The following is a 57461-nucleotide window of genomic DNA, read 5'->3' as shown; positions in this document are numbered from 1 at the left end:
TCGGCGGGTTCTGAGGCTTGCCAGGAGCGGACGTCGTCTACGTAGCGGGAGCCTCGGCCGGTGAACTGGTTGAAGGTGTCGACGCCGTTGGCGGGGCAGGGCTTCATGTTGTCGAGGTTGTCGCCGAGGCCTTCCTCGAAGAGCTCGGCGGAGTTCGGGCCGTTGACGACTCCGCCGATCAGCGGGCGGTCGACGATGTTGGCGATCTGGTGGTGGGGGCAGCGTTCGGCGGGTTCGCCGATGCCGACCATGAAGGAGACGCCCCACGGGTTCGCGCCGAAGTTCCAGTTCAGCTGGCCGGCTCCGAAGGCGTCGTACCGACGGTCGCCGGTCGCCGTCCGGTAGAGGCGCGAGGTCGCCGCCAGGCCGAAGGCGTGCGGTACGGCGTCGAAGTTGTCGTACTGCGCGCCGGCGCCGAACGGGTCCTTGGCGGCCCGCTTCACCCCGATCTCCAACTGCGCCCGGAGGTCAGCCTTCAACGGGGCGACATCAACCGAGCGATCGAAGCGAGCCGCGCGGATCAGGTCCGCATGCGCGAGTGCGCTCACGTCGTACAGGTTGAGCGTGTCGCCACCGGCCTCGTGCTTCAGGTACTCCCCCGCCCAGTACTGCGAAGCCTTGAGCCAACCCTTGGCACGGGGATCACGAAGCTTCTGCGCAGCGAGAGCGAGCTCAGCAGCGCCGAGCTCGAGGTCGTCACGCCAGGCGCTCTCCGGGTAGAAGGCGAAGGGCAGCGAGGTGGTCAGCTGCTTGACGTCCGTCGTCTGCGCCATCGCATAGATCTGCGCCGCGGTCGCGAGGTGCCGGCGAGCGAGCGCGGGCGACGTACGGGCCTCGACCTGGGCGGCAAGAGCGAAGGCTGCCGCCGTCCGGCCGGCCAGGTTAGGGCTGATGGGCTTGCCGGGAGCGGCCGCGCGGAAGACCGGGCGGTTCTTGATGAACTGGTGTCCGGGCGCGTTGTCGTGGTCGTCCGCCTCGGGCAGCCGCCAGATGTCGTGGTCGCCGATGAACGTCTCCTCGACGTTCCCGGCGCCCGCGCCGACCTGGATGTAGAGCGTCTTCGTCCGCTCGTCCCACATCTTGTCCAGCCAGGCCAACCCGTGCCGGGCTTCCTTCAGTACGGTCGAATCCGGCCACCGGCTGTCCCGAGCCGATGCCCAGAGCAACGATTCCGAGTACGCCGCGATGTGGGTGAACTTGAGGTAGTCGCCGGCGTCGTACCAGCCGCCCTCGACGTCGACCGGACCACCGATCTTCCGCAGCTCCCCCACCGTCTGGTCGGTGTCGGGATCCACGAAGGTCGGCGTCTCATAGACCGACGCAGCCCGGTCGGTGAGGTGCGCCGGCTTGCGCCCGAGCGACCCGCTGACGACGTTCGCGCCGTCTCGCTGTTCGGTGAAGAACGTCACCGCCTTGTCCTTCGCGCCGCCGAGCAACCGAGTGTCCGACCCGACCTCGAAGGCCGGCGAAGTCGGCACACCGGCCACCTTCACCCGGTACGTCCCGGGCCGCCGCAACCCCGAAAGATCCAGCCGATAGACATGCTTGTACGTCGAGTTCCACGCGCCGGCGTCCTGCCCAGCCCGCCCGGTGAGCACCCGGCGACCCCGTCGATCGACCACCTCGAAGCGGGCTCCCGCAGCCACCTGACCCGTCATCAGGTACGCCGATTCGCCTGCCGCGCCGGTGTAGCCGAGCTGGTTCACCCGGATCAATCCGGAGTACTGCGGGGTGGCAAGGCCGGCCGCAGCCGTCACGGGAGTCACCGCCAATCCGGCGGCCAGGGTGATCGACATGACGCGGCGCAACGTCCCCATCGCGAGCTCCTTCGCAAACGACTCGCAACGACCTGTAGCGAGAACCGTTAGGAAACCTTCCTATTGGTTGCGCACACGCTAGCGCAGCCGAGCGACGACGGGAAGGCGATGGCGGAGGCGATGGCGGAGGCGATGGCGGAGGCGATGGCGGAGGCGATGACGAAGGCAGGCTGCAGCCGATCGCGCTACGGCCGCGCCGGCACGCCATGGGCGAAGACGAAAACCGTTTCGGCGTCTGCACCGGAGCTCGGCTCATCGGAGTACTCCTGGAGCAGTTCCTGTATCCGCCCGGACAGCTCGGCGAGCCGTTCGGGTGTCAATGTGACCCAACTCTCGGCCGAGAACGCGGCCCGCATCCAAGGCTCGTCGTACTGCTGCCGATCCTCGAACCAGCCACGCACTTTCGCCGCCTGGTGCGCCAGCCTCGCCTCCTCATCGCTGACCGCGATGAGCTCTGCAGCCGGGTCGTCGGCGCCGTCCGCGATGGACCACAGATGCGACGGATGGGCGCTCCGCCACCACCGCTCGCGCCGGTTCTTCGCCAGCTCGGGAGCCTCCTCGATCACCCCGGCGGCAGCCAGCACCTTGAGGTGATGACTGACATTCCCGACCAGTTCGCCGGTCGCCTCGGCCAGCCGGGAAGCGGTCGACGGACCCTCGACGCTGATCAGGTCGATCAGCCGGCGGCGCAGTGGATGATGGACGGCGGCGATCACGGAGGTATCGGCCGTCCGCCGGTTCGCAGGGCTCATGACGGTGAGACTATCTTTGACAAGATTTCTTGCACAAGAGTTCTTGCTGGTGACATTTCACGCCTGAAACAATCAGCAGCAGACTGGTGCAGATATCCACATCATGAGATCTCATCTCACGATGCAGGAATGGGAGTTGATTTAACGGCCGATCACGCTGAGCATTATCACCATGCTCGCTGCCCGCTCGACTCATCTCGTAGGTCGGATTCACGTCGACCTCGGTCGTATGCGCAGCGCCATCTGTCGTCCTTCGATGCTCTGACAGCCACCCCGCTCGAAACATCTGCTGGGTGCGCACCGCGCAGACCAGATCGAATCGACGACGCTTCGAGCTAGCCTCACGCGGACGCACCTGTCTCTAGGACAAGGACACCGTTCCGGATGACTGGCGTCTCCTCACCTCAGCAAGCCACACCGCCCAAGAAGGCTCCGCGCCCCCGCAAGGGGAAAGGCGAGGGTCAGTGGGCGCTGGGCTACCGCGAGCCCCTGAACAAGAACGAAGAGAACAAGAAGAACGACGACGGCCTGAACGTCCGGGCCCGGATCGAGAACGTCTATGCCCACCGCGGGTTCGACTCGATCGACCCGGCCGACCTGCGCGGCCGGTTCCGTTGGTGGGGTCTCTACACCCAGCGCAAGCCCGGTATCGACGGCGGCAAGACCGCGACGCTCGAGCCGGAGGAGCTGGACGACAAGTACTTCATGCTCCGGATCCGGATCGAGGGCGGCCAGCTCAGTACCGAGCAGCTGCGGGTGATCGCCGAGGTGTCCAGCACCTACGCCCGCGACACCGCCGACATCACCGACCGGCAGAACATCCAGCTGCACTGGATCCGGGTCGAGGACGTACCGGCCATCTGGCAGAAGCTCGAAGCCGTCGGGCTATACACCACCGAGGCGTGCGGCGACGTCCCGCGGGTCATCATCTCCAGCCCGGTCGCCGGGATCGCGGCGGACGAGATCATCGACCCGACCCCGGCCATCGACGACATCGTCGAGCGGTACATCGGTACCGCCGAGTTCTCCAACCTGCCACGCAAGTTCAAGACCGCGATGACCGGCCACCCGTCGCACGACGTGGTGCCGGAGGTCAACGACATCAGCTTCGTCGGCGTCGTCCACCCCGAACACGGGCCGGGCTTCGACCTCTGGGTCGGCGGCGGCCTGTCCACCAACCCGATGCTCGCTCAGCGCGTCGGGGCGTGGATCCCGCTGGACGAAGTCCACCTGGTCTGGAAGGGCGTCATCGGCATCTTCCGCGACTACGGCTATCGCCGGCTGCGGACGCGGGCGCGATTGAAGTACCTGGTGGCCGACTGGGGCATGGAGAAGTTCCGCGAGATCCTCGAGAGCGACAAGTATCTCGGCCGCAAACTCATCGACGGCCCCGCGCCCGCGATCCCCGCCGTCCAGGGTGATCACGTCGGCGTGCACCAGCAGAAGGACGGCCGGTACTACGTGGGCGTCGCGCCCATCGTCGGCCGGGTCTCGGGGAGCGCTCTCGCCAAGGTGGCCGATGTCGTCGCGGCGCACGGGTCGGACCGGATCCGTACCACCGCGCAGCAGAAGTTCATCGTGCTCGACGTGGAGGAGTCGCGGGTCGAGTCGCTCGTCACCGCGCTGGCCGACCTCGGTTTCCAGGCGCGGCCGTCGGCCTGGCGGCGGAACACGATGGCCTGCACCGGCATCGAGTTCTGCAAGCTGGCCATCGTTGAGACGAAGGCCCGGGCGGCGGAGCTGATCGACGAGCTCGAGGAGCGGATCCCCGATCTCGACGTACCGATCACCGTGAACGTGAACGGCTGCCCGAACTCCTGCGCCCGGATCCAGGTCGCCGACATCGGCCTCAAGGGCCAGCTGGTGCTGGATGCCGAGGGCAATCAGGTGTCGGGCTACCAGGTCCACCTCGGCGGCGGCCTCGGGCTGGACGCCGGCTTCGGCCGCAAGCTGCGCGGTCACAAGGTCACCTCGGCCGGTCTCACCGACTACGTCGAACGCATCACCCAGAACTACCTGAAAGAGCGGTCCGAGGGCGAACGCTTCGCCCAGTGGGTCGTCCGTGCCGAGGAAGGAGCACTTCAGTGAGCGAGCGCGCTGCACCGTTGTACTGCCCCTACTGCGGAGATGAGGACTTGCGTCCTTCTGAAGAGGGCCATGGCGCGTGGGAGTGCCGGCCTTGTGCACGGGTCTTTCAGCTGAAGATGATCGGACTGCGGGTGAGCGTCGAATGAATGCCTTGAAGGAACTCGCCGAGGAGGCGAACGAACGACTAGCCGACGCCTCGGCGCTGGAGGTGCTGGCATGGGCGCGGGAGACCTTCGGTGACGAGCTGGTCGTGACCGCGTCGATGGCAGACGGGGCACTCCCCCACCTGGCGGCCGAGGCGGCACCTGGTGTCGACGTTCTGTTCCTCGACACCGGCTACCACTTCGCCGAGACGATCGGCACCCGGGACGCGGTCGCCGCGACGCTCCCGATCAACCTCATCAACGCCCTCCCGAAGCAGACCGTTGCCGAGCAGGACGCGGAGTACGGGAAGGACCTGTTCGCTCGCGAGCCCGACAAGTGCTGCGCGATGCGCAAGGTCGAGCCGCTCAACCGGGTGCTCTCGGGCTACAAGGCCTGGGTCACCGGCGTACGGCGGGAAGAGGCGCCGACGCGGGCGAACACCCAGATCGTCGAGTACGACGAGAAGCGCGACATGGTGAAACTCAACCCGCTCGCGCCGTGGACCCAGGACGACCTGGACGGGTACATCAACGACAACGGCGTGCTCGTCAACCTGCTGCAGTACGACGGCTACCCGTCGATCGGCTGCCAGCCGTGCACCAAGCAGGTCGCACCGGGCGAGGATCCTCGCAGCGGCCGCTGGGCCGGCCAGGGCAAGACCGAATGCGGGCTGCACACATGACCGCCACTGTGTTTGATTCCTCGCCCACCCCACCGCCCCGGTCAGATGCTCCAGTAGCGACCGAGCTGGATGCACTCGAGAGCGAGTCGATCTTCATTTTCCGCGAGGTCGCGGCGGAGTTCGAGCGGCCGGTGATCCTGTTCTCCGGTGGCAAGGACTCGATCGTGATGCTGCACCTGGCGCGCAAGGCGTTCGCGCCGGCGCAGGTTCCGTTCACGTTGCTGCACGTCGATACCGGGCACAACTTCACCGAAGTACTGGACTACCGCGACGCGACCGTCGCGGGGCTCGGACTGCGGCTCGAGGTCGCGAAGGTCGAGGACTACCTGGCCGACGGGCGGCTCAGAGAGCGCTCGGACGGCACCCGCAACCAGCTGCAGACCATTCCGTTGCTCGATGCAATCAACGGGCACCGGTTCGACGCGGTCTTCGGCGGCGGCCGCCGGGACGAGGAACGCGCTCGCGCCAAGGAGCGGATCTACAGCCTCCGCGACGAGTTCGGCCAGTGGGACCCGCGCAACCAGCGGCCCGAGCTGTGGTCGCTGTACAACGGCAAGCACAAGCCGGGCGAGCACGTCCGGGTGTTCCCGCTGTCGAACTGGACCGAGCTCGACATCTGGAACTACATCGAGCGCGAAGAGATCGCTCTCCCGAGCATCTACTACGCGCACGAGCGGGACGTTTTCGAGCGCGACGGCATGTTGCTTGCCGTCGGCCCCTACTCGCAGCCGCGCTCCGGTGAGGGCGTCACCCGCCGGGTGGTCCGCTACCGGACCGTCGGCGACATGTCCTGCACCGGCGCGGTCGCCTCGACAGCGTCGTCGCCGGCCCAGGTCGTCATCGAGGTCGCCGCGAGCGAGATCACCGAGCGCGGCGCCACCCGCGCCGACGACCGGGCCAGCGAAGCCGCCATGGAAGACCGCAAACGAGAGGGGTACTTCTGATGAGCACCCCTCTCCAGCGGCAACTGCTCCGCCTCGCCACGGCAGGCTCGGTCGACGACGGCAAGTCCACCCTGGTCGGCAGGCTGCTGCACGACTGCAAGGCGATCCTCGCCGACCAGATCGCGCACGTTCAGCACGTCTCGTCCAGCCGCGGTACCGGTGACTTCGACTTCGCTCTGCTCACGGACGGCCTGCGCGCCGAACGCGAACAGGGCATCACGATCGACGTCGCCTACCGGTACTTCGCGACCGACAAGCGCTCATTCATCCTGGCCGACTGCCCGGGGCACGTGCAGTACACGCGCAACACGGTCACCGGCGCCTCCACGGCGGATGTCGTGATCATCCTGGTCGACGCGCGGCACGGAGTACTCGAGCAGACCCGCCGCCACCTCGCCGTGGCCGGCCTGCTCCGGGTGCCCCACGTCGTACTGGCGGTGAACAAGATCGACCTGGTTGGCTACGACGAGGCCGTGTTCAAGGGCATCGCCAAGGACGTCTCGCAACTGGCCGACCAGCTGAACATCAGCGACGTCCAGGCGATCCCGGTCTCCGCGCTCGTCGGCGACAACATCGTGGAGCGCTCTCAGGCCACCGCCTGGTACGACGGGCCGACGCTGCTGCAGTACCTGGAGGACGCGACCGGCCGTGACGACATCTCGGCCCGGCCACTGCGCTTCCCGGTCCAGTACGTGATCCGGCCGCAGACCGACGACCAGTACCGCGACTACCGCGGCTACACCGGAACAGTTGCCTCCGGCACCGTTTCCGTCGGCGACCAGGTGATAGTGCTGCCGGCCGGACGCCGTACCTCGGTGTCCGGGATCGACCGCGCGGTCATCAGCGCCACCGGTACCGCGGTCGCCGAGCGGCCGTCCGCGGTCGCCGGTGAAGCTGTCACCGTCCGGCTCGCCGACGACCTCGACGTCGCCCGCGGGTCGGTCATCGTTTCGGCCGATTCCTCTCCCGGCACCCGCCGGGAGTTGTCGGCCACCGTGTGCTGGCTGTCGGACCGCCCGCTGACCGTGGGCGCCCGGCTGCTGATCAAGCACACCACCACCACTGCCCAGGCGATCGTCACCAAAATCAACGGTGCGCTCGACCTGGACACGCTCGGAGTCATCGATGCCACCGGGCTCGAACTGAACGACATCGGCAAGGTGCAGCTCAAAATCGCCGCACCGCTGGCCGCTGATCCGTACTCCAGCAACAACATCACCGGATCCTTCCTGCTGATCGACGCCCACGACGGGTGGACGCTGGCGGCAGGCATGATCGACGACGAAGAAGGGGAACTGCTGTGACTGCACCTGCGCTCATAGTCCTCGCCCACGGCAGCCGCGATCCGCGTTCGGCCGCCACCGTCCACTCGCTGGTCAAGTGCCTGCGCGAGATGCGGGACGACCTGCGGATCGAAGCCTCCTTCCTCGACCACTGCCCGCCGACGCCGTACCAGGTGATGGGCAAACTCGCCGCTGAGGGCGTCGAGGAAGTGGTGATCCTGCCGCTGCTGCTGTCCAGCGCCTTCCACGCGCGGGTCGACATCCCGGCCGTCGTCGACGAGTCGCGCAGCCGGTTCCCGGATCTGCGGATCATCGCCTCCGACGTCCTCGGGTACGACGACACGCTGCTCGACGTGCTCGACCGCCGGATGCGCGCCGAACTCAAGGACGGCCGGGTGCGTGAACTCGACGCCCTCGTGCTCGCCTGCGCCGGATCGAGCGACGCCCAGGCCAACGCAGCCGTCACCCGGCTCGCCAGGCTCTGGGGCCAGCGTCACAAGCTCCCGGTGACCGCCGCGTTCACCACAGTCGCCACCCCGAGCCCGGCCGAAGCCGTCCTCCAGTGGCGCCTGGAAGGCCGTCGCCACGTAGCCGTCGGCTCGTTCTTCCTGGCCCCCGGCGTCCTACCGGACCGCGCCGAACAGATGTCCCGCAAGGCCGGCGCAGTCGCCGTCTCCCGCCCCCTCGGCGTAAGCGCCGAAGTAGCCCGCCTGGTCCTCCTCCGCTACGGCGTAGCGGGCCTGGACCTCCTAACCCTCGCCCCCTCCCCCCGCCCGGTCCTCCTCCGCCCGGAACTGGTCCGCACGGCCTGACAGTCACCCTGGAACCCCGCCGGAACGCACCACTCCCGGCGGGGTTCCGTCACAACCAGGTGCTCGATCCGCCACGCACACCCAAACTCCAGCGGCAACCGCTTCCCTCGGCGTGTCGCAGGCCCACCCGGGGGTTATGCGTGCGTGGCCATCCCCGCCTGCCTCGGTCGCCCACCCAGCGAACTGCGGGCCGGGCGGTGTCAGGCGGCGACGCGGAGAGCGGGCGGGTGGACCTGGGCGGCCAGGGCGGCGAGCGACGTACCGACCCAGTTCTCGTCGAGGATCACGTCCTCCCACGAGTAGCGCAGCAGTACCCAACCGCGGATCGCGAGCTCGACGTACCGTCGGCAGTCCCGGCGAAGGGTAGCCCGGGTGCCGTGATGGGCGAAGCTGTCCGCCTCCAGCACGATGCGCAGCAACGGATCCGCCAGATCGACGCGTGCGTAGAAGGACCGGTCCCTGATCTTGTACTGCGGCACGAAACCCGTGAAACCGGCCTCCATCACTCGCGCCCTGAGCATCGACTCGAGTGCCGACTCCGCTCGCCGGTCAGCCGACGCGGCAACTCGCTGGATGGCAGCCCGCCCGGTGCCCCGGCAGGCGTGTGCCGCTTCGGCCAAGGCGACCGGATCGACCTTCTTCAGGCGCAGCGCGGAGTCCGCGATCGTCAGCGCCTCTCCGAACGGCAGTTGCCGAGCGCAGTCGAGAACCGTCTGGAGAGGTGTTGTCACGCTGTCCGGCAGTGGACTGCTCGTGCGGTGCAACACACAACTCAACTCGGTCTCGCGTCGGCGCTGGGTCCGGCTGACCAGGACGTGCGGAAGCAGCGGCCGGGTCACCACCTCCAGCCCATGGTGCAGCGCTGCGCTCTGCCGTGACAGCACGCCCCCGTTGGCCAGAGCGACCGTGCGATCGGACGGTTTGATCGGCAGCGCGTAGACGCCCTTCGCCACCCGAGTGATCTCGCCGGCCTCGAGCGCCCTTCGGACCTGTCGCGCCGAGGTGAGCGCCGCGAGATCGGCGTACCGGACACTTCCGCCGGCCCGCTGCAGGATTCCCACCACCTCGCCCACCGGCTCAGTCTGCGCCACCAGGCCTTGCCCCTGCCTCAAGTTATCCACAGGAGCTGCACGCACGCACAACCCCCACGCTTCCCAGCCGCCTCCGCCCGCCCGCCGGGCCGAGCGCGGGGTTGTGCGTGCGTGGAGGTACCGGCGTACTCGCGGTCGCCGCGGGCGTGCTGGGGTGCGATGCGGCCCGGCGCGATCCGGCGTACCGACCGGCTCGAGCGGCGGGAACGTGGTGAGCGGCTCGTCTCCGGCGTCGTGTCCGACGAGCCGGCCGGCAGCATCGAGTGGGCGACCCAGTCCGGGCGCCGGCACCTCATCGCCGAGGTGTCCAGCCTGCTGGACGAGAACGAACGCCTGCGCGAAGAGGTTGCCCGGCTCCGCCGACAGCTCCGCGACCAGGGTCTCGAGCCTGAGGTCTGAGGTCACGAACGAGCCGAGAGGGCCTGGCCTCGAACGCGGAACGGGCTGTCAGGTGGCGGCTAGGCGGGCCTTCTCGACGTCTACGTCGAAGTCGGCCTTGGGCCATTCTGGATTGAGGTCCTTGAGCGTTTCGAGCAGCAGCGTGGTGACGGCCCAGTTGCGGTACCACTTGCGATCGCTGGGGATCACGTACCAGGGGGTCTCAGCGTTGTTGCACTGCTCGAGGGCTGCCTGGTACGCCTCGGCGTAGTCGGGCCAGAGTTCGCGCTCGTCGACGTCGCCGGGGTTGTACTTCCAGTGCTTCGTCGGGTTGTCGAGGCGCTCCTCGAGGCGGATCTTCTGCTCGTCCGGCGAGATGTGCAGGAAGCACTTGACCACCGTCACGCCGCTCGCGGCCAGCTCCGCCTCGAACTCGTTGATCTGCTCGTAGCGGCGGTTCCAGACCGGCGGGGCGACCAGGTTGCGGACCCGGGCGATCAGCACGTCCTCATAGTGCGAGCGGTCGAAGATGCCGACCATGCCCGGTCCGGGCAGCGCCTGGCGGATCCGCCACAGGAAGCCGCGCCGCTTCTCTGCCGCAGTCGGTGCCTTGAACGAGGTGATCCGCATCCCCTGCGGATCCATCAGCCCGGCGCCGTGCCGGATCACGCCGCCCTTGCCGGAGGTGTCCATCCCCTGCAGGACCAGCAACACCCTGCGCTCGCCGCCCTTGCGTCCCTCGGCGAACAGCCGTTCCTGCCACTCGGAGACCTCCGGGCCGATCGCGTCCAGCGCGAGCTTGCCCTCGTCCTTGCCGCCGGGGAACCCGGTCGTCGCCCGGGTGTCCCAGGCGCTCAGGTCGACGGGGCCTTGCGGCACCCGCAACTGGTCCAGCAGCCTGCCACCCGCGACGTCGTCCGGCTTCGGAGTCTTGTTCTTCGCCATCTGCCCATCCTGCCTCATCCGTCGCCCGGTTCGGCTCAGGCGGGCGTACCGACCTTGCGCTGCCGCTGCCGGCGGTTCTGCAGGACCAGCTCGAGGACGACGACGAGTACCAGGCTTACCCCCACCCCGATCAGGCTCCCGCTCACGCCCCAGACCAGACCGCCCAGGTCGTCGTCGGCGCAGGCGTCGACATAGCTGCAGCGCTTCATGTCGTACAGGCCCACGCCGTTGAAGAAGCCGACAATCACGGCGAGCGCGATGCCGGCCAGGTACAGCACTGTCCGGACCAGCCAGCGACCGGCACCGACCTTGCCTCCACCCTCGGCCCTGCCCCCGACTCCGTTCTGCTGCGCCGGCTGGAAAGCGGTGGCGAACAGCAGGAGGGCGAGCAGTCCGAGCCCGACCTCGAAGATGAGCATTTCGCCCTCGTCGCCGCCCCAGCCGAACCGGAAGTACACGTTGGTGATGCTCTGCCAGATCAGGACCGCGTCGAGCACGGCGAACGCACCACCGAGCCACAGCCGTGCCGTCCTGTCACGAACGGCCACCCCGATGGCAGCAATCGCCAGGACCACCGCAATGAACCCCAGCGGCAGGATCCGCGCGTCGCTCTCGTAGCCCACGGTTTTACCCAACCGCACGAATCGGCCGGTGCCGAGCACCGCGATACCGACGACTAGCAACCCGAGGGAGGCGGCCGCCGCGCCGGTGACTGGTCGTTGCTCTTGACTGGACATGACCTCAGAAGACCACGGCCGCGGGCTACCGGGCTTGAGTAAGACCACTCAACTCTGCGGGCCCATCCCGACGTGTGCGAGCGCGATCAGCCGGGAGAGCGCTCGCAGATACTTCTTCCGGTAGCCACCCTTCAGCATCTCGGGTGTGAACATCCGGTCGAGCGGCACTCCCCCGGCCAGCAACGGGATGTCACGGTCGTACATCCGGTCGGCCAGGACGACGAGGCGCAGTGCGACGTTCTCGTCGGTGAGCTCACGGATGTCGGTGATCCCGACCGTGGTGACCCCGTCGAGCAGCGCGCCGTACCGGCTCGGGTGCAGCTCGGCCAGTTGGCTGTAAAGGTCAACGAAGTGGTCACACGACGCACCGGGCAACTCGGCAGCGGTCTGCTCCACCCGAGCGTCCGGCCAGGGCTCGGGAGCGACTGGCAGCCCGCGATGGCGATAGTCCGGACCATCGATCCGCCGTACGTCGAAGTGCGCGGCGAGACCCTGGATCTCGCGGAGGAACTCGATCGCCTGGAACCGTCCTTCGCCGAGCTTGTCCGGCAACGTGTTCGACGTCGCCGCGAGCCCGACGCCGGCCGCGACCAACTGGCCGAGCAGCCGCGAGATCAGCACCGTGTCACCCGGATCGTCCAGCTCGAACTCGTCGATACAGATCAGCCGGTACTCCGACAGCGCCTCGATCGCCGGGCGCATGCCCAGGGCGCCGACCAGATTGGTCAGCTCGACGAAGGTGCAGTACATCTTCGGGCCGGTCGACTCGTGCCACAGCGACGCCAGCAGATGCGTCTTGCCAACGCCGAAGCCGCCGTCCAGGTAGATCCCGGGCTTGGCCTCGGACAGCGCTTTCGCCCGACGCAGCCGGGACCACAAAGAGCGCTCCCTGCGCGGTTCCGCCAACGCCAGCCCGCGCTCACGTAGTACGGCCAAGGCCTCTGACTGACTCGGCTCGCCCGGGTTGGGCCGGTAGCTGTCGAAGCGCACGTCCGCGAAGCGTGGTGGTGGCACGCACTCGGACAACAGCCGGTCGGGACTCACCTCCGGCCGGCGCTCGCTGAGTCGGATCGGCATGCCCTCACCCTACGAGGAACGCAGTCTGGTGGACGCAACAGCGCCCCGGGCCGCCTGGTGGACGGACCGGGGCGCTTGCCGCGTGGCTGCTTACCAGATCGTGTACGCGAAAGTGGTGCTGCCTGTTGCCCCACCACTGACGGTTCCAGTCACTGTCGCCGTGTAAGAGCCGCGTACCGTCGGCGTACCTGACACCACTCCGGCCGCGCTGATCGACAAGCCTGTTGGCAGGCCCGTCGCCCGGAAGGTGATCGGCAGGCCGGCGCTGGAGGTGCCCCGGATCTGCAGTGGGAAGGACGACCAGCCGACGAACCCGTTCTGGCTGCCCGGGTTCTGTAGCGTCACGGTGCCCGTCGACGAGCCCGTCACGGTCAGGCTGTAAGTCGCCTCGTGGCTGACCGCGCCGGTACCCTTCACGATCACCTGGTACGTACCGGCCGGCGTTGAGGCCGTTGTCGCCAGGGTGAGCGTGGAGGAGCTGCCCGACGTCACCGTCGACGGTGCGAAGGTCGCAGTCGTCCCAGCCGGCAGCCCGCTCGCCGACAGCTGGACCGACTGCGCGTCACCGCTGGTGGTCGTAGTACCGACCGTCGACTGCACCGAGCTGCCCGGGGCGACAGACCCCGAGGTGGGGCTCAGTGAGACCGAGAAGTCGCGGCCGGTCGGCGGGGCATCGCCGACCGCCAGCTTCCACAGCCCGTACGCCGCGGCGTCCGCGCTCCGGTCGAGCACCGTCGAGGAGATGTTCGACGGGTACTTGTCACAGGCGGAGTGATAGCAGGAGTCGTACGCCTGGTTCGCCGTACCTCCCCACTTCTGTGCCTGTGCGGTCGTCTTGCGAGCACTCGCACCGGCGGCGACGCCGCTGGTCGGGATGCCCGCGTCCTTGAAGGAGGCGTCGTCGGATCGGCCGACGCCTTCGGTGTTCTCCTCCGGCTGCAGGTTCAGGCCGTCGTAGAAGGCCTTCAGCACCTTGCCGGTGTCGGTGGTGATGTTGTTGACGAAGTACCCGGCGTTGGTCGAGGAGACCATGTCGAAGTTGAAGTACGCCTTGATCTTCGTCCTGTCGGCCGAGGACAGCTGGCCGACGTAGAACTCCGAGCCGTTCAGGCCCTGCTCCTCATCGGTCCACCAGCCGAACCGGACGTGCTTGGCCAGCGACGGCTTGTCCTGGGCGAGCCGTAGTGCGACCTCCAGGATGGCGGCCGAGCCAGAGCCGTTGTCGTTGCTGCCCGGACCCGCGCTGACGCTGTCGAGGTGCGCACCGAGCATGACGACCTCGTTGGCGTCACCGCCCGGGAAGTCCGCGATCAGGTTGTCCGACGGGTACTGGCAGTTCGTGCAGCGCTGCTTGGCGACCGTGTAGCCGGCGTCGCGCAGCTTCTGCTCGATGTAGCTGACCGACGCGGTGTGACCCGCGCTCCCTGCCCGGCGGTTGCCGCCGTTGTTGTCCGCCGCCTGCTGGAGCGCGGCCAGGTGCGCCTTGACCTTCTCGACGTCGATATCCGGTACGCCGGCGGGCGGGGTGGAACCGCCGACGGTGAGCCGGTACGTCGCGGTCTTGTCCACGTCCGTACCGTCACCGGTGATCGTCACGTCGTACGTGCCGTTGGCCGTGCTCGACGTGGTGGCGATCTTGAGCGTCGACGAGTTGCCCGACTGCACCGAGCTCGGGTCGAAGGTCGCGGTCGCGCCGCTCGGCAGCCCGGTCGCGGTGAACCGGACGGCCTGAGCCGAGCCGCTGCCGATCACGGTGTTCACCGTGGCGGTCGCGGACTCTCCCGGCTTGACCGAACCACTGGCCGGCGAGATCGACAAGCTGAAGTCGTTACCGGTCGGGGCACAGGTGGCCTCACCGGACTGGGCCGGGACCGACACCGCGGCCCAGGCAGCCTTCACCTTGGCGTGCAGGGCGCAGCTCGCATCCAGGTTCTTGGCGGAAGTGAGCGTCGTCGTACGCCACTTGGCGTAGGACATGTTGGAGGTCTTGCTCAGCATCGCGTTGTAGAACAGCTTGCCGGCTTCCTTGATCCCGATCCCTGTCAACGTGGTGTTGTTGCAGGTCGGGCTGGTCGGCTGCCCGTTGCCGGGGTTGGTGCCCTCGGCAAGCAGGTAGAACCAGTGGTTCATCGGACCGGCCGCGGCGTGCACCGAGGACGGCAGGCTGCTGGAGTTGCAGTCCGGGTGCCCGGAGACCTTCGACGGCTGGTACATGTACCGGATCGGGCCGGCGCCGGTCAGGTTGATCGTCTCGCCGACCTCGTAGTCCGGCTTGTCGTTCGGGTTGTTCAGGTAGGACTCGGTCAACGCCCCCCAGATGTCGGCGACCGCTTCCTGCGACGGGTGACCAGAGATGCCGCCCGGGGTGTTGGCGTCCAGTCCGTGGCCGTATTCATGGGCGACCACGTCAGTCGCGGTGATCCAGTTGCGCGCGTTGTTGTAACCGAAGACCACACCGTCGGGGTTGGACCCCGCACCCCAGTAGGCGTTGACCTCGCCGAGGCCGACGAGGGCGTCGGCCCACTTGCCCTGCCCGTCGAGCCCGTTGCGCCCGTACCAGTCCTTCAGCATGTCCCACTCACCGGCCGCGACGTACATGACGTCGGTGCAACCGGCTTCCTTGTCGGTCTTCGACGTGCTGCCCCACACGTCGTCGGAACCGGAGAAGGTCGAACCGCCCGAATGGTCGCCACAACGCAGGCTGGGGCGGGCCGGGTCGGTCATCGAGTACGTCGTACCCGACTTGGTGGTGCCGATGGTCAGGTTCGACCCGTTCCAGATACCGGTACCGGTACCGGACGCGGCCTGCTCGATCGAGTGCACGACCTTGCCGGTGCGCGCGTCGACGTACACCTTCTGCCGGCTCGCTTCACCGTCGTGGCGACCTTCCACGATCGCTTCCCAGGCGAGCACCGCCTTCTTCGCACCGGCGTACACGACCAGCGTGGGCTCGCCCGGAGCCGGCTTGCCCTGGTCAACGGACTTGAGCGCCGCCTTCTTGGCAGCGGCCTTGGACACGACCGGCGTCCGGTCGACGTCGATCACACTCTGCTGCGCCACGGTCAGGCCCTTGGCGTTGCCCTGGGCATCGGTCGTGACGACGAAGTCGCCACCGATCACGGCCAGGTCCTGGTACGTGCGCTGGTAGCTCACGTACTGCAGGCCCCACGGCGTGCTGATCTCCTGCTGGCGGATGAACTGGTCGTTCGGGCTCGCCTTGAGTTCGGCGACGCGACCTTGGACCAGCCGGTCGGCGGTCTTCACCGCCGCCGCCCGGGTGTTGACGGGCGGCTGGGTTTGCTGAGCGTCGGCGGCGGGCATCTTCATGGCGATCACCGCGGTACCGGCGACCGCCAGGCTCAGCACGCAACCGGCTGCGACAGTGCGCAGGGCTGTGCTCTTCACTGGACACTTCCTCACTGAGGGGGGCGGAAGCCCCCGCCACCGGCCGGGGGGCTGCAACCAGCCGGCGGATGGCGGGGGCGAGGATGCCTGGCGGCTGCCGCGCGCAGGGTTTGGCATACCGCCGAGTTCCGCTGGGCAGGTGGATGAACTCCCGGCGTCCTCTGTTGGAAGAGATTGGCACCTGCGAGTTATGGCTGTGATATCCCAGCAGGGCATAACCTCACCGCTATGGAGCTGGAATTACGCCATCTGCGGGTCGTCTGCCGCCTCGCCGACACGGGCAGCGTGTCCAAGGCCGCGGCCGCGCTGGGCGTCTCCCAGCCGTCTTTGACCGCCCAGCTGCACAGAATCGAGGACGCGATCGGCGGGGTTCTGTTCGAACGCGGCCCGTACGGCGTGGTTGCGACTCCACTCGGCAAGCACGTTCTCGGTCGCGCGCGGGCGATGCTCTCCGACATGGACGAGCTGGTCGGGAGCAGCCGGCGTTATACCTCCAGCTCCTCGGTACTGCGGCTCGGTGCCGTCCGGACGGTGATGTTCGGGGCGTGGTTGTCGCGGCTCGAACAGTTGTTGCCGGGTCGCCAGATCGCCGCGCAGGTGGATCCGTCGTGTGCGGCACTGACCGATCTGCTGGCTGCCGATGTGATCGACGTGGTGATGCTCGGCCGGTGCGATGACGCCTATGCGCCGCCGTGTCCGCCCGGGATCCGCGAGCAGACGATGGTGTGGCCGGAGCCCTTCGCAGTCGCGTTGCCCGCTGACCATCGGCTGGCGGGTAAAGATGCGGTGGCGCTGGAGGATCTCGCCGACGACATCTGGATCTGCCCGCCGGCGGGCAAGGAGGACGGCGATCTCGCCTATCTGCGCAGCATCTGCGAGTCGATCGGCTTCACCCCGGAGTTCCGTTACGCGAACCTCGACATCTCGGAGATCGAGCAGCTGATCGGCGCCGGCCGCGGCATCAGCCTGTGCGCGCCGACGGTCCGCGAGATCCCCAACACGATCGTCCTGCCGATCATCGGCCAGCCGCTGCTCTGGCGCCGGACTCTCCGCTGGCGCGCCGACAGCACGCCGCAGGAAGACATCGACCTCATCCACCAAGCCTTCACCGACGTGTACCAACACACCATCGCCACCCACGCCGCGGCCCGCCCCTGGTGGCCGGACAACCCCGGCGCCCACCCGACAGTCATCCTGCCCGCGACTTTGAGCACCGGGTAGCCGGCGAATCACCGATCGGACGACTGGTGGGTGCTCAAAGTCGGCGGTAGGGCTAGCTGGGATCCGTCCAGGTCAGGTGGTAGGTGACTGCGCCGAAGCGGATGTGGTCGCCGGGGCGGACCCGGACCGGGGTGGTGATGCGGAGGCCGTTGAGGTGGGTGCCGTTCATAGAACCCAGATCGCGGAGGAGCCAGCCCTCGTCGACGTGCCGCAGCTCGGCGTGGAAGCGCGAGACGGAGAGGTCTGCCATCCGCAAGGTGGCGCCAGGGCCGCGGCCGACCCGGACCGTGGGTGAGCCAGGCGGCGGCAGCGCGAGGCCCTGCGGGCGCACGTACGGCGTCGCTGCGCGAGGGGTCAGCGTCAGGCGCGGGATGCGGGCGAGCAGGCTGTTGAGGAGCTGGATGGCGCGCGGCTCGGTGCCAGGGAGGTCGTGGGTGGCGTTGGCGAGCTCGCGGCGGCTCTGAGCGCGCAGTACGAAGTTCATCCGGCGGATGAACGTGTCGTGCGAGAGGCGTCCCGACCCGGCACCGTCACGCAGGATCGCCAGCGCGCGGTCACGCTCGGCGTCCGAGGGACGCGCCAGCTCGATCCGTTCCGCCGTCATGCCTGGATTGTCCGTGGCGGCGGGTTCACCTGTCCAGCAGCCTCGGGTTACGGGCGGGCGGTCAGGACGTCGGCCAGGTCGAACTTGATCGGCTGTTCGAGCTGCTCGTAGGTGCACGACTCTGGCGTCCGGTCCTCGCGCCAGCGGACAAACTGGGCGGTGTGCCGAAAGCGGACGCCCTCCATGTGGTCGTACTTCACCTCGACCACCCGCTCGGGGCGCAGCGGCACGAAGCTCAGGTCCTTGCCGGCCTGCCACCGGCTGCCCTCGGCGTTGCGCGGCGTGCGGTTGCCCTCCTCCTGCTTCGCCCAGGCCCACGGGTGGTCGTCGAAGTCGGTGACGAGCTCCTGCATCTCCACGAACAGCTCCTCGCGGCGAGCCATCGGGAACGCACCGATCACCCCGACACTCGCGAGCACACCCTCGGAGTTGAAGAGCCCGAGCAGCAGCGACCCGATCCGGTTCTCGCCGCTCTTGTGCACCCGGTAGCCCGCGACGACGCAGTCCGCCGTCCGGACGTGCTTGATCTTGAACATGGTCCGCTTGTCCGGCTCGTACAGGCCGTCGAGCGGCTTCGCGATCACGCCGTCCAGCCCGGCCCCCTCGAACTGGTGGAACCAGTCCGTCGCGGTCGCCTTGTCGGTCGTCGTCCGGGTCAGGTGGATCGGCGCCGCGGCCTTGGCGAGCGCCTGCTCCAGCGCCTCACGACGCTCCGCGAACGGCCGGCCGGTGTAGTCGGTGTCGCCGAGCGCGAGCAGGTCGAACGCGACGAACCGGGCCGGGGTCGTCTCGGACAGCATCTTGACCCGGGAGGCGGCGGGGTGGATCCGCTGCTGCAGTACCTCGAAGTCCAGCCGGTCGCCGGACGCGCCGACCACGACGATCTCGCCGTCGATCACGCAGCGCTCGGGCAGGTTCGCCTTGATCGACTCGACCAGCTCCGGGAAGTACCGGGTCATCGGCTTCTCGTTGCGGCTGCCGATCTCCACCTCGTCGCCGTCGCGGAAGATGATCGAGCGGAATCCGTCCCACTTCGGCTCGAAGCTGACGTTCCCGTCGGGGATCTCCTTGATCGGCTTCGCCAGCATCGGCGGGACCGGTGGCATCACGGGTAGCTGCATTCCGCCATTCTGCCCCCATGAAGAGCGCACCGGGGGCATGATGGGGGCATACCGACTGGTACGAACCGGAGGTACTCAGATGTACGACGTCGTACTGCTCGTCGAGCAGGAGCTGACCGAACCTGATGCCCAGCGCGTGGTCGAGCTCCATCAGGACATGCCCGAGCCGGTGAAGTACCACGTGCTCGTGCCGTGTCACAACGCCGAGGCCGGAGTCGAGGCGTCGATCAGCGCGCTCGGCACGGCCGATCTCTACGGACCGGGGCTGGCCGACCAGCGCGACGGCCTCGCCGAGGCGCAGAAGGCGATCGACAGCGAGGCCACGGACTGCACCGGGCGAAGCATCCAGCGACTGCGCGACCTCGGGCAGCAGGCGGAGGGCGGTATCTCGCACGACCGCCCGATCGACGCGCTGACCGCGACGGTGGACAAGGTCGGTGGCCGGGAAGTCATCATCCTCACCCGCCCGCACATCGTCGCCGAGTTCTTCCACCTCGACTGGACCAACTCGGCCCGCCGGCACCTCGGCGTACCGGTCCTGCACCTGCTGGAACAGGACGAGAAGTAGCCACCCGTAACCCCTCGTCGTTTGAGAGGTGTGACGACCCTCTACCCAGCGGCCGAGGTCGCCGAGATGCTGCAGGTCTCGATCTACGCCGTCTACAAGCTCGTCGCGGCCGGCAAGGCGGCGCCGATGCGCACGACCGGCACGCCCGTCGCGGAGATGCGCTTCACCGCCGATGACGTCCTGCGACTGCTGCGGGCACTGAACCCGCCGCCCGCACCGGTTCCGTTGGCGCGTCAGCGGGGCGTGCGTCGCAATCTGGTGCTGGTCAGCGGATGAGGAGAGCGGCGTAGGCGCAGCCACCGGCCAGGGCGGCGAAGATCAGGGACAGGGTGGCTCGCAGGCCTTGCTCGCCGACCTTGCCGTAGTGGCGGCCGTCTTCTGAGTGGTAGGCAAGCTTGTAGGCGGCGTAACCGGCGCCCAGCACGAGCGCGAACCTGATCATGCGGCGGCCCTCCCTCACGTCAAGACAAACGCTACCTGCTCGGGGCACTAGACGCCTGCGGCTGAGCCTGACTCCGCGAACTGGGTGTGGTAGAGATCCGCGTACTCACCGTCGAGGGCGAGCAACTGCTCGTGCGTGCCGCGTTCGACGATGTTGCCGTGGTCAACCACCAGGATCTGGTCCGCGTTGCGCACCGTCGACAGCCGGTGAGCGATCACCAGCGAGGTCCGTCCTTCGAGCGCGGTGTCCAGCGCCAGCTGCACCGCCACCTCGGACTCCGAGTCCAGGTGGGCGGTCGCCTCGTCCAGTACGACGATGTGTGGTGCCTTCAGCAACAACCTGGCGATCGCCAGCCGCTGCCGCTCGCCACCGGACAACCGGTGCCCGCGGTCGCCCACCACCGTCTCCAGCCCGTCGGGCAAGGACGACACGAGCTGCCAGATCTGGGCCGAGCGCAGCGCGTCGACCATCTCCTCGTCGGTGGCGTCCGGCTTGGCATAGGTCAGGTTCGCGCGGATGGTGTCGTGGAACATGTGCGCGTCCTGCGTCACGTACCCGATCGTGTCGTGCAGCGACTCCAGCGTCACGTCGCGGACATCCTCACCACCGATCCGCACCGTGCCACCCGTCACGTCGTACAGCCGCGCGACCAGGTTGGTGATGGTCGTCTTGCCGGCGCCGGATGGTCCGACCAGCGCGACCATCTGCCCCGGCTCGACGGAGAAGCTGATGTCTTCGAGCACCTGCGCGGAAGCCCGCTTGTCGAGCACGGCGACCGATTCGAGGCTCGCCAGCGAGACCTGCTCCGCGGTCGGGTAGGCGAAGGCCACCTTGTCGAAGGTCACCGACGCCGCATTCGGCGGCAGCGCCCGGGCATGCGGAGCGTCCTTGATCATCGGCTCCAGGTCGAGCACCTCGAAGACGCGCTCGAAGGAGACCAGCGCGGTCATCACGTCGACGCGCACGTTGGACAGCGCGGTCAGCGGACCATACAGGCGGCCCAGCAACGCGACCAGCGCGAGCAGGGTCCCGATCGTCAGGGTCTGGCGTACGGCGAAGTTGCCGCCCACGCCGTACACGAGGGCGGTCGCCAGCGCGGCGACCAGGGTCAGGGCGGTGAAGAACACCCGGCCGAGCATCGCGATCCGGATCCCCAGATCGCGGACCCGGCCCGACTTCTCGCCGAACTGCTCGTTCTCGAGTGCAGGCTTGCCGAACAGCGTCACCAGCAGCGCGCCGCCGACGGAGAACCGCTCGGTCATCGCCGTCGACATCTCCGCGTTCAGCTGCATCTGCTCCCGCGTCATCGCGGCCAGCCGGCGACCGAGGTAGCGCGCCGGCAGCAGGAAGACCGGCAGGATCAGGATCGCGACCAGGGTCAGCTGCCAGCTCAGCAATAGCATCGCGCCGATCACCAGGATCAGGCTGATCACGTTCGACACGACGCCGGACAGCGTCGAGGTGAACGCCTGCTGGGCGCCGATCACGTCGTTGTTCAGCCGGGACACCAGGGCGCCCGTCTGCGTCCGGGTGAAGAACGCGACGGGCATCTGCTGCACGTGCGCGAAGACCTGCGTCCGCAGGTCGTAGATCAGGCCCTCACCGATGCGCGCGGAGAACCAGCGCTGCATCAGCCCGAGAGCGGCCTCGACCAGGGCGAGCCCGGCGACCACCAGCGCGAGCGCGGTCACCAGGCCCGCGTTGCCCTTGGTGATGCCGTCGTCGACGATCTTCTTGAACAGCAGCGGCGAGGCGATCACCAGGAACGCAGCGACGATCACGAGCGCCAGGAAAGCGGTGATGTGCCACTTGAACGGCTTGGCGAACCGCAGGATGCGCCGCAGGGTGCCCTTCGCCAGCTTCTGATCCACTACCGACGCGTCCTGCCGCCGCCAGCTGCTCGCGCCGCCCCTGCCGCCGCCCATTCCCATCCCTGCATTCATCCGCGCCCCTCCCCACAATCAACTCGTCAACCTTGACAACACTTGAGGTCATCCGAAACTTCCCGAGGCGGCGCCGATCACTCGGACGGACAGCGCTCGGCGCCGATCACCGGGCTGAGCGATCAGCTCAGCCGAACGCCGCGATCAGCTCCGCCAGCCGGCGCGCCTGCGCCTCCCGCTCGGCCTTCAGCTGATCCTCGTACGACCGGTCAGCAGCGCCCAGCAGCAACGCCTTGGTCTCCCGCACGGCGCCCACCAGCGGCGACAACACCGCCTCGGACAGATCCTTGACCGTACCCGCCAGCTCCTCGGCCGGTACGACGATGTTCGCCAGCCCGAGTTGCAGTGCCTCCTCGGCCTCGACCCAGCGCGACGTCACACAGATCTCCAGCGCTCGCGAGTACCCGACCAGCTGCACCAGCGGCTGCGTGCCACCAAGGTCAGGTACCAGCCCGAGCGCCGGCTCCCGCATGCTGAACTTCGCGTCTGGCGTGACGACCCGCAGATCGCAGGCCAGCGCCAACTGGAATCCGGCGCCGACCGCGTGGCCCTGCACCGCCGCGATGCTGACGATCTCCGGCTTGCGCAGCCAGGAGAAACCGGCCTGGAAATGCGAGATCAGCTCCTGCAGCTCCGGGGCAGGCTTCTTGCCGAGCGTGAGCAACGGCTCCTGCCCGTCGACCGGCTCGCCCATGATCAGCTTGCGATCAAGCCCGGCCGAGAACGACTGCCCCTCCCCCGACACCACGACAACCCGCACATCGTCGGGCAGCGCCGCCCCGAAATCCGATAACGCGGCCCACATCGCCGGAGTCTGCGCATTCCGCACCTCCGGCCGATCGAGCACCACCCGGGCAACAGGCCCATCCACCGACAACCGCAGTCCAAGATCACTCATGCCAGGAACATACGTCACCCCCGCACGCCGTTGTCCGGTCAGTAACCAGCCCTGGACTGCGGACTGCCGCCAGCCGTCTCAGGGGTTGTCCCCTCAGACGGCTGGTTGCCCGTCCAGAACCTGAGCGGGCAACCCACCGACTGCGGGGTTCACCCCTCAGGGTGCGGTTCGCCCATGGCCTAGCAATGGGCGAACCCCCGGGTCGGGAGAGCCGTCCGGTGCGTGGGCCTCGGACGGGTGAGAAGCACTCAGGCCAGTGACACCAGGTCGGCGTAGTCGTTGGTCCAGAGGTCTTCGACGCCATCGGGGAGGAGCAGGACGCGCTCCGGCTCGAGTGCCTCGACGGCGCCCTCGTCGTGGGTGACCAGCACGATCGCGCCCTGGTACGAGCGGATCGCGTTCAGCACCTCGGTGCGGGAGGCGGGGTCCAGGTTGTTGGTGGGCTCGTCGAGCAGCAGTACGTTCGCCGCCGAGACGACCAGCGTCGCCAGCGCGAGCCGGGTCTTCTCGCCACCGGACAGCACACTGGCCGGCTTGTCCGCGTCGTCACCGCTGAACAGGAAGGAGCCGAGCACCGAGCGCGCCTGGGTCTCGTTCAGATCCGGGGCCGCGGACTTCATGTTCTCCAGCACGGTCCGGTTCACGTCGAGCGTCTCGTGCTCCTGCGCGTAGTACCCGAGCTTGAGGCCGTGACCGTCGATCACCTCGCCGGTGTCCATCTTCTCGATCCCGGACAGCACCCGCAGCAGCGTGGTCTTGCCCGCGCCGTTCAAACCCAGGACGACGACCCGCGACCCCCGGTCGATGGCGAGATCCACCGCGGTGAAGATCTCCAGCGACCCGTACGACTTGGACAGGTCCTTGGCCATCAGCGGCGTCTTGCCACACGGTGCCGGCGTCGGGAACGAGATCCTCGCCACCTTGTCCGACGCACGCGCGTCCTCGAGCGACGAGACCAGCTTCTCGGCCCGCTTCAGCATCTGCTGGGCCGCGGTCGCCTTGGTCGCCTTGGCGCGCATCTTGTTCGCCTGGGCGACCAGGATCGACGCCTGCTTCTCGGCGTTCGCGCGCTCGCGCTTCCGCCGCCGCTCGTCGGTCTCGCGCTGCGCCAGGTAGACCTTCCAGCCGACGTTGTAGACGTCCATCTCGGCCCGGTTCGCATCCAGGTGGAAGACCCGCGTGACGGTCTCCTCGAGCAGGTTCACGTCGTGGCTGATCATGATCACGCCACCGGGGTAGGTCTTGAGGAAGTCGCGCAGCCAGACGACCGAATCGGCGTCCAGGTGGTTGGTCGGCTCGTCCAGCAACAGCGTCTCCGCCTGCGCGAACAGGATCCGGGCCAGCTCGACCCGGCGTCGCTGACCACCCGAGAGAGTGCCGAGTGGTTGCCCCAGCACCCGGTCCGGCAGGCCGAGGTTGGCCGCGATCCGGGCCGCCTCGGACTCCGCGGCGTACCCACCGGCCGCGTGCAGGTCGGACTCGGCGCGCTCGTACCGCCGCATGCCCTTCTCGCGCGTCTTGTCGTCCGCGCTGGCCATCGCCTTCTCCGCGTTGCGCATCCGCCGGACCACCTCGTCCAGTCCGCGCGCGGCCAGGATCCGGTCCCGGGCGAGCATTTCGAGATCGCCGGTGCGCGGGTCCTGTGGGAGGTACCCGATCTCGCCCGAGGACGACACCGAACCGGATGCGGGCAGGCCCTCGCCGGCCAGGATCTTGGTCAGCGTCGTCTTACCGGCACCGTTGCGCCCGACCAGGCCGACCTTGTCCCCTGGGCCGACACGGAAAGAGGCAGGCGAGAGCAGTTGCCTGGCCCCGACGCGTACCTCGAGGTTGGTGGCAGTGATCATGGCGGCGCAGATGTCCTCAGGTTGGGAGTGAACGGGCTGGGTCGGCGGGCGGCAGCGGCTGGTTGCGGGCAAGGCCGCAGCGCCGCGTCACAAGGCAGCCTCTTGCGGCGACGAGGTCTAGTGTATGTGCTGTGAAATTCAACCCTGACGCCGACTTGGACACCAGCGGCGTCGAAGACACCCGCGGCAGCAGTGGCGGAGGCGGCGGACGCCTTCCCGGCGGGATGGGAATCCCGGTCGGCGGCGGTATCGGCGGCATCATCCTGCTGGTCGTCATCCTGCTCCTGAACGGCGGTCTGCCGGGCGGCAGCGAAGGCGCCGCCGACGAGCCGACGGCCCGTAACACCGCGGCCGGCAATCTCGACTCCTGCAAGAAGGGGACCGATCTGGCGACCAACAAGGACTGCCGGTTCGTCTTCTACCAGAACTCGATCGAGAACTTCTGGGCCGCCGAGCTGCCCCGGCGCGGCAAGAAGTACATCAAGGCGCCGATGAACGTCTTCAGCAACTCGGTGAACACCGGTTGTGGTCCCGCCACGGCGGCAGTCGGGCCGTTCTACTGCCCGCCCGACAAACGGGTCTACCTGGAGCTGGGCTTCTTCAAGACCCTGGAGACCGATCTGGGGGCCCGCGGCGGCGACTTCGCCGAGGCCTACGTCGTGGCCCACGAGTACGGCCACCACATCCAGAACCTCTACGGCATCCTCGACCGGATCAAGACCCGCCAGGGCGCCAACTCCGACTCCGTCCGCTCCGAACTCCAGGCGGACTGCCTGGCCGGCGTCTGGACCAACCACGCGACCACGGTGCCGACCAAGAGCGGCAAACCGCTGATCACCGGGCTCACCGAGGACGACATCGGCGACGGCCTGGACGCCGCCGCAGCGGTCGGTGACGACCGGATCCAGTCCAAGACCCAAGGCCAGGTCACCCCGGAGAGCTTCAGCCACGGCACCGCCGAGCAACGGATGAAGTGGTTCAAGACCGGCATGGACTCCGGCGACCTGACCCGCTGCGACACCTGGTCCGCAAACCCCCTCTAACCACTCACCCTCACCCCCAACCGACTCATCATCGGTCCCTTGTGTCCCTCCCCACGCGCAATGCTCAAGCCGGCCGCAAAAGGTTGGAGGGACACAAGGGACCGATGATGAGTCGGTTGGTGGGTAACTAAGCCACCGCTGCGGGTCGGTGGTAGCCCGGGAGGAGCTCGTCGACCAGGGCGTCTGTCTCGGGCTCGGCGCCGCGCGGGGCCCCGTGCTTGGCCAGGGCACCGTACAGCTGGGCAGCGACGTTGGTGATGTCTTCGGTGGTGCCGAAGTGCGATGCCAGGCGCAGAGTGGCCCGCCAGAGGTCCTCGGAGGCCGGGGAGAAGCTCAGACCGGTCTGAAGGGCCGTACGGGCCAGGTTGCCGTCGTTGTGGCGGAGACTGGCGTCTGCGAGGCGCAGGGCGGCGTCGACTACTGCCTCAGCCATCTTGCGCTCGACACCTGACGCCGCGAGCCACGAGTAGCGGCCGGCCGGCAGGTCGGACCACGACTGCCCGTGCACCAGGCTGAGCGCCGTCGACAGCGGGCCGCGCGGGTCCTCCATCAGCGACGCCTGCTTGACCAGCGTGCGGAAGACGTCCCAGTCGACCCGGACGATGCTGCGGTTCAGCAGCCAGCGGCCGGACTCGTCGGCGTACATGGCGTCCACGCCGACCCAGTTGCGGGTGTGTTCCAGCGCCGCGTTGCGCAGCTCGTCGCTGATGCCGCGCGGCCAGATCGCTCCGGCCAGCACGTTCGGGTGTACGCCGTAGTCCTGGCTGGCCAGGAACGCCACGATCTCCGTCGACAGCGAGACGCGACCGGGGTCGAGCTCACCGCGAGCGTCCACCTCGACCGGGCCGAGCAGGTCGACCTCGACCGGCGCCGGCTGGCTCAGATCCGCTGACGAGAACTCGTACGCCGGCATGTCCAGCTCGCTGCGACGCTTGTCGAGCGCCTCGGACTCGGCCACCCCGAACAGCGCGACCAGATCCGCGAACTGCGCCGGGTTGATGCTGTGGGCATCGACCTCGAGCCCGAGCAGCCGGCAGACGGCCTGGTTCTTCTCGTCCACGACGAACCGCCACGGTGAGTTCATCACGTCACCGACGACGACCACCGCGACGCAGCGCTTCGGGTCTCCGGCGAGCCGCGTGAGCCGCTCCTCTTCCTCCGGCGACGGCGGTGCGGACACGAAGATGATCTCCGGACCCCACAGTTGCGGGTCCGGGAAGACCATCCGGGCGTCGGCGACCGTCTCGGCGTCCCGCCGGCCACAGGCCTGCACCTGAGCGTCCGTACGCCGCGTCACCTCGCGGAGCGCGTCGTCCAGGCTCACCCAGTAGCTCAAGCGGCTCGGTGACAGCGTCGACAGGTCGTCACCGAAGCCGACCATGCTCACGTGCGCGCCTTCGGACCACAGGTTCGTGGCCAGCTCGGCCGCCAGCGAACCGACGACGTCGCGAGAAGCGTTGGTGATACCGCCGAAGCTGACGATGCCGTCAGCGGTGTCCAGGTCGACCAGCACGGTCGCGCCGTCGGCGTTGCTGCCGAGCGTGACAAGCGTCGGGTACGGCGCGGGCGCGTCGACATCGCCTTGCGGCGCGTAGGCGCGACGCAGTACCCAGCGGGTGCCGTCGGCAATGGCCTGCCAGGGACCCGGAGGCGCAGCCTGCGACTGCCCCGGCTCCAGCACGAGCGTCAGTGCGCGATCGGTCACCAGCGCTGCGACCACGGTCGGCATGATCCGGTCGTCACCGGTCAGCGTCGCGCCCAGCGAGCGCAGCGCGTTGTCGACGAAACGAGCAGTCGGTATGTCGGAGGCCAGCCGCAGGCCGATCTCGGTCTGCCGGTGCCCTGCTGCCTTCGGCCCAGGACCCTGCGCCCAGCCGCGACGGCGCTTCAGCGCGATCGCGAGCCCAGCGGCGAGCAGTGTGGCGCCGAAGCCGTAGATGCCGGCCTGCGTGGCGTCGACCCCGCCATCAGCGACCGGAGCCTCGACCTTCGCACCAGCGGTGACCGGGTCACCCGTTCCCTGCGGCGTCGCCGCTTCGACACCCGGCTCGGCGGTCTTCGCGCCCGGGGTGCCGGCGATCCCGATCGACGTACCGGCCTCTGCCTGCTGCTGCTCGAACCAGCGGCTGCCCGTGGCGTTGGCGCCCTGCTCGGCCGTGCGGGTCTCGTTCGTCGCATGGGCCTTGGCGGCCGGCTTCGCCGTTGCCTTGACCGTCGGCTTCGTCGTCGGCACGGTCTTGCTTACGCCCTGGTGATCCACGTTGACGAGCACGGTGTGAACGCCCGCGCCCTTGGCGTCGGCGGGCAGGCGCACCTGCCAGCCCGGCAGGATCAGGTCCGGGTTCGTCAGCCGGCTGCCGTCGGGCTGCAGCTTGTTGTGGTTGAGGTCGTAGATCTCCTTGTACCGCCGGCCCTCACCCAGGTAGCGCTCGGCGATGTCCCACAGGCAGTCGTAGTTGCGACCCTGCGGCGGCCGGACCTCGGTGTACTTGACGACCTGACCGGCATGGTCGTTGTTCGTCCGTACGCCGGTCTGGGTGTGCTTCACCGGCGCGACGCCGAGCTGCACCGAACTGCGTGGCTCGGTCTGCCGGAACGCCTCGACCGAGCTGTTGTCGTTGCTCTGGGCAACGCTCACCGACGCCGGGTTGCCGACGGAGGTGGCGGTGACCGCACTGGCGACCGGCAGCGTCACGCTGGCCGCGCCCGCGATCAGCACGACGCCCGAGACCAGCCGGCGGGCCAGTGTCTGCGAGCCGCCGCCGAGTGGGATCCGGGGCGACAGGCCGTGCCCGCGGACCTCGGCGATCGCCTCCGCGATCAGGCAGATGACGAAGTGCAGCCACGCGATCCAGACGAAGAAGGCGATGATGCCGATCACCGTCTGGGCGGTCAGCGCGTCGGTCAGCACATCCTGGTTCGGTAGCTGGTCGGGCCACGGCGTACCGAAGAAGCGCAGCAGCACATACGGGACGCCGACGACGATCGCAACGATCGCCACCAGCGAGACCAGGCCTCGCACCCGGTCACCGGCTCCTCCGCCCGGCCGCTGCGGCAGCCGCGCGTTCCGCACCGGCTCACTCGTCTTCACCATCGTCGTCCCTCCCTTACCCACCGATCGACTGCACTTCCTGCACAGGCAGGCGTTGTACTGCGTGGATCTCGGCCGTGCCGATGTCGTGCCACTTCGGCTGGCCGGTCCAGTAGGAGACCGTCCAGGTGATCGTCAGCTTCACGGTGTACATGCCGTCAGGCTGGCTCGCGCTCGACTTGGCGTACTTGTGCGAGCAGGTGCTCATCTGATGGAACGGGTCGCTGTTGACGTCGTACCCGTCGTAGCTCTCGTTGTACATGCCGACGCCGATCTGGCAGGTGAAGGGCGGCGTTCCGTCGCCCGGATCGACGATCATCGAGCTGACCAGACCGCGCATCGTCAGGTTGTGCGACGGGTCGAAGTACGCGCTGTCGAGGTCGCCCTTCTCGGGGTCGTCCTCGAGAACCAGCGAGCTCTCGCGGGTCAGCGAGAAGTAGGCCGGCACGTTCACCCGCGGGGTGTAGGTCGGCATCACCTGCAGCGCCGGTGCCGGATAGGTGCTGGCGAACGTCGCCCAGAACTCCGCCATGTACGGCTCGACCGGGCACTGCTGCCGGTCCTCGTCGGACAGCGGCACGATCGCCCGCTCCAGGTGGACGTTGTTGCCACCGTTGGTCGTGTTGAGGTCGTAGTCCGTGATCGTCACCCGCAGCGCCCAGGTCTTGCCCGCCGGCGCTTTGCCCAGGTTGATGCCCTTCGGAATCTCGAAGTCCCGGCAAGGGATGAAGATGTTGTTGCCGAGCTTCACCTTCCAGGTCGGCGGCGGTTCACTCGAGCCCGGGAAGTAGGCCTCACCCGAACTGCAGAAGGCGCCGAAGCCGATGGCGTTCACGTACATGCTGCAGACCTTGTTACCCGCTGAGATCGTGTCCGCGGACGCGGTCGCGGCCGGATAGGCCGAAAGAAGTGCGAGCACGGTGGTCAGGGTGATCAGCCCTCGGCTCACTCGGAACAGGTGCTGACCCCACCCCACCACCCCGGTCAGGTTGCGCATCCTCACTCCAGAGTCTCGTCCAGCTACTCGCAGGTTATCTTCAGCCAGGGGCATCATGCCCGGTGAAAAGTGTTCCGTCACGCCGTTGCGCAAATGGTTATGCTGCGGTCTAGGCCGGAAAGCGCACCTTTGCGCAGTTGATGCCCTCGGTCGGAGCCAGCCGGTACGGCAGCCAGCCGAGGCCGGTGAGGATGACGTCGATGGCCTGCGGGACCCCCTTCGCAGCGGCCACGGTCCAGCCTTTCGTCTTGGGGTCCCAGTACTGCGTGGTCTGGGACGTGCACAGCTTGACTCTGACGATGTCAGGCGGCTGCGGCGACGTTCCCATCACCACGACGCTGCCCGGCGGTTTCATCACCCAGCCGTTGCGCTTGGCCTCGGCGATGCCCTCCTTGGTGTCCACGTAGAAGTAGGCCGGGAAGTTGTTCTTGATGATGTCGGAGTCCCCGGCGACGAGCGCACTGAAGTAGACCGGGTAGCTCTTCACGAGGCCTTGGACGGCGGGCTGGGCCGCGAAGTTCCCCGGTACGACGATCACCTGCGCCTTCGCCGGTGGCTTGGCTGCCGTGGTCGCGGGCGCGGACGGATTGCCGGTCGGTGCCGACGAGGGGCCGGCCGAGGGCGATCCGCTGAGCGTGATCGTCGGTTCGGGATCGTCGCCGACTGGCACAGCCAAGCCGCCGTCCTCCTTGCTGCCGCACGCGGACAGCACCAGGATCGCGGAAAGCAGGACGGCTGGGACGCCTACACGTCGCACGGAGGAGACTCCTCGAAGGTCGGTCATCAGTTGGCTCCCGGGGGCAGGGAGTTCTGCGGTACGCCGCCGGGCGCGCCGCCGCCGGGCTTGGTGGTGGACGGCTTCTGGGTCGGGTCGCTGCTCGTGGACGGCCGGCTCGAGCTCGGCGGTGTCGACGGCGGGGTGCCGTCGGTGGGCGACGGAGTGATGCTCGGGGTGCAGGTGGCCGGGATCGGGAAAGTCACCGTCCAGATCGGGCTCGTCACGCCGATGGTCCAGCTGGACGGGCAGGGGATGTCGAGCGTCGGCGGTACAGCGGTGTTCATGGTCGGGATGTTGCCCGGGCCGTCGGTCCGGGTGGCGACCACGATCGGCGGGATCTTGGGGCTGTCGTCGGCCTTCTGGACGCCTTGTTCGGCGTGGGCCTCGCCGGTGCCGGTGGCGGCGAGGTGCTCGATGCCGACCATGCCGAGGAAGGTGGTCTTGTTGCCGATGACGACTTGGACCTTCAGGCCCTCGTCGGTGAGCTCGGTGGTGTTGCAGCTCTCGACGGCCTTGTCGTTGGACGAGACCTCGGCGCAGAACGCGGCCACCGCGGTACCGGCCTTCTCGGTGTCGATCTTGGCTTCCGCGGTGTTCAGCTGGATGGTGGCGGCGCCCACCCGGGCGGCCTCCTGGGCGTAGCCGACCGCGCGCGACTTGGCGCCGAGCTGGCGGCCGCCGTCGATGACGAGACCGGCCAGCGTGAAGATCATCACCGCGAGGATCGCGACCGCCGGGCTGAGCGCGCCACGATGGTTGCCAGGGGCATCGACCCGGACGAACGCGACCAGCCGCGACCACGGCGTCGTACGTCGTACCGGACTCGCGTCGGCAGCATCGGTCATGGCCCGGGTGGCGGCGTCGTCGGCCGCGGCGGGGTCAGGGAGTGTCGCCATCGCGGACGCCTCGGTAGGGGTCGACGGATGAGCTGAACCGCTTGGTGATCGTGGTGTCGCCGCCGATGCCGAGCAGGCCGAGATCGCGGTAGTTGATCGTGCAGGTCACCTCGACGGACAGCGCCGAGCCGGCCGCGAACCCGCTGGTGATGGTGCCGCCCGCGGAGTCCTTGCAGGACGTCACCGCCTGCTCCATCGTCCGGGTGACCGCCGCATCGACCTGCGTCTGCGCGTCGGCCAGCGACCGGGTCTGGCTCGCGGACCGAGCGCCGTCCCGGGCGGCGTTCTCCAGCAACGAAGACGTCTGGAAATACCTGCCACAGGCCAGCAGGAACATGAACAGGATGAGCAGGAGCGGCGCCAGGATCACCATCTCCAAAGCCATCGTCCCCCGCTCACCGCGCCGCGGCAGGCGGCGTCGGGTGCGTGGGTGGGGCGGACCCATGGAAGTCATCGCTCACTCATTTGTCGTCGGCTTCGAATTGCTCGATCGGGCCGGTGGCGGTTTGGCTCACGGTCAGTTTCAGGCCGGGGACCAGAGAGATGGTTTCGCCGGTGACGGTGAACGAGACCATGCCTTCGGGGTTGTTGTAGGCGGGCGGCTCCACGACGGCGTCGCCGAGGGTGTTGCCGCCGAGTTGCTGGGCGTAGGCCTCGATATCGCCGCGGACCTTCTCGCCGATCGCGCCGGTGTAGAGCGGCGGCTGGACGAGCCTCAACCGGGAGACCCCTTCCTGGGCCGCGTTCAGCGCGACGGACCGGCCGTACAGCCACAGCGCAGTCTGGATCGAGATGAAGATCAGCGCCAGGATCGAGGGCGCGAGGATGGCCAGCTCGAGCGAGGACGCGCCTCGCTCCGACCGGTTCCGGCGCTGCCGGCCCCGGCGGCCACGCTCACTTGCTGCTCTGCGACGAGGTGACCGCGACAACGCCTCAGCCGTTCTGGATCTCGCCCGTGCGCTTGTCGATCACGCCCCGGACCACCAGCCCGATCGCCAGCGCCGCGGCGACCAGGATCGCCGAGATGATGGCCCATTCCAGCGCCGACGCACCGAGCTCGTTGCGGCTGCCACGGGTCTTCGCGGCCGCGCCGCGGGCTCGCTGGGTGTGGGCCCGCGCCAGCGCGTAGCCGACCATCGCGCGCACGAACTGCGTTTCCACGTTCATCCGGTAAACCCTCCGAAACTCGTCACTTCAGTCCTGAGCCCGATTCGAGGCTCAGTATGCCCTGTCTGACGGACACCAATGCCCGATGGATCCTTGTTCCCGGTGGCGGCCATCACTAACTTCCCAGGATCGCCGCACCGGCCGGGTAGCCGAGGAACAGCATGAACGCCGCGCACATCACCAGCTGGGCGACGAGCATCGACTGCGACCGCTCCCCTGCCTTGCCTTCGACGTCGGCGAGCTCTTTGCGCCGCAACGAGGCGGCCCGGGCCAGCAGCGAGGCGCGGATCTTCGCGCCCTCGTCACCGGCCAGCGCCAGCGCCGACGCCAGGTCGCGCAACTCCTCGACCCCGAGGTCCTCGCCCAGCCGGGCCATCGCGTCCCACGGTGTGATGCCGATCAGCCGCGCATTGGCCAGCGCCTGCCGGATCCTCGCCATCGCCCAGTGGTCGCCGATCGTCGAGGCCGTCATCAGCGCCTCCGGCAGACCGCGGCCACCGGCCAGGTTCATCGCGACCAGGTCGAGGAAGCTGCCGACCACATGCCGGAAGTCGCGCCGCCGGGCCTCCGCCTCCTGGCGCAGAGCCAGGTCAGGCAGGAAGAACGCGAACGTCATCGCGGCGAGCGTGACCACCGCCGGGGTCGCGCCGGGCGGGGTGAAGCCCAGCATCGCGAACAGGAACAGGATGAACGGGATGAAGATCAGCGCGCCCAGGGCGAAGAACACCTTGGTGGCGAGCATCGCCGCGAACGGCTGGTTCATCACCGCGAGGTCCCGCCGCAGCCGGCCGAACGTCCAGCCGCGCGCGTTCGCCTCGGCCTCCAGCCGCTGGCCGAGTGTCTCGCGGGCCCGGTCCACTCCGCCGAGCACCCGCTCCCCCGCCGCGCTGGCGGTCGCGGCACTCACATACCCCGAGCGGCCGGCGTCGATCCGCGCGATCGTCGAGAGCACGTTGGCGCGCGGCCTGATGAACATCCGGATCAACAGGTAGAGCCCCGCACCGAACAGGCCGCCCGCGATGAATGCGCCGGTCATCCGCCCACCACCTCCATCCGCTCGTCACCACTGCGATGTGCCCGCCGGTCGTCACTGCGGATCAGGAACCGCTCCGGTACCTCGATCTTCGCCAGTTTGCGCAGCCAGACCAGTCCAACGGCGTACAGCGCGATGACGATGAAGAGCACGAACTGGCCGATGAAACTCGTGTACGGCGAGACGTACGTCGGGTTGAACAGGATCAGCGCGGCGGCCACCAGGAGCGTGATCGCCACGACGACCTGGACGCTTCGCCGGGTCGAGCGGCGCTCAGCGGCCACCTTCCGGCGGACGTCGAGCTCTTCGCGGGCGGAGTCGGCCAGGGCGCTCAGCACTTCACGCAGACCCGGGCCACGCAGTCGCGCGTTCAGCACCAGCGCCGCGACGATCAGGTCGGCCGACGGGTCGTTCAAATCGTCGGCGAACCGCATCAGGGCCGAGGGCAACGGTTCGCGGATCCGCAGCCGGTCGACCAGCAGGTTCAGACTCGGCTTGATCGCGGGGGCCGCGTTGACCGCGGTGGCCGGGATCGCCTGTTCCAGACCGACGGCGCCGGCGATCGTGTCGCGCAACGCCTCGGTCCAGGTGGCCAGCGCCTCCAGCCGCTCGATCGCCCGGCGCTCTTCACCTGTACCACCGAAGAAGCGATCGGCCAGCGCCGCCAGCAGCCCGAGAGCAGCCGCCAGCACGAGCCAGCGGGTGACGACGAGGACGATCAGACCGACTGCGATGCCGGTACCGAATCGGATCAGTTGCTTACGGCCCTCAACGCTGCCGCCTCGCTGGAACAGCGACGGGGTCGCCTCGCGCGGCAACGTCCCGCGGATCGCGACGACCAGCAGCAGGATCGCGCCACCGACCACCGCGCCGCACAGGAGTGCCAGCAAGGTCTCGCTGCTCATCAGGCCCACCGTCCGTGCACGAGCGGCTGGTAGCCGTAGTGCTCGAGCTCGTCCATACAGGCGATCGGCGCGTGCGCCGCGGCCCGGCCGTCGGGGCCCGGGGCGAACACCTCGCCGGACAGCACCCGGCCGTCCCAGCCGGTCACCTCACGGATGCTCTCGATGTACCGGCTGAGGGTGCCGCCGTGCTGGTAGTCGTTGTGCTTACGGACGAACACGACGAAGTCGAGCGCTCCCGAGATCAGCATCTGGGTCGCCTCCATCGGCAACCGCTCACGCGCCTGGATGGCGTAGGTGCTGATCCGGTTGAACACCTCCATCGAGCTGTTCGAGTGGATCGTCGACAGCGAGCCGTCGTTACCCTGGCTCATCGCGTTCAGCATCGTGACGATCTCGTCGCCGAGCACCTCACCGACGATGACGCGGCTGGGGTTCATCCGCAGCGAGCGGCGGACCAGGTCGGCCATGTCGACCTGACCGACACCTTCGGAGTTCGGCAGCCGCTCCTCGAACGCGACCACGTTCGGGTGCAGGTCCTTGAACTCCCCCAGCCCGAGCTCGAGCGAGCGCTCGACCGTGATGAGGCGCTCGTGCGGCTGGATCTCGTTGGCCAGCGCACGCAGCAGGGTGGTCTTGCCGGAGTTCGTCGCGCCCGCGATCATCACGTTCTTCCGGGCCGCGACCGCGGCCTTGAGGAAGGACGCGATCTCGGCGGACATCGTGCCGTTGGCCACCAGATCCTGCAGGAAGACCTTGCCGAGCCGGGATCGCCGGATCGAGACCGACGGGCGCGCCGTCACGCCCATCACCGCCGACAACCGCGACCCGTCGGGCAGCCGCAGATCGAGCTGCGGGTTGGCCGAGTCGAACGGGCGGCTGGTCAGGCCCGCGTGCGCCGCGAGCACCTGGATCAGCTCGATCAGCTCGTCGTCGTTGTCGGCCACCGGCCCCGGCCGCTCCTCGCGACCGTCGCCGTACTGGATGAAGACCTGGTCGCACCCGTTGATGTCGATGTTCTCGACGTCCGGGTCGTCGATCAGCGGTTGCAGCCGGCCGACGCCGAACAGCGCGGAGTGGATCGCGCCGGCGATCTGCGCGTCGTCCTCCGGCGTCGGCGGCGTGCGCCCCTCAGCCAGCTCGTACCGGGCGTGGTCCTCGAGCACCTGGACGATCAGCGAGCGTGCGTACTCCCGCTCGTCCTCGGCGCTCATCGGCGGTACGCCGTTGGCCTGGTCGCGCCGGCGCTGCTCGTTCAGCCGCTCGGCGACCTGGACCCGGAGCTTGCGGACGAGCTCCTGGTCCGTGCTCATCTACCCTCCCAGGCGCCGTCCGAGGAGCCGGGCGGGAAGGCCGCCTGAGCCATGTCGAAGTCGTGCTGGGTCGGCATCGCGACCGCCGCCGCCATCTCGGCCGCGATGTCGCCGGCCGTGCGGATCAACGGCGTCCGGTCCAGCCGGCCCTGGCCGCGGCCGTCGAAGAACGCGGCGCCGGCCGGGTCGTAGGCCAGATGCCAGCGGTGCTGCACCGGCACGGACATCGCGTCCAGGACTGACCAGACCTGCTTCACGCCCTCGCGCCGCTTCGGGTCGCCGACCACGAGCACGCCGAGCTTGGCGTCGACGTGGTGGACGAGCTGGCCGAGCCGTTCGCGCAGGTGTGCAACGGACGAGCCGGTCGCGGTACAGACCAGGACGACCATCCGGGCCGCCTGTACTACCGGCAGCTGGGGCGAGGACGGACCGATCCGGCCGCAGTCGGCGATCACGTCGGCGCTGAACATCTGGTTGAAGGTGATCCCGAGCGGCTCCCAGAGCCCACCCATGCCACCGATCTGCTCGGGCGAACGAACGCCGACCATCACGTCCAGGCCGCCGTCGAGCTGCTGGCTGTGGGCCATGATGACGTCGTCGTCGAGACCTTTACGGCCGGCCGCGGCCAGGCTGACCAGCCCCCGGTCGGAGTTGAGCGGCTGGCCACCGGGTGCCGACATCCGGATCGCCACATCGCTGCCCGACGGGTCACACTCGGCCAGCAGCACCGGCCGCGGCCAGAGCGCGCCCAGCACCAGGCCGGTAGTGGTCACTCCGGGCGAGCCCTTCGCGCTCGCCAATGCGACGAGTGCCATCAGCCGCCTGCCCGGATCGGCGCTACGTCGGGCTTGGTGCCGGCCGGCAACTTCACCAGTACCAGGGTCTTGGACGCGGCGGCCGCGGCGACGGCGGTGGACTGCGCCGCAGGCACCAGGATGGTCACGTTCAGCGTGGTGCTCGCGCTCGTCTTGTCATCGGTGACCTTGCCCGATGAGCTGGTCACCGAAGCCGCCGTGACCAGGATCGAGGGCACGCCACCAGCCTGGTTGGAGGCCGGCACCTGGACCACCTGGACGATGTCGCCGCCCGCGAGGTTGGACGACGGCGCCCGGCCGGCTTCGAGGCTGACACCGACCAGCGCGCCACCGGCCGGGATCGGTTCGGTGGTGAAGTTCTGGGGGGTGACGAACTGATTGCGGTACAGCCAGGTGGTCGTGTACTGGCCCTCGTACTTCTTCCACTGGGCGTATGGGATCAGCGCGCCGGTCTTGCCGGCCAGGTCACCGCGGGCGAAGTCATCCTCGTCGATCCTGCTCCCAGGCGGGAGCGACGTGGGCACCATCACGATGTAGTCCTGCCGATTGCCGCTGCGCAGGGCGATCAGGGCCGAGCCGGAGGCGCCCAGCAGGATCAGGATCACCGCCAGAGCCGCGAGCGCGGGGCGGCGTTCGCGGCTGGACGGCAGTCGGTTCGAGCCACCGCCCGCTGCCTTGGAACCGCGGGCACCGGGGGCGGAGGGACGCGTGGGGGACGAGAAACTCACCCGCCTACCGTAATGGTCGGTGAGGACCATCCGGACCGAATGGACACGCTGTTACCTCTTCGGTGCCCGGGCCGCGACCTGCTCGCGCTCTTCGTGGGAACTCAGCACCCTAACCGGTAGCCGGATTGAAATCTTTTGCCGGTTGTCCGGGGGGAACCCCAAAGGTTACTTTGCGGTCACACTCACCTCACCGACGCCGAAGGAGCCGACCGGATGAGCAGTCCGACGCAGGGCGATCTCGCCGGGGCCCGCGCGCGCGAGGCTCTCGGCATCGCCCTCGGCGTGGTCGCGCCGTCCGGCGTACGCCTGCGCGACGGCGGCTTCCGGCTGGACGCACAAGAGGTTCTGCCTGCCCACGTCGTCACCGCGCTGGACACCCGTCTCACCCGCCGGGCAGCTGATCGAGCGAGCGAGGAGCGTCTGCTGGCCGAGTCGGTCGCCCTGGTCGGCGCCGAGGTCGCCCGGAGCCGCGGGCTGGAACCGGCCGACGGCGCAACCGCAGCACTTGACCGCCTCCTGCACGTACCGGGTCTGCAGCAGACCCGGCGCGACGAGGCCGACGCGATGTTGCGAATCGTCCTGGAGAGCGCGGCCCCACAGTCCGAGACAGCGGCGGCCCGCCTCGCGAGCCTGCCGGACCGATCGCCGCAGGCACGGCCTACCCAGCTGGTCTCCACAGCACAGCAGATCCGCCGCGACGCGCTACTGCTGAACCACCAGGCATCAAACCCCTCCTTACAAGCCTCCGGTACTGCGCTGCCGATCGCGCCGCAGCAGCAGTTGCAGCAGCAAGGCGGGCGGCATCGATCGCAGGTCGGCTCCCGCCACCGCCGGGTCTCGAACGCCCGGACCGCGACGCCCCAGGTCCGTGGATCCGGACTCGTCACCGGCATCGGTGGCCGCCCGGCCCTCGACCTGGATCTCAACGAGAACGCGGCTCTCGCGGCCCTCCAGCGACTCGGCCGCGCGGAGCTCGGCGGCATGATCACCAGCCGTCCGGCGATCAACCCCCAAACCCAGCAGGCCGTTCTCGAGACCACCACGAGCGACGCACCGCAACACCTCCGGGTCGAGATCCTGCCGACCAGCCGAGGTCTGGCCGCCGAAGGGCGACTCCGCTCGGGCACGGAGAACGATCCGCACGTACTACGGATCTCGCCGCGCCTGGCCGACGACCAGCTGGCCCAGGTCTGGGTCCACCAGCTCAGCCAGCTGACCCATGAGCTCGACGCGGCCAACACCGGGCGGCCGACCGGAGTGCTGGGCAAGCTGCGGTCGGTGTTCAGCCACGAGAAGCGCGATCGCAGGCTGAGCGCCGACTACGCGTCGTACCAGTTCCTCACCGACTCGTGGCATCGGGCGCGGGCTGCGGCTCCCCAGAGCGTCGCCGGGCTGGAGCGTGATCTCGATGCTCTCGCGACCTCGATCCGCAAGAGAGGCGGGGTCACGCCCGCACTCCCCTGGGCTGCCGACGCGATGCACGTTCCTGGGGCAGCAGCGGCCGGTACCGCCGCAGCGCTCGCAGTACGGGCCGAGTCGGCCGGGTTGGCGCCGTACACGCCTGCCGCTTTGCAACTGCAGGTTGCCGGCGCAGTCAGCGGCTTGGCGTCGGAAGTGCGGGAACTGCAGACGCTGGCTGACGCGAAGACGGCGAGTTCCGCCGCGGCCACCGACGAAGCCCGAGAACTCTCCTCGAAGGCCGCTGCCGAGCTCAGCTTCAAGGACAAGGGTGCGCCTGAACGAGCCCGCGTGCTCAACGTCGAGGCCTCCGGAGCCGCCCGGAAGGCCACCCGGCACACAGAGATCGCCGGTGGCTATCAGCAGGCAGTGGTCGCGGCCGAGCAGGCCCTGGCCGGTCAGCGAGACCTGCTGGCCGAGCTGAACGCAGTCATCAGTGACCCGCGCCAGCCGCAGGCAGCACTCGCCACCCTGGCTCAGAACGCCGTGGAGAAGACAGAGGCGTACCGGGTCGCGGCGGAGGCGGCTCTACCGGTCAAGGACGTGCTGCACACCGGTGTACCGGACGGGCAGCCGCTCAACGCTCCCATCAGCCAGATCGACCAGGTGCTGGCCGCGCACGGCATCTCCGCCCAGCTCGGCGACAGCACTGCGCCTCCACCGCTGCCGGCTGCGGCGTACCGGCGGCTGCTGTCAGGTGACGGGATGGAGTTCACCGTCGGTGGGAGCCCTGACTCCGACGTCACGAAGCTGGCCCAGGTCCGGTTGAGGCTGCGGCCTCGCGACGTCCGCGAGAACCTCGATCGCGACTACGAGCTGGCCGAGCAGATGTCGGGCACGATCGGCGATGGCGGTCAGAGCATCGCGACCACCGCGACGCATTCGACCAACTTCAGCTTCGGGGTGAATGCCCAACCACTGATGGCGATGGCGCCGCCCGGGAGCACTGTCCACTCGTTGTCCCAGGTCGCTGCTCCGCGGATCGATGTGTCCTCCGGCAGGGGCCAGAGCGAGACGAGCGGTTCCAGCTCGCACGACAAGCAGGGCGCGGTCGACGACGACCGGGGCGAATCGCTGCAGGTCGGCTGGACCGGCACGTGGGAGGTCGAGGTTCGCGCCTCCGCGACGGAGCCTTGGTCAGCGCCGGCGACGTTCGATGCGGGCCACCAGCTGACCTGGGTCTCGGCCGCCTACACCGTGAAGCCCGCCAGCGAAACGGTCACGCTCGCCGAGCTCGGCCGGGCGAACGAGGTCGACCCGGCGTTCCCTCGCCACACGGTCACCAATATCGAAGGCCTCAACTCCATCCGCGACCGGATCATCGCGGGTGGCCGCGAACGCTTCGGCGAGATCGACCGGGTCGCATACGCCCAGATCGACGGCCTGCTCACCGAGGACGTCTCCCGGCTGCTGCGGCAGACGAGCAAGCCAGGCGGGTACGGCCGCCAGATCGTCAGCGGCGGCGAGGCCGTGTACCACGTGCAGCTCGAGGTCGAGCCGATCTGGAGTACGGCGAAGCTCAGTGGTGAGTCCAGCCCCGACCTCTGGCAGGAGGAGGTCGAGGTCGACTTCAACGGCGTCAGCGCAAACCAGAGCTCCAGCTCCTCCGCATCCGCGTCGGTAGGTCTGGCCTACCCGGGCACGGCCGTGGCCGGGCAGCCGGTGCCGGACTACTACCCGAGCCCGTCCGCGCTGAACGACATCGGCTCGACGACCGCGGACGTCTCCCCGAGCGTGTCAGCCGGGCGCAACGTCTCCCGGCAAGGCGGGCTGAGCGTCAGCGCGACCTCGATCACTCCCGTCGTGCACCGCAACCAAGGCCCGACGCAGGGCGTCGTGGTCGGCCTCCGGGTCAGGGCCACTCTGCGCAAGCTCAACGATCCAGCGGCTGAGCCGGTCGTGGTGACCGACTTCTGCGACGCCCGGCTCCGGGTGCCCGAGAACGATCTGCTCCGCGCGGGCGGGCGAGTCGACAAGGACGCCGTACGGCGTAACCCTGACGGCACGGCTCGCCTGGATCAGTACAAGCGGGCCTTGCTGCGAGGCGACCCCGAGCCGCCGACCGGGGTGCAGACCCTGCCGCCCGTGATCGGGCCCGGGGCGAATCAGCTGCGCGGCGGCGGGCAAGCGCTCGTCCAGAACTTCACGGGCGATCGCGAAGCGCTGGAGCAGACGCTGCGCAACCTCAGCCGCGAAGGGCTCGTGCCGCCCCTCGACGCCAATCTCCAGCCCGTTTTCGATGACGTGCCCGACGACCGGCGGCTGCGTTCCGGGCAGCTGATCAACTACGACCGGACGGTTCAGCACATCGCCGCCGAGCGCCTCGAAGCCGGCTACAACCAGGCCACGCAGAGCGGTATCCCGCTGGTGCTGATCGACCAGCGGACCGGGCACGCGCCGCAGTACCGGACGTTCCGGATCGCCGTTCAGCAGGACTTCACGGACGTCACCGGCGAGGGGACGAGTACGACCGACAACGTCGTACGGCTCGGGATCGCCTCCGATGCGAGCAGCCGTTCGGGCGGGCGGTCGAAGGGCGTGCCTTTGTCGGCGGGGGCGAGCCTCAGCAATGGTCCGGCCGAAGGCGTTCGCGGCTGGGCCGGGCGGATCGGGGTGAAGCTCAGCCGGAGCGCGGTCGGCAGGAGCTTCAACTGGTCGGCGGGCCGCCGGGTCAACCGGGTGTCGCTGACCGAGACCACCGGGCCGGTCGACATCCTGCGGACCGGTCACCGGGTCGTCGTCACCGAGATCACCAAGGACGGCGACTCCGCTCCCCTCGCCGACGCGAAGGGCAGCGCCCGGATCCTCGTCGACAACGCGCTGGCGCGGGCGGCCGAGCCGGTCCACGCGGCCCAGCCCAAGGCCCCGAGCGCGGCCGCGGTCAAGCAGTCGATGCCGGTGCACGTCGACGCGGGAAACCCCGTCGACCGGATCACGTCGGCGGTGGACGCGATCGACCTGGGTTCCAACACCTATCTCGAACTGCACGCCATGCTCGCGCCGGACAGCCTGGTCGCGCACAAGGAGTGGATGAACGGCGAGTACCGGCTCCCGATGACCATCGTTCCGCCGGCGGGCAATCCCGTGGACGCGATTCGCCAGGGCACGTTGCTGCCGCGTGGCCTCAGTGTGGTGGTCCGTGGTGAGGCGGTCGACCGCACCTTCCTCGCGGTCACCGAGCAGAACTCGGGCGACATCAACTTCACCATGAAGGACACCGGCTTCACCTCCGGCCGATCGACCTCGGGCGGAGTCGGCGTCGACGGCGGTGCCGGCCCGGTCGAGGCCGATGGTTCCGCGTTCTCGGGCGGCGCCAACCTCGGGCGCACCGGCGGTACGTCGCAGTCGACAAGCAACAGCCAGACCACCGGCGAAGAGGGCCTGCTGGTCAACATCGGCACGCATCACCAGTTCCTCGACCGGTACAAATTGGTCGCCGACCTCGTCGACGCCAACGGCGCCGTGGTGCAGTCCGTGCCGTTGCAGGACGCCAAGGTACAGACGACGACGCCGGAGCGACGTGCCCTGCGCTTGTACGGGCGACGCGAGCTCGACCTTCCGCTGGAGGTCGTCAGCGACGCGGCCGAGCGATATCTCGAGGGCCAACTCAAGATCAGCCCGCGAGACGCCGCGGCCTTCGTTCGTCGCTACAAGCAGGAGAAGGCCAGTGTCACCACAGGTCTGGCCACCGAGCACACCGACGAGCGGCTGACCGAGCGACTCGTCGAGCACGCGAAGGCCTCCCAGTCGACCGCGCCGTCGGCTCGGCAGCGGTTCGACGACGCGGTCATCGGCATCGCACGAGTCGCCGACCAGCCGCGCGAGATGGGGCTGCCACCGCAGTACGACATCGGGCTGGCGTCGGCGCAGATCGAGGACATCAGCCCGATCGGTCAGCCGGGTGGACAGGTGGATCTCCTCAATCCCGCGCTCAAGCAGGTCGAAAAGCTGGCCCCGGGACTGCTGGCGTCCAACCCGATGCTGCGGGCCGCTCTGGCCACCGACCTCGGGACCGACGGCTGGCAGGGGCACCTGGGCGACATGTACGGCGTCCGTGGCTTCGTCGCCGAGGTGGAGGTACCGGTCCCCGGGCAACCTCAGCCCGACCTCATCGTCGTCCGCGTCAAGGCCCGGTACGACGGTCCAGTACTGGTCGACGGGACGCCAGACATCCCCGAGGTCGACGCGATCGGGCTCAAGCAGAACTACGACTACGGCACCCAGGAAGAGTCCGTCTCGCACACTACGACGTACGCGGCGGGCGCTGAGCTGAAGGACTCCTCCTTGTCGGGAGGCATCGGGACCGACCGCAGCCGCAACGTCACCGCCAAGCGCGGCACCCAGAACACGCACGTGGACCGGACTGGGCACTTCAACCAGGCCGAGATCCGCCGGGACGCCACCTTCGATGTTCAGGTGTCCCGGGTCCGCAGCGCGGGTGCAGCCACGATGGCCGGCCTGCGCTGGCGGCTCAACCGGACCCTGCCCGCGGAGCAGACGACTCACGCGACACCCGAGCAGGTCCAGGCCCGGATGACGCTGATGGTGCCCCGCGAGCTGCTCAAGGAGGCAACCCCGAACGCTCCGGCTCCGGCGGTCGAGCCCGATCACCGCGTCGTACAGGTGCCGGAGGGCGCCACCGCAGAGGCGATGATCCCGCATGGCGAGGGTGAGCCGGAGGTCGATCAGCTCCATCAGCAGATCCGGGCGTACCTGGTTGCCCACAAGGACATGGGCGAAGCGGCGATGCGGGAGAACGACGTCGCGCTGGAGGGCGAGCTCTCGCCGACCGCGCTGCGGGCCGCCCTCAAGCGACTGACCAGCGACCAAGGCCTGGAGCTGACGGCGATGGCCGGCCGGGGCAACTCGAACACCAAGTTCGTCGTCACCGTCAAGGCCAGGCCGGTGGGCTGGGAGCTGCAGGACGACCCCATCTCCGGCGGCCAGAGCGGCCAGGTGTGGCGGGCCATGGAGAGCAATGGCATCACCGTCACCGGCAACCGGCTGATGCCGGTGACGGGCAGCGGTGGCGCGAGTGGTGGGCTGGTCAACGTCGGCGGCTCGGTCGGCGAACAGGTCAAGGAGCAGTCCTCCGACTCCCACGCGACCCGGCTGGAGACGAGCCGCTTCAAGGAGGGCGAGCAGGCGACCGTGAAGGCGCCGATGGCCCTCAGCGTGACGGTTCACGAGGTGGCCGAATCGGGCCGCGGCCTGCCGAAGGTCAAGCGCTCCGTGCAGTTGCCCGAGACCGCCAACGCCGTGTACTACCTCAAGATGCTCCAGAACGAGTACCTCGACGGTCTGCGGCAACTCGAGTCGGGCACCAAGGCCGCACCAGCGCTGGAGGCGGCCGGGCCCAAGCCCGCGAAGGCCGAGCTGCGCACCACGGAGTACGGAGTAGATGCCGCAGGCAACGATGTTCACCAGCCGTACCGGCCACTGCTGACCGCGCTGAACCAGGCGGTCGCGGAGAAGCGCACAGTGGCTCTGGCCGTGCAGGAGGCCGGCGGGGCGGAGCGACACTATGAGGCCTTCCAGGACGGATCGCTGAAAGAGGTGGGCGACGACTCCGGCTATGCCGAGGCGTTCGCCGGTCTGCACCCGAGGGTCGCGCTGATGTGCGAGGGACGCGTCGACCTGCGCACGCTCTACAACGGCACCGCGCGGTCGGAGTCGTTCAACGGCAAGGTGGCCGAGGCGCTCGAGCACAACGGCGTACCGCTCGCGATGCTGAAGGGCCTCGACCACTCGACCACTGCCCGGCAGCTGAGCGCGCCGGCGGGCCAGGGCGAGCGGCAACCGACCGGCGGCGCCGGCACCAGTCACGGCGCTGGTCACGGCCCTGGTCACGGTGCCGGCCATGGGCCCGCGCTGGCAGGTCAGTGACGCGTCGGCCTATCCGCGCCGGGATACCGGGCATGATGGTCCGACACGAGGAGAGGGACGGCATGGCTTTCGCGATGGCACGCACGAGGGACGAGGCGCACCTCTATCTCGAGCTGCACCCCTGCCCGGACTGCGGTTCGGTCGAGGCGCCCTGGGAGCACGCGCTGATCGAGGTCGACGGCGACCTGACCATCAGCTACGCCGCGGTCTGTCCGGGCTGCGCGGCCGAGCGGGAGTACCTGTTCGGTCTGCCGGCCAAAGAGACTCCAGTGGGATCCTGGCCGACCTTCGGCGGTACCGAGCCTTCGGAGCTGCTCGATGCCGGCCAGTGGCTGGCGGTGGCCGACCAGGCAGCCGGCAACGTGCCCGTCGAGCCGGCGGAGGCAGGGCTCGCCTTGTCCATCGCGCGGGCGGCGGTCGAGGAAGTCATCAAGTTCGTGCCACCCGGGCAGCCCGTCGTACCGGCGGAGGAGTTCTGGACGCCGGACGGCCGCCAGGTCTTCGAGGCCGAACCCGGGAGGTTCCGGCTGGACCGCCTGCTGGTGGTGCGCGACACGTATCACGAACTCGTCCGAGAAACAGGAGCGAAATAACCGATGCTGACCGCAAGGACCCTGGCCGAGACCCAGGTCTACGTGAGCCTGACGACGGTGGCCGACGAGTCCGCACCGGCCGCCGAGCCCGCCCCGATCCTGCCCGGCGTGAACGCCGCCGAGGGCGAGGACGCCTGGACGGTGACCACGACGGCGGGCGAGATCTCGGTGCCGTACGCCTCGGAGCAGGCGGCCCGGACGGTCGGCGCGCGCTTCGGCCTCGGGGTCTCGCAGCTCGTCGACGCCGCCCAGTGGGTGCTCGTGGCGGAGACGTTCGCGCGCCGGGCGCTGGCGGCCGACATGGCCTACAGCGGTGGTCCGGATCAGGATCGGGCCATTGTCGAGCTGAACTGGGAGGCCGCCGCCGACGCGGTCGGTGAGGCGCTGAAGTTCCTGCCGGAGGGTGCCGAAGATGTCGCCGAGGCGGGCGTCTGGTCCGAGCTCGGCGCCCAGGCCCGCGCCCAGAACCCGCAGATGCTCACCCGCGGCAAGCTGGTCGACGACCTGCAGTACTACCGCGGCACGCTCGACGACTTCCGCGCGCTCTACGGCCCGTCAGTCTGAGCCGGGCGGGTCGGTGAGCTCGATCCGGATTGCCCGAGCGTCTACCCCGGCCTGCTCCAGCACCTTCTGCCGGGGATCGGCCACGCCGAGAAAGGGAGGCCGGACCAGCGGGTGAAGCGCCTTCAGCCGTGGGTCTTCGAGCACGGTGTCGATCGCCTTCCGGTCTCCCCCGCAGACCAGTACGTCGAGCTTGGCCGGCGCGAGGATCCGTACGGCGACCTCGGTGGCCGCGTTGAACGCCTCGCGCGCCTGATTGTCGCGACGACGGGCGAACCGCTGCTGCGACCAGCCACCGGCCTTGGTGGTGCCCTGCACGTGCCGGGAGCCGACCTTGGAGTCCACCAACTTGGTGCCGGCGAAAACACCAGCGCCATAGCCACCGCGGCGTACGAGCAACAACCCGACGCGCCGCTCGGTCAGCACATGCGCCACCAGCCCGGCCGGTGTGCGGTCTTCGAGCGGCCCGAACGGTACTTCGATGTCGGCGCGCGACCCGTCCTCGGCCGATGCGCTGAGGTGGGTCGGCGTCACGTCGTACGAGGTGACGCCGTGGCGCTCGGTGAAGCCGGCCAGCCAGCGTTCGAGCCGCTCGGGGCCGATGGAGACGATTCGGGTCACCCGTTGACGCTAGCCCATCCGGACATGCTGAAGCCCGGGCCACCTGACCCGGGCTTCGGCAGTACTAGGGTGCTCCGACGTTTACGTGCTGCTCAGACGTTGAAGCCGAGCGCGCGCAGCTGGTCGCGGCCGTCGTCGGTGATCTTCTCCGGGCCCCACGGCGGCATCCAGACCCAGTTGATCCGGAAGTCGTTGACCAGGCCTTCGAGTGACATCCGGGTCTGGTCCTCGATCACGTCGGTCAGCGGGCAGGCCGCGGACGTCAGCGTCATGTCGATGATCGCGGTGTTGCTGTCGTCCACGGTCACGCCGTAGATCAGGCCGAGGTCGACGACGTTGATCCCCAGCTCGGGGTCGACGACGTCCTTGAGCGCCTCGGTCACGTCTTCGACGGCAACCGGGGTCGTACCGGCTGGCTTGCCCGCCGCCTCGAGGTCTACCTCGGGCAGCTCGATCTTCTCGTCGGTCTGCTCAGACATTGGTTGCTCCTTCTTTCTTCGCGAGTGCCTGGGCGGTCGCGTCGCGCCAGGCAGACCAGCCCAGCAACGCGCACTTCACCCGGGCCGGGAACTGCGCGACACCCGCGAAGGCGACGCCGTCTTCCAGAACTTCTTCGTCCGGTTCCACATTCCCCCGGCCCTGCATCAGTTCCAGGAACTTCTCGTACGTCGCCATGCCCTCGGCGATCGGCTTGCCGATCACCAGGTCGCTCATCACCGAGGTGGCCGCCTGGCTGATCGAGCAACCGACGCTCTTGTGCGTCACGCCGGTCACCGTGTCACCGTCGAGCTCGACGCGCAACGTGACCTCGTCCCCGCAGGACGGGTTCACGTGGTGCACCTCCACGTCGTACGGGTCCGACAGCCCGGCGTGGTGCGGGCTGCGGTAGTGATCCAGGATGATCTCTTGGTACAGGCTGTCGAGCTGCATATCAGTCCACCTTGAAGAATGACCGGACGAACCCGAGCCCGTCGACGAGCGCGTCGATCTCCTCGGGAGTCGTGTACAGGTAGAAAGACGCTCTGGTCGACGATTGCATTCCGAACCGCTCGTGCACCGGCCGCGCGCAGTGGTGCCCGGCGCGGACCGCGATACCGCGAGTGTCCAGAACTGTCGACACGTCGTGCGGGTGCACGCCGTCGAGCTCGAAGCTGATCGCTCCGCCCCGGTCGGCGATGTCGCTCGGCCCGAGGATCTTCAGCCCCGGCACCGTCTTCAGGCCTTCCAGCGCGTACGCCGTGATGGCCTGCTCGTGGGCCGCAACCTTGTCCATCCCGATGCCGGCCAGGTAATCCAGCGCCGCGCCGAGCCCGACGGCCTGCGCGATCGGCGGCGTACCGGCCTCGAAGCGCGCCGGCGGCGGGGCGTACGTCGAGCCCGTCATCCGCACGATCTCGATCATCTCGCCCCCGCCGAGGAACGGCGGCAGCTGGGCGAGCAGGTCGTAGCGTCCCCAGAGCACGCCGATCCCGGTCGGGCCGACGACCTTGTGACCGGTGAAGGCGAGCAGGTCGGCGCCGAGCGTCGAGACGTCGACCGGGAACTGCGGCACGGCCTGGGAGGCGTCGACCACGACCGTCGCACCGACCGTGTGGGCCTTCGCGGCGATCTCGGTGATCGGGTTGATCGTGCCGAGCGCGTTCGAGACCCAGGTCAGCGAAACGATCTTGGTGCGCTCGTTGATCAGCTCCTCGATGTTGCTCAGGTCGAGGCGGCCCTCGTCCGTCACGCCGAACCAGCGCAGGGTCGCGCCGGTGCGCTCGCAGGCGAGCTGCCACGGGACGATGTTGCTGTGGTGCTCCATCTCCGTGATGAGCACCTCGTCCCCCGGCTTCAGCGAAGCACCGAGCGTGTACGCCGCCAGGTTGAGCGCCTCGGAGGCGTTCTTGGTGAAGACGATCTCGTCCCGGTTGGTCGCGCCGATGAAGGCAGCGACCTTGTCCCGGCCACCCTCGTACGCCGCGGTCGCCTCGGCACCCAGCTGGTGCATGGCACGAGCCACGTTGGCGTTGTGGATCAAGTAGTGATCCTCGATCGCCTTGACCACCTGAACCGGCTTCTGCGACGAGTTCGCCGAGTCCAGGTAGACCAGCGGGAAGTCGTTCGCCAGCACTCGCGACAGGATGGGGAAGTCCGCCCGGACCGATTGCAGGTCCAGCGGACTGCTGAAGGTCCGGGCGTCACTCATGCCTTGGCGCCTGTCTTCAGGAACCGCTCGTAGCCGTTGGCCTCGAGCTCGTCGGCCAGCTCCGGGCCGCCCTCTTCGGCGACCTTGCCATCGACGAAGACGTGCACGAAGTCCGGCGTGATGTAGCGCAGGATCCGGGTGTAGTGGGTGATCAGCAGAACGCCCTTGTCACCCTTCTCCGCGAACCGGTTGACGCCGGTGGAGACGATCTTCAGCGCGTCGATGTCGAGGCCTGAGTCGGTCTCGTCGAGGATCGCGATCTTCGGGTCGAGCAGCTCGAGCTGGACGATCTCGTGCCGCTTCTTCTCACCACCGGAGAAGCCCTCGTTCACGTTCCGGGTGCCGAACTCCGGGTCCATCTCCAGGTCGGAGAGCGCCTTGTTGACGTCCTTGACCCAGGTGCGCAGCTTCGGCGCCTCGCCGTCGATCGCGGTCTTGGCGGTGCGCAGGAAGTTCGACACCGACACCCCGGGGACCTCGACCGGGTACTGCATGGCCAGGAACAGGCCGGCCCGGGCGCGCTCGTCGACCTTCATGTCCAGGACATCTTCGCCGTCGAGCGTCACGGTGCCGCTGGTGACGTTGTACTTCGGGTGGCCGGCGATCGAGTACGCCAGCGTGGACTTGCCGGAACCGTTCGGGCCCATGATCGCGTGCGTCTGACCACCGGCGATGGTCAGGTCGACGCCGCGCAGGATCTCCTTCGGGCCGTTCTCGGTATCGACCGACACGTGCAGGTCGCGGATCTCGAGTGTCGCCATGGGGGTTTCTATCTCCGTCTTTACTAGGAAGCCTGGTTCAGGGGGTTCTTGACGTCGACCAGCAGATCGTCGCCGTCCAGCCGCACCGGGTAGACCGGTACCGGGTCGTACGCCGGCAGGCTGAGCGGCTCGCCGGTCTTCAGACTGAAGCGCGAGCCGTGCAGCCAGCACTCGATCTCGCAGTCGCCGACGTCGCCCTCGGACAACTGGATCTGCGCGTGCGAGCACTCGTCGCGGACGGCGAAGTACTGGCCGTCGCTCTTCACGACCGCCACCTCGACGCCGCCCACCTCCGTCGCGATGACCCCTTCGTCGGGGACGTCGGCGACGGCGCACGCGCGTTCGAACGAGTCACTCATGCTCAGGCCTTGGCCGCCGCGCTCAGCTCAGCCGCCCGGGCCAGCTTCTGCTCGATCACGTCGTGCAGGTGCTCGGTCACCTCGGGAACGCCGATCCGGCCGATGATGTCGTTGAAGAAGCCGGACACCACCAGTCGCCGGGCCTCGTCCTCGGGGATGCCGCGGGCCTGCAGGTAGAACAGCTGCTCGTCGTCGAACCGGCCGGTCGCCGAGGCGTGCCCGGCGCCCTCGATCTCGCCGGTCTCGATCTCCAGGTTTGGCACCGAGTCGGCGCGGGCGCCATCGGTGAGCACCAGGTTCCGGTTCAGCTCGAAGGTGTTGGTGCCCTCGGCCGCGGCCCGGATCAGCACGTCGCCGATCCACACCGAGCGGGCGTGGTCACCGGCGAGCGCGCCCTTGTAGAGCACGTTGCTCTTGCAGTTGATCGCCTCGTGGTCGACGAACAGCCGGTTCTCGTGGTGCTGGCCCGACTCGGCGAACAGCACGCCGAGCAGGTTCGCGTCGCCACCCGGACCGGCGTACCGGACGTTGGTGGAGAGCCGGACGATCTTGCCGCCCAGCGTCACCGTGACGTGGTTGAGCTTGGCGTCCCGGCCGATCACGGCGTCGTGCTGGCCGACGTGGATCGACTCGTGGTCGCCCTGCTGGATCGACACGACGCGCAACTCGGCGCCGTCACCGACAACGATCTCCACGTTGGCCGCGTATTCGCCGCTGCCCGTGTGGTCGATGATCACGGTCGCCCGGCTGTGCCGGCCGGCCTCGATCACCAGGTGGCCGTAACCGCGGCCGCCGAGGCTGGCGACGTTCACGTGCACGGGCTCGGTCAGCTCGGCCTCGACCGGGATCCGGACCGCGAGCGCTTCGCCGGCCTGCTTCCAGGCGATGGCGGCGACCCGGTCCTGCGGGGTGAGTGCCTTGACGGCGTCGACGGCGATGCTCTCGACGACGACGCCCTCGGGGCCGTGCGCGTCGATTTTGGGCGTCTCGGTGCCGGCCTCGTCGGCGAACAGTGCCTTCAGGGCCTTGACCGGGGTGAAGCGCCACTCCTCTTCACGGCCGTTCGGCACCGGGAAGTCGGCCACGTCGTACGACGTGGTCCGCTCGCTCCGGGCCTGCAACGGCACCGGGGAGCCCGGCCCGTGGGAGTGCGCCTGGTTACCGGTCGCAACCAGGGTTTCGGTGGCTGACATCAGCCGACGGCCCCTTCCATCTGCAGCTCGATCAGTCGGTTCAGTTCCAGCGCGTACTCCATCGGGAGCTCGCGGGCGATCGGCTCGATGAAGCCGCGGACGATCATCGCCATCGCCTCGTCCTCGGCCATTCCCCGGCTCATCAGGTAGAAAAGCTGGTCGTCGCTGACCTTGGAGACGGTCGCCTCGTGCCCCATCGCGACGTCGTCCTCGCGGACGTCGACGTACGGGTAGGTGTCGGAGCGGCTGATCGTGTCGATCAGCAGCGCGTCACAGCGCACCGTGGACTTGCTGTGGTGCGCGCCCGGCGCGACCTCGACCAGACCGCGGTACGACGTCCGGCCACCGCCACGGGCGACCGACTTCGAGATGATCGAGCTCGACGTGTACGGCGCGTTGTGGACCATCTTCGAGCCGGCGTCCTGGTGCTGGCCCTCGCCGGCGAACGCGATCGACAGCGTCTCGCCCTTGGCGTGCTCACCCATCAGGTAGACGGCCGGGTACTTCATCGTCACCTTGGAGCCGATGTTGCCGTCGATCCACTCCATCGTCGCGCCCTCTTCACAGGTGGCGCGCTTGGTGACCAGGTTGTAGACGTTGTTCGACCAGTTCTGGATCGTCGTGTAGCGGCAGCGGGCGCCCTTCTTCACGATGATCTCGACGACCGCGGAGTGCAGCGAGTCCGACTTGTAGATCGGCGCCGTGCAGCCCTCGACGTAGTGAACGTAGGCGTCCTCGTCGACGATGATCAGGGTCCGCTCGAACTGGCCCATGTTCTCGGTGTTGATCCGGAAGTAGGCCTGCAGCGGGATGTCCACCTTGACGCCCTTGGGCACGTAGATGAACGAGCCGCCGGACCAGACCGACGTGTTCAGCGCGGCGAACTTGTTGTCGCCGACCGGGATCACCGAGCCGAAGTACTCCTGGAACAGCTCCGGGTGCTCGCGCAGGCCGGTGTCGGTGTCCATGAAGATGACGCCCTGGGCCTCCAGGTCCTCGCGGATCTGGTGGTAGACGACCTCCGACTCGTACTGCGCGGCGACGCCGGCGACCAGGCGCTGCTTCTCCGCCTCCGGGATGCCGAGCCGGTCGTAGGTGTTCTTGATGTCCTCGGGCAGCTCTTCCCAGCTGGTGGCCTGCTTCTCCGTCGAGCGGACGAAGTACTTGATGTTGTCGAAGTCGATCCCGGACAGATCGGCGCCCCAGGACGGCATCGGCTTGCGGTCGAAGAGCTTCAGGCCCTTCAGCCGCAGGTCCAGCATCCACTCCGGCTCGTCCTTCAGCGTCGAGATGCCCCGCACCACGTCGGCGTTGATGCCGCGCTTGGCGATGGAACCGGCAGCGTCACTGTCGGACCAGCCGAACTTGTACGTGCCGAGCCCGTCGAGCTCGGGGTGAGCGGTTTGCGTCATCGTGCAGTCCTCGCAGATTCGCCGTCGGAAACAAGGGAAACCGATGCCGGGGCACCGGGAATGTGCGTAGTACAGACACCGTCGCCGTGGGCGATGGTGGCCAGCCGCTGGACGTGCCGGCCGAGGAGTCTCGAGAACACCTCGGTCTCGGCCTCGCACAGCTGGGGGAACTGCGCGGCCACGTGCGCGACCGGGCAGTGGTGCTGGCACAACTGCTCGCCGGCACCGGCTTGCTGGGCTGAGGCGGCATACCCGTCCGCGGTCAGTGCCTTGGCCAGTACCTGCGCCTTGTCACTCTCGGGAGCCGCCGCCAGCAACTCCCTGTACCGCTCTTCCACCTCGGCGACCCGCTGCCGGGCGAACTCCACGACGGCCTCGTCGCCACCGGACTCCGCGATGAAGCGGAGGGCGGTCGCGGCCAGGTCGTCGTACGCCTGGTGGAAATCGTGCCGGCCGATGTCGGTCAGCACGAAGACCTTGGCGGGACGGCCACGGCCACGGGGGCCGTAGACGCGCTCCTCGCGGCTCTCGACCAGGCCCGCTTCGAGCAGGTGGTCGAGGTGCCGGCGGACCGCCGCCGGGGTCAGCTCGAGCCGGTCGGCCAGCACCGCTGCGCTGGACGGCCCGTTGGTCAGGATCGAGCGGGCGACCCGGTCCCGGGTGGATTCGTCCCGCGCGACAGCAGTGCCCTCGGGCACTCGGCTGGTCTGTGCGGAAGTTTTCACAACAACAGTGTCACCTAATTGCTGGAGGCCTTCAAATAAGGCTGCCCTAACCGGTTCGCCACCCCGCGCCTGCCACTTCGGGTGACCGTGAGCAGCGTCACGTCAAGGCGTTTACTACTCTGCACTTGTGCCAGTCGCGGTGGAGATCGACAACCTCGTCGTCCGGTACGGCGAGAAGGCCGCTGTGGACGGGCTCAGTCTCACCGTAACCGGCGGAACAGTGACGTCCGTGCTCGGCCCCAACGGAGCCGGCAAGACGACCACGGTGGAGAGCTGTGAAGGCTTCCGCCGGCCCGACTCGGGGCAGGTCCGGGTGCTCGGGCTCGACCCGATCGCCGACCACGACGAGCTGATGCCCCGGATCGGCGTGATGCTGCAGGACGGCGGCGCCTGGTCGGGCGTCCGCGCGCTGGAGATGCTCCGGTACGTCGCGTCGCTGCACGCCCATCCGCTGGAGCTCCCGGCGCTGATCGAGCGGCTGGACCTCGGCACCTGCGGCCGTACGCCGTACCGGCGCCTCTCGGGTGGGCAGAAGCAGCGCCTGTCGCTGGCGATGGCGATCGTCGGGCGGCCGGAGATCGTCTTCCTGGACGAGCCGACCACCGGGCTCGACCCGCACGGTCGCCGGGAGATCTGGCAGCTGATCCGGGATCTGCGCGATGACGGCGTGACCGTCGTGCTGACCACGCACGCGATGGACGAGGCAGAGCAGCTGTCCGACCAGGTGCACGTAGTGTCGGCCGGCAAGGTGATCGCCTCCGGCAGTCCCGACGTATTGACCGAGCACGGCGCCAAGTCGCTCGAGGATGTCTATCTGGCGCTGACGGCTCGGGAGAGCAAGTGAGGACTGAGCAAGTGAGCACCACCTATGTCCCTCGTCCTGGCTCCGCCCCCTGGCCCCGGAAGGTCTACTCGCACGCAGTCATGGAGTTCCGACTGCTCCTGCGCAACGGAGAGCAGTTGCTGCTCGCCCTGGTGATCCCGCTGGGGCTACTGCTCCTCCTGGGTGGCACTGGCCTCGGCGACCGGCTCCCCCTCGGCGACGGGCCGGCTGTGGACCTCGCAGTACCGCGGGTGCTCGCGCTGGCCGTGCTGTCCACCTCCTTTACCTCCCTGGCCATCGCGACCGGCTTCGAGCGCCGGTACGGGGTGATCAAGCGGCTGGGCGCCTCTCCCCTGTCCCGGACCGGTCTGCTGGCCGGGAAGATCGGCTCGGTCCTGGCGATCCAGGTGATCCAGCTGACCGTCCTGATCGTCGCTGGCTTCGCCCTGGGCTGGAAGCCGGTCGGCGGGCCTACTGCGGTGTTCGGCGTCCTACTGATGGTCTTGTGCGGTACTGCGGCCTTCGCTTCGCTCGGGCTACTGATGGCCGGAGTGCTGCGCGCCGAGGCGACGCTGGCCGCGGCGAACCTCCTGTACCTGCTGCTGCTGGTCGGTGGCGCGATCATGACGCCGGTCGAGGAGTACCCCGAGAGCATGCAGGGCGTAGTACGGCTGCTGCCGAGTGCCGCGCTGGCCAACGGGCTCGCGAACTCCACCCTGGAAGGCGTTGTGCCGTGGGCCGCTGCACTGTCTCTGGCCCTGTGGGCTGCCGTGCTCGGATACCTGGTGTCCCGGACCTTCCGGTGGGACTGAGCAAGGCCTTCTCTAGAGTGTGCCGGTGACCACGGACGCCCCCACCCACCCGACCGAGCCTGTCAACGGATTCTGGCGGCTGGTGCCAGAGCCGAGCCTGGACGTCGTCCGCCGCTGGGGCTGGACCTCCGTCGTGGTCAACATCGGCATCGTGGTGACCGGCGGGCTGGTGCGGCTGACCGGCTCGGGGCTGGGCTGCCCGACCTGGCCGTCGTGCACCGACTCGTCGTACGTGCCGCACAGCGAGCTGGGGTTCCACGCCGCGATCGAGTTCGGCAACCGGATGCTCGGGTTCGTGGTCGCGGTAGTCGCGATCTGCACCTGGCTCGTGGTGATGCGGTACCGGCCACGGCGTACCGACTTGCGGCGACTCGCCACCGCGGCCGCGCTGGGTGTCCCGCTGCAAGCTGTGATCGGTGGCGTGAGCGTTCTCACCGGACTGAACCCGTGGATCGTGTCGGCGCACTTCCTGGTGTCGCCGATCATCATCACGTTGACCGTGGCGATGATGCGGCGGTCGAGGACGAGTCCTTATCCGCACACTCCCCCGGTGGTCCGGGCGCTCGCAACCGCTTGTGTGGTGGCGGTCTGGGTGGCCGTTGCCCTCGGCACCGTTGTCACCGGCGCCGGGCCGCACTCAGGCGATCCGGAGACGGGCCGGAACGGCTTCGATCCGGAGATCATCAGCCAGCTGCACTCCGACAGCGTGTTCGCCCTGCTGGGTGTCTCGATCGCTCTGGTGATCGCCACCCGGGTGACGGCGACCTCCCGCACCCTGCGCAAACTCGCTGCCTGGTTGCTGGCGATGGAGCTGATACAGGGTGCGGTCGGTTTCACTCAGTACTTCACTGGCCTGCCGTGGGTGCTCGTGCTGATCCACATGTTCTTCGCCGGATTGCTGATCGCCCTGGTCACAGCCGTTTACGGCGAACGTGGAACACCCGCTACTTGATTCTGTAGATGGCTCCCGGGCCGAACAGCGGTGACGAGACGAAGACGTCGCCGTACCTGTTGATGGCCGCGCCCGCCGGAAGGACCAGCTTGCCCTTGGCAAGTTCCTTCTTGTAACCGGCCTTGTGGTGCTTGCCGGGGTACTGGAGGAACAACGAACCAATCGCCGGCGTGCCCGGAGGTTCGGCCGCAAGCCAAGTGGCCTTGGCCAGCTCGACGACCGCGATCGTGCCGTGCGGACCCGCGGCCAGGTCGACGATCGAGGTGTAGCCGTCGGCGTACCGCTGGCAGCTGCCCTTGTTCGGCTTCAGCGGGTCACAGACCGCGTTGACCGATCCGGGCTTGATCCGCCAGATCTCAGAGGTCCCGGCCGTGGCCGGGAAGCCGCGCAGCTCGCCCACGTAGTAGTAGCCGTCGGAGCCGACCGTCACCGAGGTGGCGACCGCTTCGGCCGGCATCAGCTGACCACCGAACTCAGCCGGCGCCTTGACGACGCGCGGCTTGAGCCGGGCGACCGTCTTGATCTTGCCGTTCGGCCAGACCCGGAGCAGATCGTTGTTCGCGGCATCGGACACGAGCACCGTGCCGTCGCGCAGCGTGGCCACGCCGAACGGATTCGACTCCGTCGGTTCGTCCGCCAGGTTGTACGGGTCCGGATCCTTCAGCTGGTACTTCGCGATGTCGGCCACCTTGACCGGCGACTTGCCCGGCCGCAGCTTGAACAGCGTTGCGCTACCGGGCGGCAACGGCTGCCCTGGTTCGCCACCCGCACCGGTCAGCGCATAGGTAGTACCCCACCTGTCGGTGTCGACCGCCGGCGGGAAACCGCCCGGAACCGTACCGAGCTTCTTGATCCCCTTGTTGGTGCCATAGGCCCACGCCTCGTAAACCGAGCCGTCACCCAGGCTGTAGACGATCTTGGACCCGTTGGCCGCGACTCCACGCGGCCCGTTCAGACCGGTCACCACCGGTTTGAGACTGCTGTGGCCACCAGTACCTTCGGCCTGCGCCGCCACCAGCACCGTACCGAGAAGCGCAACGGCCGAAACCGCCGCTATTCGTGCTGTCCTAACCCGCACCTCTACCCCCTACATGCCCGTCCCCCCAGCATGGAGCCGCCCTCCACGGACCCTCCATGGCAACACCACAACCCCTACAGGTCAACGGGAAAGCACACCGCCACCACCCGCACACCGAGGGCACATAGAACGACAGGGCAACCACCCCTGCCCAATCAGGCAGCACATCCCAATCGAGCACCAACCAGTCGCCCCAAGCCCCAACACGCGCTCAAGTCGCAGCCCCGACGGCCCACCTTGTGCACGACCTGAGCGTTTCGGGGCCGGCAATCCACTCAGGTGGTGCACAAAGTCGCCGACCCGACACCTCCAACAGCCCCAGAGGCGGCCGGCTCGCACCCGAGCGCCCTGTCTGAGGGGTTGACCCCTCAGACGGCTTGCCACAGGAGCGGCCGATCGGCGATCGCTCATGCGCGACGCAAGAGCGGCGGGCTCGGGCGGGTGGCGGTAGTGCGGCGACGTAGAAGGGCGACCCGG

The 57461-nt window shown here is 68.6% G+C and carries 50 protein-coding genes and 1 pseudogene (1 of these 51 running past the window's edge); 16 read left to right on the top strand and 35 right to left on the bottom strand.

The window, feature by feature from the left end:
• Together G3I17_RS37295 and G3I17_RS37290 are read right to left on the bottom strand one after the other, a co-directional pair.
• A protein-coding gene (locus G3I17_RS37295) for a glycoside hydrolase family 9 protein (protein ID WP_164603758.1) crosses the window boundary here: on the bottom strand, window positions 1–1817 show its 5' portion. 40 nt of this gene lie to the left of the window's left edge; the window shows 1817 of its 1857 coding nt (coding positions 1–1817); its start codon is at window positions 1815–1817; the stop codon falls past the left edge of the window.
• 185 nt (window positions 1818–2002) lie between these two features.
• Window positions 2003–2569 (bottom strand): winged helix-turn-helix domain-containing protein, encoded by a 567-nt coding sequence (locus G3I17_RS37290; RefSeq protein WP_164603756.1) that lies wholly within the window; start codon window positions 2567–2569, stop codon window positions 2003–2005.
• Window positions 2570–2953: 384 nt separating this feature from the next.
• Here G3I17_RS37290 and G3I17_RS37285 point away from each other — a divergent pair, with 384 nt between their 5' ends.
• From G3I17_RS37285 to G3I17_RS42400, 5 genes are all read left to right on the top strand, one after another.
• Window positions 2954–4657: a nitrite/sulfite reductase gene (locus tag G3I17_RS37285; protein ID WP_164603754.1), complete on the top strand. Its 1704-nt coding sequence runs from the start codon at window positions 2954–2956 to the stop codon at window positions 4655–4657.
• 142 nt (window positions 4658–4799) lie between these two features.
• Window positions 4800–5483, top strand: coding sequence for a phosphoadenylyl-sulfate reductase (locus G3I17_RS37280; RefSeq protein WP_164603752.1), 684 nt, complete (start codon window positions 4800–4802; stop codon window positions 5481–5483).
• Window positions 5480–6427, top strand: coding sequence for a sulfate adenylyltransferase subunit CysD (gene cysD / locus G3I17_RS37275; protein WP_164603750.1), 948 nt, complete (start codon window positions 5480–5482; stop codon window positions 6425–6427). Before G3I17_RS37280 ends, cysD begins: the two co-directional genes overlap by 4 nt.
• Complete coding sequence (locus G3I17_RS37270) at window positions 6427–7731, top strand: GTP-binding protein (protein ID WP_164603748.1); 1305 nt, start codon at window positions 6427–6429, stop codon at window positions 7729–7731. Before cysD ends, G3I17_RS37270 begins: the two co-directional genes overlap by 1 nt.
• Window positions 7728–8522 (top strand): sirohydrochlorin chelatase, encoded by a 795-nt coding sequence (locus G3I17_RS42400; RefSeq protein WP_164603746.1) that lies wholly within the window; start codon window positions 7728–7730, stop codon window positions 8520–8522. Before G3I17_RS37270 ends, G3I17_RS42400 begins: the two co-directional genes overlap by 4 nt.
• A 200-nt stretch (window positions 8523–8722) precedes the next feature.
• Here G3I17_RS42400 and G3I17_RS37260 read toward each other — a convergent pair whose 3' ends face one another.
• Window positions 8723–9595 (bottom strand): type IV toxin-antitoxin system AbiEi family antitoxin domain-containing protein, encoded by an 873-nt coding sequence (locus G3I17_RS37260; protein WP_164603744.1) that lies wholly within the window; start codon window positions 9593–9595, stop codon window positions 8723–8725.
• A 129-nt stretch (window positions 9596–9724) separates the two neighbouring features.
• On the opposite strand from G3I17_RS37260, the gene G3I17_RS37255 reads away from it, so the two are divergent.
• Window positions 9725–10012, top strand: a complete 288-nt coding sequence (locus tag G3I17_RS37255) for a hypothetical protein (protein ID WP_164603742.1) — start codon at window positions 9725–9727, stop codon at window positions 10010–10012.
• A gap of 48 nt (window positions 10013–10060) precedes the next feature.
• Here G3I17_RS37255 and G3I17_RS37250 read toward each other — a convergent pair whose 3' ends face one another.
• The 4 genes from G3I17_RS37250 to G3I17_RS37235 all read right to left on the bottom strand — a co-directional run bounded on the left by G3I17_RS37250 (window position 10061) and on the right by G3I17_RS37235 (window position 16155).
• Complete coding sequence (locus tag G3I17_RS37250) at window positions 10061–10936, bottom strand: PPK2 family polyphosphate kinase (protein WP_164603740.1); 876 nt, start codon at window positions 10934–10936, stop codon at window positions 10061–10063.
• Between the two features lie 35 nt (window positions 10937–10971).
• Window positions 10972–11673: a hypothetical protein gene (locus tag G3I17_RS37245; RefSeq protein WP_164603737.1), complete on the bottom strand. Its 702-nt coding sequence runs from the start codon at window positions 11671–11673 to the stop codon at window positions 10972–10974.
• A gap of 48 nt (window positions 11674–11721) precedes the next feature.
• Window positions 11722–12750, bottom strand: coding sequence for a cell division protein ZapE (zapE, locus tag G3I17_RS37240; protein WP_164603735.1), 1029 nt, complete (start codon window positions 12748–12750; stop codon window positions 11722–11724).
• A 90-nt stretch (window positions 12751–12840) separates the two neighbouring features.
• A complete protein-coding gene (locus tag G3I17_RS37235) occupies window positions 12841–16155 on the bottom strand; it encodes a M28 family peptidase (RefSeq protein WP_164603726.1) in 3315 nt (1104 codons plus the stop codon).
• Between the two features lie 228 nt (window positions 16156–16383).
• On the opposite strand from G3I17_RS37235, the gene G3I17_RS37230 reads away from it, so the two are divergent.
• Window positions 16384–17376, top strand: a complete 993-nt coding sequence (locus G3I17_RS37230) for a LysR family transcriptional regulator (protein WP_203591290.1) — start codon at window positions 16384–16386, stop codon at window positions 17374–17376.
• Between the two features lie 52 nt (window positions 17377–17428).
• Here G3I17_RS37230 and G3I17_RS37225 read toward each other — a convergent pair whose 3' ends face one another.
• A complete protein-coding gene (locus G3I17_RS37225) occupies window positions 17429–17980 on the bottom strand; it encodes a DUF1707 and FHA domain-containing protein (RefSeq protein WP_164603724.1) in 552 nt (183 codons plus the stop codon).
• A gap of 47 nt (window positions 17981–18027) precedes the next feature.
• Window positions 18028–19101: an ATP-dependent DNA ligase gene (locus tag G3I17_RS37220; protein ID WP_164603722.1), complete on the bottom strand. Its 1074-nt coding sequence runs from the start codon at window positions 19099–19101 to the stop codon at window positions 18028–18030.
• Between the two features lie 79 nt (window positions 19102–19180).
• Here G3I17_RS37220 and G3I17_RS37215 point away from each other — a divergent pair, with 79 nt between their 5' ends.
• Window positions 19181–19669: a hypothetical protein gene (locus G3I17_RS37215; protein ID WP_164603720.1), complete on the top strand. Its 489-nt coding sequence runs from the start codon at window positions 19181–19183 to the stop codon at window positions 19667–19669.
• Window positions 19670–19699: 30 nt separating this feature from the next.
• A complete protein-coding gene (locus tag G3I17_RS37210) occupies window positions 19700–19945 on the top strand; it encodes a helix-turn-helix domain-containing protein (RefSeq protein WP_164603718.1) in 246 nt (81 codons plus the stop codon).
• On the opposite strand, the gene G3I17_RS37205 is transcribed toward G3I17_RS37210, so the two are convergent.
• From G3I17_RS37205 to abc-f, 4 genes are all read right to left on the bottom strand, one after another.
• A complete protein-coding gene (locus tag G3I17_RS37205; RefSeq protein ID WP_164603716.1) occupies window positions 19935–20111 on the bottom strand; it encodes a hypothetical protein in 177 nt (58 codons plus the stop codon). The genes G3I17_RS37210 and G3I17_RS37205 overlap by 11 nt on opposite strands.
• 47 nt (window positions 20112–20158) lie before the next feature.
• Window positions 20159–22054 (bottom strand): ABC transporter ATP-binding protein, encoded by a 1896-nt coding sequence (locus G3I17_RS37200; RefSeq protein ID WP_239063292.1) that lies wholly within the window; start codon window positions 22052–22054, stop codon window positions 20159–20161.
• Between the two features lie 127 nt (window positions 22055–22181).
• Window positions 22182–22952, bottom strand: a complete 771-nt coding sequence (locus tag G3I17_RS37195) for an enoyl-CoA hydratase/isomerase family protein (RefSeq protein ID WP_164603714.1) — start codon at window positions 22950–22952, stop codon at window positions 22182–22184.
• Window positions 22953–23200: 248 nt separating this feature from the next.
• Window positions 23201–24799: a ribosomal protection-like ABC-F family protein gene (abc-f, locus tag G3I17_RS37190; protein WP_164603712.1), complete on the bottom strand. Its 1599-nt coding sequence runs from the start codon at window positions 24797–24799 to the stop codon at window positions 23201–23203.
• Window positions 24800–24930: 131 nt separating this feature from the next.
• Here abc-f and G3I17_RS37185 point away from each other — a divergent pair, with 131 nt between their 5' ends.
• Window positions 24931–25842 (top strand): neutral zinc metallopeptidase, encoded by a 912-nt coding sequence (locus G3I17_RS37185; RefSeq protein ID WP_164603710.1) that lies wholly within the window; start codon window positions 24931–24933, stop codon window positions 25840–25842.
• Window positions 25843–25969: 127 nt separating this feature from the next.
• Here G3I17_RS37185 and G3I17_RS37180 read toward each other — a convergent pair whose 3' ends face one another.
• The 12 genes from G3I17_RS37180 to G3I17_RS37125 form a co-directional block, all read right to left on the bottom strand.
• Window positions 25970–28936 carry a hypothetical protein gene (locus G3I17_RS37180; protein ID WP_164603708.1) on the bottom strand — a complete coding sequence of 989 codons (2967 nt, stop codon included), beginning with the start codon at window positions 28934–28936 and terminating at the stop codon, window positions 25970–25972.
• A 13-nt stretch (window positions 28937–28949) separates the two neighbouring features.
• A complete protein-coding gene (locus G3I17_RS37175; protein ID WP_164603706.1) occupies window positions 28950–29930 on the bottom strand; it encodes a hypothetical protein in 981 nt (326 codons plus the stop codon).
• 109 nt (window positions 29931–30039) lie between these two features.
• Window positions 30040–30687, bottom strand: coding sequence for a hypothetical protein (locus G3I17_RS37170; RefSeq protein WP_203591288.1), 648 nt, complete (start codon window positions 30685–30687; stop codon window positions 30040–30042).
• A gap of 26 nt (window positions 30688–30713) precedes the next feature.
• On the bottom strand, window positions 30714–31604 hold the full coding sequence (locus tag G3I17_RS37165; protein WP_203591287.1) for a pilus assembly protein TadG-related protein: 891 nt from the start codon (window positions 31602–31604) through the stop codon (window positions 30714–30716).
• On the bottom strand, window positions 31588–32058 hold the full coding sequence (locus G3I17_RS37160; protein WP_164603704.1) for a TadE family protein: 471 nt from the start codon (window positions 32056–32058) through the stop codon (window positions 31588–31590). Before G3I17_RS37160 ends, G3I17_RS37165 begins: the two co-directional genes overlap by 17 nt.
• Window positions 32059–32065: 7 nt before the next feature.
• The gene (locus G3I17_RS37155) at window positions 32066–32533 is read right to left on the bottom strand and encodes a TadE/TadG family type IV pilus assembly protein (RefSeq protein WP_203591286.1); all 468 of its coding nucleotides are present in this window, start codon (window positions 32531–32533) and stop codon (window positions 32066–32068) included.
• A gap of 4 nt (window positions 32534–32537) precedes the next feature.
• Window positions 32538–32771, bottom strand: a complete 234-nt coding sequence (locus G3I17_RS37150) for a hypothetical protein (protein ID WP_164603702.1) — start codon at window positions 32769–32771, stop codon at window positions 32538–32540.
• Window positions 32772–32886: 115 nt separating this feature from the next.
• On the bottom strand, window positions 32887–33807 hold the full coding sequence (locus tag G3I17_RS37145) for a type II secretion system F family protein (RefSeq protein ID WP_164603700.1): 921 nt from the start codon (window positions 33805–33807) through the stop codon (window positions 32887–32889).
• On the bottom strand, window positions 33804–34709 hold the full coding sequence (locus G3I17_RS37140; RefSeq protein WP_164603698.1) for a type II secretion system F family protein: 906 nt from the start codon (window positions 34707–34709) through the stop codon (window positions 33804–33806). Before G3I17_RS37140 ends, G3I17_RS37145 begins: the two co-directional genes overlap by 4 nt.
• Window positions 34709–36019 carry an ATPase, T2SS/T4P/T4SS family gene (locus G3I17_RS37135; RefSeq protein WP_164603696.1) on the bottom strand — a complete coding sequence of 437 codons (1311 nt, stop codon included), beginning with the start codon at window positions 36017–36019 and terminating at the stop codon, window positions 34709–34711. The genes G3I17_RS37140 and G3I17_RS37135 overlap by 1 nt, the downstream gene beginning before the upstream one ends.
• Entirely contained in the window at window positions 36016–36834 is an 819-nt protein-coding gene (locus G3I17_RS37130) for a hypothetical protein (RefSeq protein ID WP_164603694.1), read from the bottom strand. The genes G3I17_RS37135 and G3I17_RS37130 overlap by 4 nt, the downstream gene beginning before the upstream one ends.
• The gene (locus G3I17_RS37125) at window positions 36834–37562 is read right to left on the bottom strand and encodes a hypothetical protein (RefSeq protein ID WP_164603692.1); all 729 of its coding nucleotides are present in this window, start codon (window positions 37560–37562) and stop codon (window positions 36834–36836) included. Before G3I17_RS37125 ends, G3I17_RS37130 begins: the two co-directional genes overlap by 1 nt.
• 213 nt (window positions 37563–37775) lie before the next feature.
• Between G3I17_RS37125 and G3I17_RS37120 the strand changes: the two genes are divergently transcribed.
• From G3I17_RS37120 to G3I17_RS37110, 3 genes are all read left to right on the top strand, one after another.
• On the top strand, window positions 37776–44906 hold the full coding sequence (locus G3I17_RS37120) for a hypothetical protein (protein ID WP_164603690.1): 7131 nt from the start codon (window positions 37776–37778) through the stop codon (window positions 44904–44906).
• Window positions 44907–44968: 62 nt separating this feature from the next.
• Entirely contained in the window at window positions 44969–45499 is a 531-nt protein-coding gene (locus G3I17_RS37115; protein WP_164603688.1) for a hypothetical protein, read from the top strand.
• Window positions 45500–45502: 3 nt separating this feature from the next.
• Window positions 45503–46063, top strand: a complete 561-nt coding sequence (locus G3I17_RS37110) for a hypothetical protein (RefSeq protein WP_164603685.1) — start codon at window positions 45503–45505, stop codon at window positions 46061–46063.
• Here G3I17_RS37110 and G3I17_RS41400 read toward each other — a convergent pair.
• The 9 genes from G3I17_RS41400 to G3I17_RS37065 all read right to left on the bottom strand — a co-directional run bounded on the left by G3I17_RS41400 (window position 46055) and on the right by G3I17_RS37065 (window position 53292).
• Window positions 46055–46681 (bottom strand): acVLRF1 family peptidyl-tRNA hydrolase, encoded by a 627-nt coding sequence (locus G3I17_RS41400; RefSeq protein ID WP_164603683.1) that lies wholly within the window; start codon window positions 46679–46681, stop codon window positions 46055–46057. The two genes, G3I17_RS37110 and G3I17_RS41400, sit on opposite strands and share 9 nt — an antisense overlap.
• Before the next feature lie 92 nt (window positions 46682–46773).
• Window positions 46774–47160, bottom strand: coding sequence for a metal-sulfur cluster assembly factor (locus tag G3I17_RS37100; RefSeq protein WP_164603681.1), 387 nt, complete (start codon window positions 47158–47160; stop codon window positions 46774–46776).
• On the bottom strand, window positions 47153–47611 hold the full coding sequence (sufU, locus tag G3I17_RS37095) for a Fe-S cluster assembly sulfur transfer protein SufU (protein ID WP_164603678.1): 459 nt from the start codon (window positions 47609–47611) through the stop codon (window positions 47153–47155). Before sufU ends, G3I17_RS37100 begins: the two co-directional genes overlap by 8 nt.
• Window position 47612: 1 nt before the next feature.
• Window positions 47613–48869 carry a cysteine desulfurase gene (locus G3I17_RS37090; RefSeq protein ID WP_164603676.1) on the bottom strand — a complete coding sequence of 419 codons (1257 nt, stop codon included), beginning with the start codon at window positions 48867–48869 and terminating at the stop codon, window positions 47613–47615.
• Window positions 48866–49630 (bottom strand): Fe-S cluster assembly ATPase SufC, encoded by a 765-nt coding sequence (gene sufC / locus G3I17_RS37085; protein WP_164603675.1) that lies wholly within the window; start codon window positions 49628–49630, stop codon window positions 48866–48868. The genes G3I17_RS37090 and sufC overlap by 4 nt, the downstream gene beginning before the upstream one ends.
• Window positions 49631–49653: 23 nt before the next feature.
• On the bottom strand, window positions 49654–49989 hold the full coding sequence (locus G3I17_RS37080; RefSeq protein ID WP_164603673.1) for a non-heme iron oxygenase ferredoxin subunit: 336 nt from the start codon (window positions 49987–49989) through the stop codon (window positions 49654–49656).
• A 2-nt stretch (window positions 49990–49991) separates the two neighbouring features.
• Complete coding sequence (gene sufD, locus G3I17_RS37075; protein WP_164603671.1) at window positions 49992–51182, bottom strand: Fe-S cluster assembly protein SufD; 1191 nt, start codon at window positions 51180–51182, stop codon at window positions 49992–49994.
• The gene (gene sufB, locus G3I17_RS37070; protein ID WP_164603669.1) at window positions 51182–52594 is read right to left on the bottom strand and encodes a Fe-S cluster assembly protein SufB; all 1413 of its coding nucleotides are present in this window, start codon (window positions 52592–52594) and stop codon (window positions 51182–51184) included. The genes sufD and sufB overlap by 1 nt, the downstream gene beginning before the upstream one ends.
• Entirely contained in the window at window positions 52591–53292 is a 702-nt protein-coding gene (locus G3I17_RS37065) for a helix-turn-helix domain-containing protein (protein WP_164603792.1), read from the bottom strand. Before G3I17_RS37065 ends, sufB begins: the two co-directional genes overlap by 4 nt.
• Before the next feature lie 154 nt (window positions 53293–53446).
• On the opposite strand from G3I17_RS37065, the pseudogene G3I17_RS37060 reads away from it, so the two are divergent.
• The 3 genes and pseudogenes from G3I17_RS37060 to G3I17_RS37050 form a co-directional block, all read left to right on the top strand.
• Window positions 53447–54118: pseudogene (locus G3I17_RS37060) on the top strand (ABC transporter ATP-binding protein); the annotation flags it as partial.
• 125 nt (window positions 54119–54243) lie between these two features.
• Complete coding sequence (locus tag G3I17_RS37055) at window positions 54244–54954, top strand: ABC transporter permease (protein WP_203591285.1); 711 nt, start codon at window positions 54244–54246, stop codon at window positions 54952–54954.
• A 25-nt stretch (window positions 54955–54979) separates the two neighbouring features.
• Window positions 54980–55906: a COX15/CtaA family protein gene (locus G3I17_RS37050; RefSeq protein WP_203591284.1), complete on the top strand. Its 927-nt coding sequence runs from the start codon at window positions 54980–54982 to the stop codon at window positions 55904–55906.
• Here G3I17_RS37050 and G3I17_RS37045 read toward each other — a convergent pair.
• Window positions 55899–56873: a ScyD/ScyE family protein gene (locus G3I17_RS37045; protein WP_164603665.1), complete on the bottom strand. Its 975-nt coding sequence runs from the start codon at window positions 56871–56873 to the stop codon at window positions 55899–55901. The two genes, G3I17_RS37050 and G3I17_RS37045, sit on opposite strands and share 8 nt — an antisense overlap.
• Window positions 56874–57461: the final 588 nt, after the last annotated feature.

It is taken from the genome of Streptomyces sp. SID13031 (genome assembly GCF_010548305.1).
In the GTDB taxonomy this organism is placed as follows: Bacteria; Actinomycetota; Actinomycetes; order Propionibacteriales; family Kribbellaceae; genus Kribbella.
Note: the sequence above shows the minus strand (reverse complement) of the source record. Positions and strands in the feature narration are given on the sequence as shown.

Coding starts and splice junctions, on each gene's coding strand:
- G3I17_RS37290 (WP_164603756.1), bottom strand. CDS start 2,569: ATGAGCCCTGCGAACCGGCGGACGGCCGATACCTCCGTGATCGCCGCC.
- G3I17_RS37285 (WP_164603754.1), top strand. CDS start 2,954: ATGACTGGCGTCTCCTCACCTCAGCAAGCCACACCGCCCAAGAAGGCT.
- G3I17_RS37280 (WP_164603752.1), top strand. CDS start 4,800: ATGAATGCCTTGAAGGAACTCGCCGAGGAGGCGAACGAACGACTAGCC.
- cysD (WP_164603750.1), top strand. CDS start 5,480: ATGACCGCCACTGTGTTTGATTCCTCGCCCACCCCACCGCCCCGGTCA.
- G3I17_RS37270 (WP_164603748.1), top strand. CDS start 6,427: ATGAGCACCCCTCTCCAGCGGCAACTGCTCCGCCTCGCCACGGCAGGC.
- G3I17_RS37250 (WP_164603740.1), bottom strand. CDS start 10,936: ATGGCGAAGAACAAGACTCCGAAGCCGGACGACGTCGCGGGTGGCAGG.
- G3I17_RS37245 (WP_164603737.1), bottom strand. CDS start 11,673: ATGTCCAGTCAAGAGCAACGACCAGTCACCGGCGCGGCGGCCGCCTCC.
- zapE (WP_164603735.1), bottom strand. CDS start 12,750: ATGCCGATCCGACTCAGCGAGCGCCGGCCGGAGGTGAGTCCCGACCGG.
- G3I17_RS37230 (WP_203591290.1), top strand. CDS start 16,384: ATGGAGCTGGAATTACGCCATCTGCGGGTCGTCTGCCGCCTCGCCGAC.
- G3I17_RS37225 (WP_164603724.1), bottom strand. CDS start 17,980: ATGACGGCGGAACGGATCGAGCTGGCGCGTCCCTCGGACGCCGAGCGT.
- G3I17_RS37220 (WP_164603722.1), bottom strand. CDS start 19,101: ATGCAGCTACCCGTGATGCCACCGGTCCCGCCGATGCTGGCGAAGCCG.
- G3I17_RS37215 (WP_164603720.1), top strand. CDS start 19,181: ATGTACGACGTCGTACTGCTCGTCGAGCAGGAGCTGACCGAACCTGAT.
- G3I17_RS37205 (WP_164603716.1), bottom strand. CDS start 20,111: ATGATCAGGTTCGCGCTCGTGCTGGGCGCCGGTTACGCCGCCTACAAG.
- G3I17_RS37200 (WP_239063292.1), bottom strand. CDS start 22,054: ATGAATGCAGGGATGGGAATGGGCGGCGGCAGGGGCGGCGCGAGCAGC.
- G3I17_RS37195 (WP_164603714.1), bottom strand. CDS start 22,952: ATGAGTGATCTTGGACTGCGGTTGTCGGTGGATGGGCCTGTTGCCCGG.
- abc-f (WP_164603712.1), bottom strand. CDS start 24,799: ATGATCACTGCCACCAACCTCGAGGTACGCGTCGGGGCCAGGCAACTG.
- G3I17_RS37180 (WP_164603708.1), bottom strand. CDS start 28,936: ATGGTGAAGACGAGTGAGCCGGTGCGGAACGCGCGGCTGCCGCAGCGG.
- G3I17_RS37175 (WP_164603706.1), bottom strand. CDS start 29,930: ATGCGCAACCTGACCGGGGTGGTGGGGTGGGGTCAGCACCTGTTCCGA.
- G3I17_RS37165 (WP_203591287.1), bottom strand. CDS start 31,604: ATGGCGACACTCCCTGACCCCGCCGCGGCCGACGACGCCGCCACCCGG.
- G3I17_RS37160 (WP_164603704.1), bottom strand. CDS start 32,058: ATGACTTCCATGGGTCCGCCCCACCCACGCACCCGACGCCGCCTGCCG.
- G3I17_RS37150 (WP_164603702.1), bottom strand. CDS start 32,771: ATGAACGTGGAAACGCAGTTCGTGCGCGCGATGGTCGGCTACGCGCTG.
- G3I17_RS37145 (WP_164603700.1), bottom strand. CDS start 33,807: ATGACCGGCGCATTCATCGCGGGCGGCCTGTTCGGTGCGGGGCTCTAC.
- G3I17_RS37140 (WP_164603698.1), bottom strand. CDS start 34,709: ATGAGCAGCGAGACCTTGCTGGCACTCCTGTGCGGCGCGGTGGTCGGT.
- G3I17_RS37135 (WP_164603696.1), bottom strand. CDS start 36,019: ATGAGCACGGACCAGGAGCTCGTCCGCAAGCTCCGGGTCCAGGTCGCC.
- G3I17_RS37130 (WP_164603694.1), bottom strand. CDS start 36,834: ATGGCACTCGTCGCATTGGCGAGCGCGAAGGGCTCGCCCGGAGTGACC.
- G3I17_RS37120 (WP_164603690.1), top strand. CDS start 37,776: ATGAGCAGTCCGACGCAGGGCGATCTCGCCGGGGCCCGCGCGCGCGAG.
- G3I17_RS37115 (WP_164603688.1), top strand. CDS start 44,969: ATGGCTTTCGCGATGGCACGCACGAGGGACGAGGCGCACCTCTATCTC.
- G3I17_RS37110 (WP_164603685.1), top strand. CDS start 45,503: ATGCTGACCGCAAGGACCCTGGCCGAGACCCAGGTCTACGTGAGCCTG.
- G3I17_RS37100 (WP_164603681.1), bottom strand. CDS start 47,160: ATGTCTGAGCAGACCGACGAGAAGATCGAGCTGCCCGAGGTAGACCTC.
- sufU (WP_164603678.1), bottom strand. CDS start 47,611: ATGCAGCTCGACAGCCTGTACCAAGAGATCATCCTGGATCACTACCGC.
- G3I17_RS37090 (WP_164603676.1), bottom strand. CDS start 48,869: ATGAGTGACGCCCGGACCTTCAGCAGTCCGCTGGACCTGCAATCGGTC.
- sufC (WP_164603675.1), bottom strand. CDS start 49,630: ATGGCGACACTCGAGATCCGCGACCTGCACGTGTCGGTCGATACCGAG.
- G3I17_RS37080 (WP_164603673.1), bottom strand. CDS start 49,989: ATGAGTGACTCGTTCGAACGCGCGTGCGCCGTCGCCGACGTCCCCGAC.
- sufD (WP_164603671.1), bottom strand. CDS start 51,182: ATGTCAGCCACCGAAACCCTGGTTGCGACCGGTAACCAGGCGCACTCC.
- sufB (WP_164603669.1), bottom strand. CDS start 52,594: ATGACGCAAACCGCTCACCCCGAGCTCGACGGGCTCGGCACGTACAAG.
- G3I17_RS37055 (WP_203591285.1), top strand. CDS start 54,244: ATGGAGTTCCGACTGCTCCTGCGCAACGGAGAGCAGTTGCTGCTCGCC.